Source organism: Anaerosporobacter sp. (assembly GCF_031551385.1).
Classification (GTDB): Bacteria; Bacillota; Clostridia; order Lachnospirales; family Lachnospiraceae; genus Anaerosporobacter.
This window is the reverse complement of the sequence record NZ_JAVBNS010000016.1, coordinates 57,672-113,955: the sequence shown is the minus strand read 5'-3', so window position 1 is coordinate 113,955 and position 56,284 is coordinate 57,672. Positions and strand designations below refer to the sequence as shown.

56 protein-coding genes, 2 tRNA genes and 2 riboswitches (1 of these 60 running past the window's edge) are annotated in these 56,284 nt (G+C 35.1%); of the genes, 6 read left to right on the top strand and 52 right to left on the bottom strand.

Annotated elements, in window-relative coordinates:
• Positions 1-251: 251 nt before the first annotated feature.
• The 28 genes from RMR19_RS02840 to RMR19_RS02705 all read right to left on the bottom strand — a co-directional run bounded on the left by RMR19_RS02840 (position 252) and on the right by RMR19_RS02705 (position 26,139).
• A tRNA-Ser gene (locus RMR19_RS02840) sits at positions 252-340 on the bottom strand.
• A gap of 75 nt (positions 341-415) precedes the next feature.
• Positions 416-501 (bottom strand) — tRNA-Ser (locus RMR19_RS02835).
• Positions 502-699: 198 nt separating this feature from the next.
• Entirely contained in the window at positions 700-1,437 is a 738-nt protein-coding gene (ispD, locus tag RMR19_RS02830; protein WP_310601978.1) for a 2-C-methyl-D-erythritol 4-phosphate cytidylyltransferase, read from the bottom strand.
• Positions 1,438-1,470: 33 nt separating this feature from the next.
• A complete protein-coding gene (gene tsaD, locus RMR19_RS02825; RefSeq protein WP_310601977.1) occupies positions 1,471-2,496 on the bottom strand; it encodes a tRNA (adenosine(37)-N6)-threonylcarbamoyltransferase complex transferase subunit TsaD in 1,026 nt (341 codons plus the stop codon).
• A gap of 134 nt (positions 2,497-2,630) precedes the next feature.
• A complete protein-coding gene (locus tag RMR19_RS02820; RefSeq protein WP_310601976.1) occupies positions 2,631-3,218 on the bottom strand; it encodes a DUF6715 family protein in 588 nt (195 codons plus the stop codon).
• 60 nt (positions 3,219-3,278) lie between these two features.
• Positions 3,279-4,190, bottom strand: coding sequence for a ribonuclease Z (locus RMR19_RS02815; protein WP_310601975.1), 912 nt, complete (start codon positions 4,188-4,190; stop codon positions 3,279-3,281).
• Positions 4,191-4,403: 213 nt separating this feature from the next.
• Positions 4,404-4,652 carry a hypothetical protein gene (locus RMR19_RS02810; RefSeq protein ID WP_310601974.1) on the bottom strand — a complete coding sequence of 83 codons (249 nt, stop codon included), beginning with the start codon at positions 4,650-4,652 and terminating at the stop codon, positions 4,404-4,406.
• Positions 4,653-4,729: 77 nt separating this feature from the next.
• Positions 4,730-5,167, bottom strand: a complete 438-nt coding sequence (rimI, locus tag RMR19_RS02805; protein WP_310601973.1) for a ribosomal protein S18-alanine N-acetyltransferase — start codon at positions 5,165-5,167, stop codon at positions 4,730-4,732.
• Positions 5,168-5,185: 18 nt separating this feature from the next.
• Entirely contained in the window at positions 5,186-5,902 is a 717-nt protein-coding gene (gene tsaB / locus RMR19_RS02800; RefSeq protein WP_310601981.1) for a tRNA (adenosine(37)-N6)-threonylcarbamoyltransferase complex dimerization subunit type 1 TsaB, read from the bottom strand.
• Positions 5,903-6,019: 117 nt separating this feature from the next.
• On the bottom strand, positions 6,020-6,454 hold the full coding sequence (gene tsaE, locus RMR19_RS02795; protein WP_310601972.1) for a tRNA (adenosine(37)-N6)-threonylcarbamoyltransferase complex ATPase subunit type 1 TsaE: 435 nt from the start codon (positions 6,452-6,454) through the stop codon (positions 6,020-6,022).
• 12 nt (positions 6,455-6,466) lie between these two features.
• Positions 6,467-6,979 (bottom strand): YcxB family protein, encoded by a 513-nt coding sequence (locus RMR19_RS02790; RefSeq protein ID WP_310601971.1) that lies wholly within the window; start codon positions 6,977-6,979, stop codon positions 6,467-6,469.
• Positions 6,980-7,104: 125 nt separating this feature from the next.
• The gene (locus tag RMR19_RS02785) at positions 7,105-7,728 is read right to left on the bottom strand and encodes an ECF transporter S component (protein ID WP_310601970.1); all 624 of its coding nucleotides are present in this window, start codon (positions 7,726-7,728) and stop codon (positions 7,105-7,107) included.
• A gap of 163 nt (positions 7,729-7,891) precedes the next feature.
• A riboswitch (FMN riboswitch) is annotated at positions 7,892-8,011 on the bottom strand.
• A 126-nt stretch (positions 8,012-8,137) separates the two neighbouring features.
• Positions 8,138-10,300 (bottom strand): Tex family protein, encoded by a 2,163-nt coding sequence (locus RMR19_RS02780; protein ID WP_310601969.1) that lies wholly within the window; start codon positions 10,298-10,300, stop codon positions 8,138-8,140.
• Between the two features lie 14 nt (positions 10,301-10,314).
• Entirely contained in the window at positions 10,315-10,704 is a 390-nt protein-coding gene (locus tag RMR19_RS02775) for a hypothetical protein (RefSeq protein WP_310601968.1), read from the bottom strand.
• Positions 10,705-10,893: 189 nt separating this feature from the next.
• Positions 10,894-12,105 (bottom strand): aspartate kinase, encoded by a 1,212-nt coding sequence (locus RMR19_RS02770; RefSeq protein ID WP_310601967.1) that lies wholly within the window; start codon positions 12,103-12,105, stop codon positions 10,894-10,896.
• A gap of 38 nt (positions 12,106-12,143) precedes the next feature.
• Complete coding sequence (locus RMR19_RS02765; RefSeq protein WP_310601966.1) at positions 12,144-13,355, bottom strand: cofactor-independent phosphoglycerate mutase; 1,212 nt, start codon at positions 13,353-13,355, stop codon at positions 12,144-12,146.
• A gap of 15 nt (positions 13,356-13,370) precedes the next feature.
• Entirely contained in the window at positions 13,371-14,585 is a 1,215-nt protein-coding gene (locus RMR19_RS02760; RefSeq protein ID WP_310601965.1) for a homoserine dehydrogenase, read from the bottom strand.
• 4 nt (positions 14,586-14,589) lie between these two features.
• Positions 14,590-15,042 carry an ACT domain-containing protein gene (locus RMR19_RS02755; RefSeq protein ID WP_310601964.1) on the bottom strand — a complete coding sequence of 151 codons (453 nt, stop codon included), beginning with the start codon at positions 15,040-15,042 and terminating at the stop codon, positions 14,590-14,592.
• A gap of 202 nt (positions 15,043-15,244) precedes the next feature.
• On the bottom strand, positions 15,245-15,712 hold the full coding sequence (locus RMR19_RS02750; RefSeq protein WP_310601963.1) for a chemotaxis protein CheW: 468 nt from the start codon (positions 15,710-15,712) through the stop codon (positions 15,245-15,247).
• A gap of 2 nt (positions 15,713-15,714) precedes the next feature.
• Positions 15,715-16,837, bottom strand: a protein-coding gene (prfB, locus tag RMR19_RS02745; protein ID WP_310601962.1) for a peptide chain release factor 2 whose coding sequence is annotated in 2 segments (ribosomal slippage) — positions 15,715-16,761 and positions 16,763-16,837 — 1,122 coding nt in all. Because the reading frame shifts where the segments join, the coding sequence is not laid out codon by codon here.
• A gap of 88 nt (positions 16,838-16,925) precedes the next feature.
• Complete coding sequence (secA, locus tag RMR19_RS02740; RefSeq protein WP_310601961.1) at positions 16,926-19,496, bottom strand: preprotein translocase subunit SecA; 2,571 nt, start codon at positions 19,494-19,496, stop codon at positions 16,926-16,928.
• 252 nt (positions 19,497-19,748) lie between these two features.
• Complete coding sequence (gene hpf / locus RMR19_RS02735; RefSeq protein WP_310601960.1) at positions 19,749-20,279, bottom strand: ribosome hibernation-promoting factor, HPF/YfiA family; 531 nt, start codon at positions 20,277-20,279, stop codon at positions 19,749-19,751.
• A 783-nt stretch (positions 20,280-21,062) separates the two neighbouring features.
• Complete coding sequence (locus tag RMR19_RS02730) at positions 21,063-22,517, bottom strand: C40 family peptidase (RefSeq protein WP_310601959.1); 1,455 nt, start codon at positions 22,515-22,517, stop codon at positions 21,063-21,065.
• A gap of 224 nt (positions 22,518-22,741) precedes the next feature.
• A complete protein-coding gene (gene trxB, locus RMR19_RS02725) occupies positions 22,742-23,668 on the bottom strand; it encodes a thioredoxin-disulfide reductase (RefSeq protein WP_310601980.1) in 927 nt (308 codons plus the stop codon).
• A 67-nt stretch (positions 23,669-23,735) separates the two neighbouring features.
• Positions 23,736-24,743 (bottom strand): CPBP family intramembrane glutamic endopeptidase, encoded by a 1,008-nt coding sequence (locus RMR19_RS02720; protein WP_310601958.1) that lies wholly within the window; start codon positions 24,741-24,743, stop codon positions 23,736-23,738.
• Positions 24,744-24,755: 12 nt separating this feature from the next.
• Positions 24,756-25,352: a class I SAM-dependent methyltransferase gene (locus tag RMR19_RS02715; protein WP_310601957.1), complete on the bottom strand. Its 597-nt coding sequence runs from the start codon at positions 25,350-25,352 to the stop codon at positions 24,756-24,758.
• 118 nt (positions 25,353-25,470) lie between these two features.
• Positions 25,471-25,704, bottom strand: coding sequence for a polya polymerase (locus RMR19_RS02710; protein ID WP_310601956.1), 234 nt, complete (start codon positions 25,702-25,704; stop codon positions 25,471-25,473).
• A gap of 57 nt (positions 25,705-25,761) precedes the next feature.
• A complete protein-coding gene (locus RMR19_RS02705) occupies positions 25,762-26,139 on the bottom strand; it encodes a RidA family protein (protein WP_310601955.1) in 378 nt (125 codons plus the stop codon).
• A gap of 239 nt (positions 26,140-26,378) precedes the next feature.
• Between RMR19_RS02705 and RMR19_RS02700 the strand changes: the two genes are divergently transcribed.
• Positions 26,379-27,086 carry an acyl-[acyl-carrier-protein] thioesterase gene (locus RMR19_RS02700; protein ID WP_310601954.1) on the top strand — a complete coding sequence of 236 codons (708 nt, stop codon included), beginning with the start codon at positions 26,379-26,381 and terminating at the stop codon, positions 27,084-27,086.
• A 23-nt stretch (positions 27,087-27,109) separates the two neighbouring features.
• On the top strand, positions 27,110-27,961 hold the full coding sequence (locus RMR19_RS02695; protein ID WP_310601953.1) for a CvfB family protein: 852 nt from the start codon (positions 27,110-27,112) through the stop codon (positions 27,959-27,961).
• Positions 27,962-28,020: 59 nt separating this feature from the next.
• Here the strand turns inward: RMR19_RS02695 and RMR19_RS02690 are convergent, their stop codons facing one another.
• The 11 genes from RMR19_RS02690 to RMR19_RS02640 all read right to left on the bottom strand — a co-directional run bounded on the left by RMR19_RS02690 (position 28,021) and on the right by RMR19_RS02640 (position 37,178).
• Complete coding sequence (locus tag RMR19_RS02690; protein WP_310601952.1) at positions 28,021-28,386, bottom strand: response regulator; 366 nt, start codon at positions 28,384-28,386, stop codon at positions 28,021-28,023.
• 39 nt (positions 28,387-28,425) lie between these two features.
• Positions 28,426-28,902, bottom strand: a complete 477-nt coding sequence (locus tag RMR19_RS02685) for a hypothetical protein (protein ID WP_310601951.1) — start codon at positions 28,900-28,902, stop codon at positions 28,426-28,428.
• 31 nt (positions 28,903-28,933) lie between these two features.
• The gene (locus RMR19_RS02680; RefSeq protein WP_310601950.1) at positions 28,934-29,341 is read right to left on the bottom strand and encodes a flagellar protein; all 408 of its coding nucleotides are present in this window, start codon (positions 29,339-29,341) and stop codon (positions 28,934-28,936) included.
• 10 nt (positions 29,342-29,351) lie between these two features.
• Positions 29,352-30,041 (bottom strand): ComF family protein, encoded by a 690-nt coding sequence (locus RMR19_RS02675; protein ID WP_310601949.1) that lies wholly within the window; start codon positions 30,039-30,041, stop codon positions 29,352-29,354.
• 139 nt (positions 30,042-30,180) lie between these two features.
• Entirely contained in the window at positions 30,181-32,400 is a 2,220-nt protein-coding gene (gene recD2 / locus RMR19_RS02670; RefSeq protein WP_310601948.1) for an SF1B family DNA helicase RecD2, read from the bottom strand.
• Between the two features lie 118 nt (positions 32,401-32,518).
• Positions 32,519-32,857: a rod-binding protein gene (locus tag RMR19_RS02665; RefSeq protein WP_310601947.1), complete on the bottom strand. Its 339-nt coding sequence runs from the start codon at positions 32,855-32,857 to the stop codon at positions 32,519-32,521.
• 36 nt (positions 32,858-32,893) lie between these two features.
• Positions 32,894-33,706, bottom strand: coding sequence for a flagellar hook-basal body protein (locus RMR19_RS02660; protein WP_310601946.1), 813 nt, complete (start codon positions 33,704-33,706; stop codon positions 32,894-32,896).
• A 51-nt stretch (positions 33,707-33,757) separates the two neighbouring features.
• A complete protein-coding gene (locus RMR19_RS02655) occupies positions 33,758-34,531 on the bottom strand; it encodes a flagellar hook-basal body protein (RefSeq protein WP_310601945.1) in 774 nt (257 codons plus the stop codon).
• A 159-nt stretch (positions 34,532-34,690) separates the two neighbouring features.
• Positions 34,691-35,680 (bottom strand): rod shape-determining protein, encoded by a 990-nt coding sequence (locus RMR19_RS02650; RefSeq protein ID WP_310601944.1) that lies wholly within the window; start codon positions 35,678-35,680, stop codon positions 34,691-34,693.
• A 431-nt stretch (positions 35,681-36,111) separates the two neighbouring features.
• Entirely contained in the window at positions 36,112-36,729 is a 618-nt protein-coding gene (locus RMR19_RS02645) for an ECF transporter S component (protein WP_310601943.1), read from the bottom strand.
• A 218-nt stretch (positions 36,730-36,947) separates the two neighbouring features.
• The gene (locus RMR19_RS02640) at positions 36,948-37,178 is read right to left on the bottom strand and encodes a hypothetical protein (RefSeq protein ID WP_310601942.1); all 231 of its coding nucleotides are present in this window, start codon (positions 37,176-37,178) and stop codon (positions 36,948-36,950) included.
• Positions 37,179-37,402: 224 nt separating this feature from the next.
• Between RMR19_RS02640 and RMR19_RS02635 the strand changes: the two genes are divergently transcribed.
• Positions 37,403-38,287 carry a DegV family protein gene (locus RMR19_RS02635; RefSeq protein ID WP_310601941.1) on the top strand — a complete coding sequence of 295 codons (885 nt, stop codon included), beginning with the start codon at positions 37,403-37,405 and terminating at the stop codon, positions 38,285-38,287.
• 131 nt (positions 38,288-38,418) lie between these two features.
• On the opposite strand, the gene tuf is transcribed toward RMR19_RS02635, so the two are convergent.
• From tuf to RMR19_RS02575, 12 genes are all read right to left on the bottom strand, one after another.
• On the bottom strand, positions 38,419-39,606 hold the full coding sequence (gene tuf / locus RMR19_RS02630) for an elongation factor Tu (protein WP_310601940.1): 1,188 nt from the start codon (positions 39,604-39,606) through the stop codon (positions 38,419-38,421).
• Between the two features lie 173 nt (positions 39,607-39,779).
• On the bottom strand, positions 39,780-41,897 hold the full coding sequence (fusA, locus tag RMR19_RS02625) for an elongation factor G (RefSeq protein WP_310601939.1): 2,118 nt from the start codon (positions 41,895-41,897) through the stop codon (positions 39,780-39,782).
• Positions 41,898-42,114: 217 nt separating this feature from the next.
• Complete coding sequence (gene rpsG, locus RMR19_RS02620; protein WP_310601938.1) at positions 42,115-42,585, bottom strand: 30S ribosomal protein S7; 471 nt, start codon at positions 42,583-42,585, stop codon at positions 42,115-42,117.
• 227 nt (positions 42,586-42,812) lie between these two features.
• Positions 42,813-43,232 (bottom strand): 30S ribosomal protein S12, encoded by a 420-nt coding sequence (gene rpsL, locus RMR19_RS02615; protein ID WP_310601937.1) that lies wholly within the window; start codon positions 43,230-43,232, stop codon positions 42,813-42,815.
• Positions 43,233-43,419: 187 nt separating this feature from the next.
• Positions 43,420-44,481, bottom strand: coding sequence for a sporulation integral membrane protein YtvI (gene ytvI, locus RMR19_RS02610; protein WP_310601936.1), 1,062 nt, complete (start codon positions 44,479-44,481; stop codon positions 43,420-43,422).
• A 107-nt stretch (positions 44,482-44,588) separates the two neighbouring features.
• Entirely contained in the window at positions 44,589-45,338 is a 750-nt protein-coding gene (locus RMR19_RS02605) for an RluA family pseudouridine synthase (RefSeq protein ID WP_310601935.1), read from the bottom strand.
• Positions 45,339-45,451: 113 nt separating this feature from the next.
• Positions 45,452-46,141, bottom strand: a complete 690-nt coding sequence (locus tag RMR19_RS02600) for a response regulator transcription factor (RefSeq protein ID WP_310601934.1) — start codon at positions 46,139-46,141, stop codon at positions 45,452-45,454.
• Positions 46,138-47,832, bottom strand: coding sequence for a sensor histidine kinase (locus RMR19_RS02595; RefSeq protein WP_310601933.1), 1,695 nt, complete (start codon positions 47,830-47,832; stop codon positions 46,138-46,140). The genes RMR19_RS02600 and RMR19_RS02595 overlap by 4 nt, the downstream gene beginning before the upstream one ends.
• A gap of 217 nt (positions 47,833-48,049) precedes the next feature.
• Entirely contained in the window at positions 48,050-49,237 is a 1,188-nt protein-coding gene (gene metK / locus RMR19_RS02590) for a methionine adenosyltransferase (protein ID WP_310601932.1), read from the bottom strand.
• A gap of 181 nt (positions 49,238-49,418) precedes the next feature.
• A riboswitch (SAM riboswitch) is annotated at positions 49,419-49,517 on the bottom strand.
• Positions 49,518-49,628: 111 nt separating this feature from the next.
• Positions 49,629-50,858 carry a DUF4097 family beta strand repeat-containing protein gene (locus tag RMR19_RS02585; protein WP_310601931.1) on the bottom strand — a complete coding sequence of 410 codons (1,230 nt, stop codon included), beginning with the start codon at positions 50,856-50,858 and terminating at the stop codon, positions 49,629-49,631.
• A gap of 13 nt (positions 50,859-50,871) precedes the next feature.
• Positions 50,872-51,177 (bottom strand): PadR family transcriptional regulator, encoded by a 306-nt coding sequence (locus RMR19_RS02580; protein WP_310601930.1) that lies wholly within the window; start codon positions 51,175-51,177, stop codon positions 50,872-50,874.
• A 289-nt stretch (positions 51,178-51,466) separates the two neighbouring features.
• The gene (locus RMR19_RS02575) at positions 51,467-53,470 is read right to left on the bottom strand and encodes a KUP/HAK/KT family potassium transporter (RefSeq protein WP_310601929.1); all 2,004 of its coding nucleotides are present in this window, start codon (positions 53,468-53,470) and stop codon (positions 51,467-51,469) included.
• 176 nt (positions 53,471-53,646) lie between these two features.
• Between RMR19_RS02575 and RMR19_RS02570 the strand changes: the two genes are divergently transcribed.
• From RMR19_RS02570 to RMR19_RS02560, 3 genes are all read left to right on the top strand, one after another.
• Positions 53,647-53,922: a Pr6Pr family membrane protein gene (locus RMR19_RS02570; RefSeq protein WP_310601928.1), complete on the top strand. Its 276-nt coding sequence runs from the start codon at positions 53,647-53,649 to the stop codon at positions 53,920-53,922.
• 70 nt (positions 53,923-53,992) lie between these two features.
• Complete coding sequence (locus tag RMR19_RS02565) at positions 53,993-54,778, top strand: HAD family hydrolase (RefSeq protein ID WP_310601927.1); 786 nt, start codon at positions 53,993-53,995, stop codon at positions 54,776-54,778.
• Between the two features lie 346 nt (positions 54,779-55,124).
• Positions 55,125-55,976 carry a GNAT family N-acetyltransferase gene (locus RMR19_RS02560; protein WP_310601926.1) on the top strand — a complete coding sequence of 284 codons (852 nt, stop codon included), beginning with the start codon at positions 55,125-55,127 and terminating at the stop codon, positions 55,974-55,976.
• Here RMR19_RS02560 and glpK read toward each other — a convergent pair.
• On the bottom strand, positions 55,954-56,284 hold the end of the coding sequence (gene glpK / locus RMR19_RS02555; protein WP_310601925.1) for a glycerol kinase GlpK. The gene runs 1,154 nt beyond the window's last position; only the last 331 of its 1,485 coding nucleotides appear in the window; its start codon lies off the right edge, out of view — the gene reads right to left on this strand; it ends in the stop codon at positions 55,954-55,956. The two genes, RMR19_RS02560 and glpK, sit on opposite strands and share 23 nt — an antisense overlap.

Sequence of the window (56,284 nt, the reverse complement as noted above, 5' to 3'; positions counted from 1 at the left end):
ATCAACTAACCAAACTGGCTATTTGTTTCCGTTTTTTTAAGATGAACTTGTTCATCTTGTTACTGTGTACTAAAAGTACATATATTTTTTGAAAATCTTTTGCATCACTTTGTGATACGTTTAGAATTTTCAGGGTTGTTTCACTGTTTAGTTTTCAATGTTCTATTTAAATTCAGCTTGAATAGTTTATCACAAGCGCCTAAGCTTGTCAACCACTTTTTTAAATTTTCTTGAAACCCATTGAAGTTGTACGGAGAAGGTGGGATTTGAACCCACGCGCCGCTATTAACGACCTACTCCCTTTCCAGGGGAGCCCCTTCAACCTCTTGGGTACTTCTCCAAGTAAACCAAGCTGATTGATTACAATTACTAACACATCATGTTAGTATTGTTCGCAATCCATTATTCGTTGCGACGGAGAAGGTGGGATTCGAACCCACGGTCCCTTTCGGAATCACTGGTTTTCAAGACCAGCTCCTTAAACCACTCGGACACCTCTCCATGTGTTGCTTGAACAGTATACCATTTCTAAATTTCATTGTCAAGCCTTTTTTGCATTATCGCAAATTAAAAATCATCATTTTATACTAGATAAAACTCACAATCTGCATTAGCGACATTCAATAGTATATCATTATGAAAAAGCAAAGTCAATACTGATTTCGCAATTTTTTTTATTATTCAAACAATTGACTATCTTTATGCAATTACACATGATACCTTCATTAGCATTTCCGCTATTGCTATATCTTCCGGGGTTGTTACTTTAATATTCTTATAGTCTCCCTCTACAATTTTAATACTATGATGACTCCCATGTTCAACAATCATCGCATCATCTGTTATTTCAAGATCAGTATGCTTCATTGTCTCTTGATATGATTGTTTCAACAAGTTAAACTCAAATGCTTGTGGGGTCTGTATTATATATGTCTGGCTTCTTTTCGGGGTATTCTTTATGATCCCGGTTTCATCTGCTATCTTTATTGTATCTTTACTAGGAACAGCTACTACTACTGCATTATAAGTCACTACTTCTTGCATTGTGTCTTCTATTATCTTGCTTGTAATAAGCGGTCTCGCCGAATCGTGTATTAATACATATTGATGTTCTCCATCATAGACACCCTTACTTCTTCGTTCCTCAGCAACCAATAATGCATTATATACAGAAAGATATCTCTCTTTTCCTCCAATAGCAATTGCCTTGACCTTATCAAAACCATAATACTCTACGATATGTTCCCTACAATAATCTGCTTCTTGATCCCCTACAACTAATACAATTTCATCAATATCGCTTTCTTGAAATACTTTTAGTGAGTAATACAGCATGGGCTTATCGTATATCGTCATATATTGCTTTGCTACATCAGACCGCATCCTACTTCCTTGACCTGCTGCCAATACAATCGCTATATAATTATCTTTCTTCAATCCAATGCACATCCTTCCCACAAATTCTATTTTCTATTGTCTTTGTCCAATCTTCAAATTGGGAACTGCATTCAAATCAAGACCATGTCTTGTTCCATTTTTATATTCATAATACGCAGCCGAAGCAATCATCGCCGCATTATCTGTACAATAGATAGGTGATGGATAGAACAATGACAGACCATTCTTTTTACACGTCTCTTCCATTGCACTTCTAAGTCCCTTGTTTGATGCAACTCCACCTGCTAGTGCAATTTTAGTCATTCCATATTCTTTCGCTGCTTCCATCGTCTTAGATACAAGAGCATCTACTACTGCATCTTGGAATGATGCTGCAATATCTGCACGATTCACTTCAATCCCTTTCATCTCGCACTGATTAAGATGATTCAAAACTGCAGATTTTACTCCACTAAAACTGAAATCCAAAGGTGCTCCTTCAACATGTGCACGTGGAAATGTAATAGCCTTAGCATTACCTTCTTTAGAAAGTGCATCAATCTTTGGTCCTCCCGGATATCCAAGACCAATTGCTCTTGCCACTTTATCAAATGCCTCACCTGCTGCATCATCTCTTGTTCTTCCTATAATCTCATACTTACCGTATTCTTTTACAATTACCAAATGCGTATGTCCACCAGAAACAATTAGGCATAAAAATGGTGGTTCTAATTCTTTGTTCTCTATATAATTCGCAGATACATGTCCCTCAATATGATGCGTTCCTACAAGTGGAATTCCCGTTGCATAACTAATTGCTTTCGCTTCTGCAACACCTACTAATAATGCCCCCACTAAACCTGGTCCATACGTTACACCAATTGCATCAATATCATCAAACGTAACACCTGCTTCCTCCATTGCCTCTTCGATTACTTGATTAATCTTGTCTATATGTTTTCTCGATGCAATTTCTGGCACTACTCCACCATATAATTTATGAAGGTCTATTTGAGATGAAATGACATTTGATAAAACTTCTCGTCCGTTTCTTACGACTGCTGCTGCCGTCTCATCACAAGACGATTCAATTCCTAAAATTAATATATCCTTTTCCATATGTTATCTCCTCAATGGTTTTCTCATTATACCGACAGATAGGGCACTCATGTAAAGTCTGCCCTCTACATTCATGCCCTATTATACTACTTTCTACTTTATTATCAATATCCTACTTTACAATTAACGTTCAATTACTTACTAGTATCTGTTGAAGAAGTTACCTCCCACCCTAGTATTCTCCACTTCCCTTGATCGTCTTTTCTTAATATATATTTTTCATAAGTTTTCACCACTTCGCTATCTTTTAATGTATAGGATGCAATTATGCTAGCGTATTCCTTACCATCTTTAGTCTCATACTCAACTGAACTGCTCTTTGCTACAGTACTAGTCACGATTGATCTCTTTGCCTTTTGAAAATCAAGAATTTCCGCTTTCAAATCCTTTAATTGATTCTCTATTGAATTCTGATCCAATAATTGCTGATCAAACAATACTCTTTCTTGAGCCATAAGCTTTTTAAGCGTATCATCATCTAATTTTTCTTTATAGTAACATGCAAGTATTTTATTAAACTGTATGATTACTTCACGAGGACTACTTGGATAATCCATCTCTATATCACTATCCAATATTTTTTGCACCTGTTCCGCTATCACTGCTTGTTCTCTCTTCTTATTGTTCTGATTTGAAAAAAACAAATACAATCCTACTAACACAATTGTTCCAATAATAATAATCAATACCTTATTGCGTTGTTCTTTTTTGCTTGTTGCCATACCGATTCCCCCTTACTTATATTTTAGTAGTCACTCTAAATAATTATCGTACCTACACATTTACTCTTCGTCAAATAATAATGTCTTTGACTTTCCGTCCCGCGCTGTTTTTGTATTACGGAATATTCCCCGCACATCTTCCAAAAATTCATCTGGTCGAATTAATGATGGACTATAATGCGTAAGCCACATTTCTTTTACTTGCGCTTGTTCTGCTAATGTAGCCGCCTCCTTAAAAGTCATATGCTTATGTGCAATTGCTTTTTCTTCCATACCTTTTTCGCCATACATACCTTCACAGATAAACAAATCTGAACTCTCTGCATTCTCTGCAATACTTGGAACTGGTCTCGTATCCGTACAATAGGTTAGCTTAATTCCTCGACGTGTTTCTCCTAGAACCATATCTGGTGTAAAGCATCTTCCATCTTCTTCAATTAGTTCCCCTTTTTGCAAGCGGCTCCAGTATTTTTGTGGTACATTATTCTCGCTCGCTTTTTCTGGTCTGAATTTACCTGCACGCAACACCTGAATACTATATCCGTAACAAGTAATATTGTGACTTACTCGAAATGCTTTTATTACATAATCGTTAACTTCAAATATCTCTTCTGCACCTGTAATTTCTTTATAGATAATTTCAAATGGTAATTCAGGTGCAATCACTCGAAGTGCACTAACAACTCTCTCAAGTCCCTTTGGCCCAATCATTATTACTGGCTCTGTACGATCCGAATTCCCCATAGACAATAGCAAACCTGGTAATCCACTAATATGATCTCCGTGATAGTGAGTAAAACAGATTACATCTATCGGATGAACACTCCAACCTTTTTCCCTTATCGCTATTTGCGTTCCTTCACCACAGTCTATTAATAAACTACTTCCATTTAATCTAGTCATTAACGCTGTTAACCATCTATTCGGTAGGGGCATCATGCCTCCTGTACCTAGCAAACATACATCTAACATCTATTATCCTCTCTTATATTAATTATCGGTTTTTCTCTCTGTATTATTAACATTTCGACTACATCTTAACACATTTTAGGAGATTCTTCAATGAACGAGACAATAAAAAATTGTATATAACGCATGTCCGCCTTAAAGTTGCAAACATTTGTCATATACAATTCCATTCCATCATGCAATATTCAATTATCACGATCTCTTGCCTACTCTTCCTTACATGACTTCTCTTTTTGAGGAGATCTCAACCGGAATTACAAAGTTAGAAACCATTTTGTTATAACATTTTTCGCATATATTAAATGTGTGGACCTGCAAATCTTTCTGAGAAAAATATCCCCATTCTTTCTCCGCATTAAAAACATCTTCCTTCAATATGCCATGTTCTACTTTTATTTTTTTCCCACATGCATTACAACATATTTCTTTGTTCTTTACGTCCTGCACATCTTTTAACAACTTCACTACTTATCCCTCCCGCCATTGCACGCCAACCAGATAACTATATTATACAAGAAAATATTCATATATTGTAGTGGTAATTACTTGTAACGCCACATAATCATTGCGTCTTCCAAGGGATTTTCGTAGAAGTTCTTTCTAGTTCCTACACTCTTAAAACCTAACTTTTCATATAGATGAATTGCTGCGCCATTGCTTTCTCTTACTTCTAACGTAAAATCCTGCGCACCTTTATCTTCTGCTCTCTTTATTAACTCATTTAACATATCTGTGGCTATATGCTCATTCCGGTAATCTGCTTTCACAGCTACATTTGTAATCTGTCCTTCATCTTGAATAACATATACTCCACTGTATGCTACTATTTCTTCTTGTTTACTTACAACAAGATACATACACATGTCTTGATTTAGCGAATCCAAAAAAGACGTTCTACTCCAAGGGTCAGAAAAGATATTCTTTTCCATCTCAACTACTTGTTCTAAATCTCGCTCTTCCATTCGTCTAATCGTAAACACTATTCTTGCTCCTTCATACTACGCTTCTTGTTTTGCTTTATTCTTTTCCGCAAGCTCTCTTTCCGCTTGTGATAATCTTAAATATTCTGGTTTATGCTCTCTTGCTGCAACCGTCTTACCTTCTTCGTAATATTTGCATGCAAGTGCTCCAATCGCTCCCGCTCTTTGTCTAGCCAAATGTATTGGTGCAAAGACATATGGTACTTTCGTATATTCTGCAATCTGCTCTTCATAAACAGGTACACCATCACCTAGGAAAATAACTTTCTTACCTTTTACATTGATTTCATCAAGAATATCTGCAAGTGCAACCGCACATTCTGGTTTAACAACTTCAAACTTGCCATCTACATATTCATAAAGCCCAGTATACACTTGATTTCTCTTTGCATCCATTAAAGGGCAAATCATATAATCAGTAGCTCCAATATTATAAGCCAACCCATCTACTGTTGGCACTTCAATAATCGGCTTATTCAGTGCTAATCCAAGTCCTTTTGCTGTAGACGAGCCAATTCTAAGCCCTGTAAATGATCCTGGTCCCATAGCAACTGCAATTGCATCAATATCTTTTAAATCCAGTTCTACCATCTTCACAACAGCATCTAACATTGGTAGTAATGTCTGTGAATGTGTTTTCTTAAAATTAACTGTATATTCTCCTATTAATTCATTTTCGGAAACAATCGCTACAGATGCAACTAATCCCGAACTATCTATTGCTAAGATTCTCATATTTAAACCCATGCATATCACAAGCCCGCTTGTGATACTGCCCATATACGTACAGTTGAAAGAATCCATGGGATGCACGGTCTCCTTTATGTGTATTTTCTTTCAACTTACTCCAATCTATACTAAGTTTGCTTCACCAACTGTTATTTTCCTGTAGTCAAATCCCTTTTCTAATTCTTTCTCTATCTTAATTACAGTATAGTTCTCTGGCAAAATCTCTTCTATAAGATTTGCCCACTCAATAAGGCATACCCCTTCACCATAGAAATAATCTTCATAGCCGATTTCGTCCATTTCTTCAACATCCGCAATTCGATATACATCAAAATGATAAAACGGCATTCTTCCCGATTGATACTCTTGTACAATTGTAAAAGTAGGACTGCAAATGGGCTCTTCTATTTGTAACCCATCTGCAAATCCTTGAGTAAAAACGGTCTTCCCAACTCCTAAATCTCCTAGAAGACAAAATATATCTTTTTTATTTGCTTTTTTTCCAAGATCATATCCCAATTGATATGTCTCTTTTTCATTAAAACTATCTATAACCATACTAACTCCAATCTATTTACTTCCTCTAAACTTACAGTATTTCGCATCAACATTACCCTTAATTAATTCCATGAGCGTTTCTTTCTGCTCTCCCATCTGGGATTTCGGAAGGATATATCCTGTTACTTTTGAGAAATAAATAATAATCAGACTTTTAGTTTCCACTACTTTAAAGGTATCAGCCCAAACTAATTCAGCTTGTTCCTCATTTTGTTTAACAACAATACCCGTCTCACTAAATTCATATTCCAGTGGAATTTTGAACATAGGGTTCAAACATACTTGTTGTTTTGCCTTTAATCGTAGTTGAATTGGATTTATTATAGTGAATAATGACGCTATTAATAATAACAATACGCTTTGATACGCATCTGAGTCTTTAAGTCCTATAAAGAAAAATACCAATGCCACTAGACTAATTCCTACACCGATTAATCCAGATATACTAGTATACGCATGTCTTAATAAAAATTCATACATATCTGATACTTTTAGTTCAATCTTTAAATTTACCTTTTTATCCATTTGCAAGTTGCCGCCTTTCGTAATCATAGACTTGTATTTCTATTTGTATTATAGCAGATACTAGCAAAAAGACAACGGTTAATCCACTAAATCCTGTTGCTGTTCATACAAATCGTTCACGATAACTAAATCCTGTTTCTAAGTGGTTTATGGATATAGTAACTTACGACTCCAAGAACAATCCCCTTTACAAAATTAAATGGTGTAATACCAAATAATACAACTGTTGCTAAGTCTTTAATTGCTGGTACCATCTTTGATGATACGGCAACTACTGTACCCATTCCGCCGAACATTGTTGCATAGAGCGGAATCATTATAAAGTAGTTTACCAATGCCCCTACCAATACCATTGATACTGTTGCTGCTCCAAACGAAACAAAAGCACGTTTTTTCCCTTTTAGTTTTCTAAATAACATACATGCTGGTATCACAAACGCTGAACCAATTACAAAGTTTGCAAATTCACCAACACATCCTGTTGTTGTTGCTGTAACTGCTTTAATTAAGTTCTTAATTAATTCAATGACAACACCTACTGCTGGCCCGTAGAATATACCTCCGACAACCGCTGGCACATCGCTAAACTCCAACTCAAGAAAACCTATAAACTTGAACGGCAAATGAATTAACATCAATACATATGCAAGCGCAGATAAAAATGCTATCATTACAAGATTTTTTGTTGAAAATAATTCTTTTGTTGCTGAAGACATTCCCGTCTTCAATTGATTTGTTCTTTCTGTCATAGTAACCTCTCCTTTTTTTGCTTTGGGGCACTTTTCTATGAATAAAAAAAGCCCCGAATGGTTCCATTCAGGGCATATACATCAGTAATTATTAATAATAACTTTATTATGTTAAAAATCTCTTTCAACATAACTCCATTGCTATCCTATTAATAATCTCTAATTTTCTCTTCTCTCATCCAGACTATACTGTCGGTTTTGGAATTGCACCAAATCAGCCACATTACGTAGCTCACGGACTTTAACCGCCGATCGGGAATTTCACCCTGCCCCGAAGAACTATTCTATTTTCGTTCTTTGTAACATTTTGTTACTTAAATCAACAATGGATTTTAGATTGCAATCAACATTATTAATCTACTAAGATTATATTATACATTTTCTTTTGTTTTGTCAATATCGCCTTGAGTTACATCTTCATAGTTAACTGAATTCGTTTCTTTGCCAAATCTACAGACATAACTTTAACATCAACGATATCTCCAACACTTACAACATCAAGTGGATGTTTTACAAACTTCTTATCTGTTAATTGTGAAATATGAACAAGTCCATCTTGATGAACTCCGATATCAACAAACGCACCAAAATCAATAACATTTCTTACTGTGCCTTTCAAAACCATATCTGGCATTAAATCTTCCATCGCTAATACATCAGTACGAAGAATTGGCTTTGGCATCTCTTCTCTAGGGTCTCTTGCCGGTTTCTCTAATTCCTTCACAATATCTTCTAATGTAATTGTTCCGATTCCTAATTCATCTGCAATTTTCGTTTTATCTACAATCTTACTACTAAGTCTTGATAATACTGGTTTTCCTGTCTCATCTTTTCTTGCAATATCTTCTAATGTATATCCAAGCATTTTTAATAATGATTTTGCTGCATCATATGTCTCCGGATGTACACTTGTCGCATCTAATGGATTATCTCCTTCTGCTATTCTCATAAATCCAGCACATTGCTCATATGCCTTTGGCCCAAGTTTTGCAACTTTTAGTAGTTGTTTACGATTTACAAACATTCCGTTTTCTTCTCGGTAAGCAACAATATTCTTTGCTATCACTTTTGTAATACCAGATATATATTCAAGCAAAGAGGCACTTGCTGTATTAAGGTCTACCCCTACTTTATTAACACTACCCTCTACAACACCTGATAACGCTTCGCCAAGCTTCTTCTGGTTCATATCATGTTGATATTGCCCTACACCGATTGCTTTTGGTTCAATCTTAACAAGTTCCGCAAGTGGATCTTGAAGTCTTCTTGCAATGGATGCTGCACTTCTTTGACCTACATCAAAGTTAGGAAACTCTTCTGTTGCTAATTTACTTGCAGAATAAACACTTGCTCCTGCTTCATTTACAATAATATATTGAACTGGACGGTTCATCTCTTTAATCATTTCTGATACAATCAATTCTGATTCTCTTGAGGCTGTTCCGTTACCAATTGAAATTAATGTAATATTATATTTCTCTATTAATGCTTTTACTACTTTCTTCGCCTCTTCCACTTTGTTTTGAGGCGCTGTTGGATATATAACTGTTGTATCTAATACTTTTCCTGTTTGGTCCACTACTGCTAACTTACAGCCTGTACGAAATGCCGGGTCCCAACCAAGTACATTTTGTCCCACAATTGGAGGTTGCATAAGAAGTTGCTCCAAGTTCTTTCCAAATACTCGAATTGCTCCATCTTCCGCTTTTTCTGTTAACTCATTACGAACTTCTCTTTCAATTGCAGGTGCAATTAAGCGATTATAACTATCTTCCACTACTTTTATTAGTATATTCGTTGTATAGGCATTATCTTTATTGATAACTTGCTTCTCAAGATATCTTAAAATCTTTTCTACTGGTGCATTTACTTTCACCGTTAATATCTTTTCTGCTTCTCCACGATTTAGTGCAAGTACTCGATGCCCAGCAATCTTTGCTATTGTTTCTTCAAAGTTATAATACATCTCATATACAGACTCAGTCTTTTCATCTTTGGCTACCGATGTAATCGTTCCTTCTTGCATTGTAGCTTTACGAATATAGATACGATAGTTTGCTTCGTCCGAAATGCTTTCTGCTATAATGTCCATCGCACCAGCAATTGCATCTTCTACCGTAAGTACCTCTTTCTCCTCAGACAAGAAAGCTACAGCCTCTTCTTCAACCGATTTAGTTAACATCTGCATCATAATTAGATTTGCAAGTGGTTCTAGCCCCTTTTCCTTTGCAATGGTTGCTCTTGTTCTTCTCTTTGGTCTGTAAGGGCGATACAAATCTTCTACGACCACCAAGGTAGCTGCACCTAGAATCTGCTTCTTTAATTCTTCTGTAAGTTTTCCTTGCTCTTCTATACTAGCAAGTACAGATGCCTTTTTATCTTCAAGATTACGTAGATATAACAAACGTTCGTGTAAATTACGCAATACTTCATCATTTAACGACCCTGTTACTTCCTTACGGTATCTCGCAATAAACGGAATGGTATTACCTTCATCAATCAACTTAACCGTAGCTTCTACCTGCTCCAGTTTGATTCCCAATTCATCTTTTAACTGTTTCAATATATCCATGTATACAAACTCCTTTACGACTTTCTTATAAATTCTTCTTTACATATCGGGCAAGTAATACAAATCTTCCCTTTTCCTTTTGGAACACGTACAGTCTTTCCGCACTTTGGACATTTATATAATCGATGTGCCTTATCTTTGCTACGTTCTGCTTTCTTCTTGAATGTATTACGAATTGGATTCCAAAAGTTCAAAAACTTCTGGTTCTCCTCATATCTTTTTCTTATATTTCTTGAAAATATTCTAAGATAGCAAAGTATCATTGGAATTATTGCCAATGTTGAAAACACATGCACTTTTGGAAAAATTCCCACTATTGTTAGTATAACCGAAATTACAAGAAGTGCAATAGATAATTGATCCACTCCATACCTACCATTCATAACTTTTCTTAACCAATTCATACCAATCTCCTCACTTTCTAGTGCTTTTAATTTGAAGTTACTAGAAATAATAATGCTAAATTAGCAAAAATACAATTAAATAACTATTAAAAAAATATGTAAATAGTCTTTCTCGTGAATCAAAAACCTGCCACAAGATGTATATTTCTACTACATCTTTGGCAGGTTGTTTTATCTATTATCTAGTTATTATAATCCTAATGTGAATGCTTCATGAACTGCATTTGCTGCAACTTCTACTGATTTATCATCAATTAATACTGTTACACGGATTTCTGATGTTGCAATCATCTTAATGTTTACTTGTACTCCGTATAATGCTTCAAACATCTTCGCTGCTACACCTGGGTTTGACATCATACCAGCACCAACGATTGATACTTTTGCTACGTTTCTTTCAACGTCTAATGATTGACATTTTAAGCTTCCTTCGCTATGTCTCTTGATAATTTCAACTGCTTCATCTACAGAATCTTCTGTTACTGTGAAACTGATATCCTTTGTTCCTTCACGTCCGATTGATTGAAGAATAATATCTACATTGATATTGTGATTTGCTAAATGATTGAATAATTTGAATGCTACACCTGGTGTATCTTGTAATCCTACTACCGAAATACGTGCTACATTTCTATCTGTTGCTACTCCACTTACTAACATTTTTTCCATTTTAACTTCCTCCTTAACAACCGTTCCTTCTGATGTATTTAAACTTGAACGCACTATTAGTGGCACTCCATATTTCTTAGCCATTTCTACTGATCTGTTATGTAGAACTCCAGCTCCTAATGTTGCTAGGTCCAACATCTCATCATAAGTGATTTCATCAAGTTTCTTTGCAGTTTTTACAATTCTTGGATCTGCTGTATATACACCATCTACATCTGTGTAGATTTCACATGCATCTGCATGTAATGCTGCTGCAAGAGCAACTGCAGTTGTATCAGAACCGCCTCTTCCAAGTGTAGTGTAATCATCATATTGATTTACACCTTGGAAACCTGTAATAACAACGATTTTATTTTCTTCAAGCTCATGCTTAATTCTTTCTGTATCCATACGTTTTAATCTTGAATTACCGTATACAGAAGTTGTGTGCATCGCTACTTGGAATGCATTCAATGAAACGGCTGGAACTCCTAATGAATTCATAGCCATAGCCATAAGTGCTACAGAAGTTTGCTCACCAGTTGTTAGCAACATATCCAACTCTCTTTTAGATGCCTTTGGATTAATATCTTTAGCCATATCTAAAAGTACATCTGTCTGTTTACCCATTGCAGATAATACAACAACTACTTGATTGCCTTTTTGATACTCATCAACACATCTTCTTGCAACATTAAAGATTCTCTCTTTGTCCGCTACAGATGTTCCGCCAAATTTTTTTACTATTAGCATAACTGCCTCCTATTATTATAAACATATATTTAGAATGATTATTCCTGCTCACCTGTCAGTAATTTATTAATCATCTTATATCCTTCTTCTACATAGTTTCCACTATCTTTTGCTTCTCTTTCGTTATAATGCCATGTAGCTGCCTTATCAGCAGTACTGTCATACAAAATGTATGGAACAGGGTCACTTGTATGTGTTCTACAACGAATTGGTGTAGGATGATCTGGCATAATAAGCATTCTGTACGGCTCATTTGTCGCATCCATTTCATCTTTGATAATTTTAATTACTCTTTGATCTAAAGCTTCAATTGCTGTGATTTTGTTCGTAGTACTTCCTTGGTGTCCCATTTCATCTGGAGCTTCTACATGAACGTATACGAAATCACAACCGTCTTCCATCAATACTTTTACTGCTGCATGAGCTTTGCCTTCGTAGTTCGTATGCAATGTACCATCTGCACCTTCTACTTCAACATTCACCATACTTGCTCCAACAGCGATTCCTTTTAATAAATCTACTGCAGAAATCATAGCTCCCTTTTTACCTGTCTTTTCTTCAAAGGAATCAAGTGCTGGTCTAGTTCCTGCACCCCAGAACCAAATTGAATTTGCTTTATTCAAGCCTTTTTTAGCTCTTTCAACATTTAATGGATGGTTATTTAAGATGTCATAACTTTTCTTCATCATTTCTTTTAGTTTTTCATCTTTTGGTAAATACTCACCAATTACTCTAGTAAGAATATCGTGAGGTGGTGTTAAATCTACAACCTCTCCTTTATCCCATATTGTTAGATGTCTATAACTTGTTCCTACATAGTATTTGTAGATATCTGTTTCTAATTCCGCACGAACAGCTTCTAGTAGAACTGTTGCGTCTTCTGTAGATATCTCACTTGAACTATGATCAATAATTGTCTTTTCTTCATAAGGAAGGTCGTCTTCTGAAACAGTTACAATATTGCAACGTAATGCAATATCTGTTGTGTTCATATCCACACCAATGCTTAATGCTTCTAGTGGCGAACGTCCTGTATAATATTTCTTAGGATAGTATCCAAGCACAGCAAGGTTCGCTGTATCACTTCCTGGATTCATACCTTCTGGTATTGTTTTTGCTAAACCAATTTCTGATTTTACTGCTAATTCATCCATCATTGGTGTTTTTGCATATTCAAGTGGCGTTTTCATTCCCAACTCTTCAATTGGTTCGTCAGCCATTCCATCTCCTAGCACTACGATATACTTCATGTTCTTCTTCCTTTCTTAGAAATCAACACGAATTCTGTTAATCATATTCGTCAACTCTGTTTGTTTCTCAGCAAATTCACCTTCAGTAATCTTGTTTGTGATAAATGCATATTCACCAGCTACCACTTCTTCTACATCTGTAACTTCTCCGAAAAGTGCATTTACTTTCGCGATATTGCTATTCTTATCTCCAGATAGACGAACAAAGAATTTACGTTCTGCTTGTTTAATATCTGATAATTCTAATTTTTTGCTACTCCATATAGTCATTATATTCGTTCCAAAATGTTTTGCTGCATCTACGATATCTGCAACTACTGCACTTGCTGTAGGTAATTTACCAGCTCCACGACCATAGAACATGACATCACCAAGTACATTACCACTTACAAAGATTCCATTGAATACATCGTTTACACCTGATAATGGATGTTCTTCACTAACCATCATTGGCGCAACCATAGCAAACACCTCATCATTTACTTTCTTACTTGTTCCAAATAATTTAATACTTGCATTTAATGCTTTCGCATACTTCATATCTACATCAGTAATTTTAGTAATTCCTTCTGTATAAACATCTTCATAATCCACTTGCATACCAAACGCTAACGATGATAAAATCGCAATTTTTCTACATGCATCATATCCTTCTACGTCTGCTTCTGGATTACGTTCTGCATATCCTTTTTCTTGTGCATCCTTTAATACTTCATCAAATGCAAGACCTTCTTTACTCATCTTTGTTAAGATGTAGTTTGTTGTCCCGTTAAGGATTCCTGTAATTTCTTCGATTTCATCTGCTGTTAATGATTGATTTAATGGACGGATAATTGGGATTCCGCCACCAACACTTGCTTCAAATAAGAAGTTAATATTCTTGCTCTTTGCAAGTTCCAATAATTCAGCACCATGTTTTGCTACTAATTCTTTATTAGAAGTACATACGCTCTTACCTGCTTGTAATGCTTTCTTAACAAAAGTGTAAGCTGGTTCTACCCCACCCATTACTTCCGCTATAATTTGCACATCTGGATCATTTAAAATAACATCGTAATCATGAACGATTTTTTCTTGAATTGGGTCTTCTGGGAAATCTCTTAAGTCTAATACGTATTTAACGTTAATTTCACTTCCTGCTTTTTTATTAATGCTCTCTTGATTTGTATTCAATACCTCTATAACACCTGAACCTACTGTTCCATAACCTAACACACCTATATTTATCATATTGTCACTCCCTAGCTAATATTTTTAAATAATGAATTCCATCTAACTCTTCAACTGCATCAATCAATACAGATAAACTTACGCTTGATGGAAGAACTTCCACACTAATTGTAACCATCGCAATCCCATTAACCGGAATACTCTGGTGTATTGTCAATATATTTGCTCCATTCTCCGCAACAAGATTTAAAACTCGTGACAATAGCCCCGGTTCATCATCCATTTGTAGCATAAATGTAATTGTTTTACCTCTGGAATTATCATGAAACGGAAAGATATCGTCTTTATATTTATAAAACGAACTTCGACTTATTCCAACTGCATCGGTTGCCTCTTGGACAGTAATAGCCTTTTCTGAATCCAGTAAATGTTTTGCTTCAACCACTTTGAGAAGTACTTCAGGAACGGCTTTTTTCTTTACAATAAAGTATTTATCCTCTTTTAACTTATTATTCATAACTGCTCCTACTCACCTACTTTAGTGTTTGCATAGGAAATACACTTGTTTTTCCTAGAAAGATATTAACACACTTCATTTCTGAATGCAACCTTTTTATAAATATTCTCCGAAATGCATAAAAAAAGATGAGTTTCTGATATATATTCTCGCAAGCGACCAAAATCTACATCAAAACCCCATCTTTATTTATTTTATTAGACTATTCTTGCACTTCTGCCATAATTTTTTCAACTGCACCTTTTTCTGCTTCACTTAATATTCCATCTAAGTTTAACAATACAACTAAACGTTTATTCACATCTGCTACATAATCAATATATGCAGTTTGCTCTGTACGAATAATCGTAGGTGTTTTGTGAATTGCCTCTTCTTTTATCTCAACAATTTCACTTACAGCGTCTACTTCATATGCCATCATGACATCGTTTGATTTTGTAACAATCAATTTTGTATTGTCATCTATAGCCTTTTTAGGAAGTCCAAATTTCCTTCTTAAACTATATACCGGAATAACATCTCCTCTAAGATTAATAATTCCTTCTATAAACGTTGGTGCATTTGGTATTGGCACAATGTTCATATGTTTTTCAATTGCTTTAACATAAAGAATGCCTATTCCAAACTCTTCATCTCCTAGTTTAAATATAACCTGCTTCGAGTTATCCATACTTACTCCTCCTTATTTTTTTCCATACTTATCCATTTCAAGTATGCATTAATAAAAGGATCAATATTTCCATCAAGTACGCTAATCGCGTTACCTATTTCTTCATTTGTTCTATGATCCTTTACCATCGTATACGGTTGCATTACATAGGAACGAATCTGACTTCCCCAGCCAATTTCTTTCTGTTCCCCACGAATACCAGATTCCTTTTCCATATTCTCTTGCTGTCTTAACAGATAGAGCTTCGCCTTTAACATCTGCATCGCTTTATCTTTGTTTTGAAATTGTGATCGTTCATTCTGACACTGTACTACAATACCAGATGGCATATGCGTAATACGAATCGCTGATGATGTTTTGTTTATATGTTGTCCACCAGCACCACTTGCACGATATGTATCAATTCTGATATCATCATCCTTGATCTCTATATCAATGTCTTCTTCTATGTCTGGCATTACATCACACGAAACAAACGATGTTTGGCGTTTTCCTGCCGCGTTAAATGGTGAAATACGTACTAAACGATGTACTCCTCTTTCTGATTTAAGGTATCCGTATGCATTTTCGCCATTTACCTGCAATGTAACTGATTTCACTCCAGCTTCTTCACCATCTAAATAGTCAAGTACTTCTGTGGTAAAGCCTTTCTTATCTGCCCATCGTTGATACATTCTAAACAACATATTAGCCCAATCGCAACTTTCTGTTCCACCCGCACCTGCATGCAAAGTAATAATTGCGTTATCTTTATCATACTCCTCTGACAACAATGTTGCAACACGTAAGTTTTCGAACTCCTGAACAAATTCCTTCATTGCTTCCTCTACTTCTGTAACCAATTCAGGGTCACTCTCTTCATACCCCATTATAATAAGAGTTTCTACGTCTTCATACGCTTGCATCAATGCATCATATGTCTCAATTGTCGATTTCAGCTCTTTTATCTCCTTCATATAATCCTGAGATGCTTTTGCATCTTCCCAGAAGGAGGACTTCTCCATAATCTCTTCTATCTCTTGGACTCTTAGCTTCTTATTTGCTAAGTCAAAGTGAATCCCCCACTTCTTTTAGTGGTTTTTCATATGTTCCTAATGTATATTTGTATTGATCTAATTCAACCACTATTTCACCTCTTTCTATTCTTTATTATCTAAAAAAGGGAGACGTTTTACATTCTCCGTCCCCTTTTTCTTTATAGTGTTAAAATATTTTAGAAATTCTTATCACAACATTGTTTGTATTTCTTTCCACTTCCGCATGGACATGGATCATTTGGTTGAACTTTCTTACCAGTACGTTTTACTGGTCCTTTTACAGAATCATCTTTGTTTGTTCCTGTAACTTTAGCTACTTCTTCTCTTTCTACATTTTGCTCAATTCTTACATGCATCAATGCACGAACTGTATCTTCAGAAATCGCTTCAATCATTTCATCAAACATTTCAAATCCCATGAATTTAAATTCTACAAGTGGATCTCTTTGACCGTATGCCTGTAAACCAATTCCTTGACGTAATTGATCCATATCATCGATATGATCCATCCATTTTCTATCAATAACCTTTAATAAGATAACACGCTCAACTTCTCTAAGCTGTTCCATTTCAGGGAATTCTGCTTCTTTTGTTTCATATAACTTAACAGCTTTTTCTTTCAGTTCTTGAATCAATGTATCTTTCTTCATTGTTTCTAAGTCTTCTTTTGATAGTTCAACTCTTTCAATTGGAATTACTGGCAATAATAGTTCGTTTAATTCTTCTAAATCCCAATCTTCTGGTAACTGGTCGTCACTGATTGAACGATTAACAAACTTCTCTACATTATCTGTAACCATCTTGTAGATAGCATCTCGCATACTTTCACCATCAAGAACTTTTCTACGTTCTTCGTAGATAATTTCTCTTTGATCATTATTAACTTGATCGTATTCAAGAAGATTCTTTCTAATTCCAAAGTTATTGTTTTCAATCTTTGTTTGTGCTTTTTCAATCGCATTTGATAACATCTTATGTTCAATCTGTTCTCCATCTGGGAAACCTAGAGAATTAAACATCGCCATTAACTTCTCTGAACCGAACAAACGCATAAGATCATCTTCAAGTGAGATAAAAAATCTTGATTCACCTGGATCACCTTGACGTCCTGCACGTCCTCTTAACTGGTTATCAATACGTCTTGATTCATGTCTTTCTGTACCGATAATTTTAAGACCACCTACAGCGGTTACACCTTCACCAAGCTTAATATCTGTACCACGACCTGCCATGTTTGTTGCAATCGTAACAACACCTGGTTGTCCAGCATCTGCAACGATTTCTGCTTCTAGTTCATGGAATTTTGCGTTCAATACTTTATGTGGAATACCCTTCTTTTTAAGAAGTTCACTAATCTCTTCTGATGATTCAATTGTAATTGTACCAACAAGCACGGGTTGTCCCTTTTGATGACTTTCGATAATCTCCTCGATTACTGCATGTAATTTTTCTTTCTTTGTTTTATATACAGCATCTTGTCTATCTATTCTGGCAACTGGAAGGTTCGTAGGCACTACAATAACGTCCATTCCATAGATATCTCTAAATTCTCTTTCCTCTGTTAAGGCTGTACCTGTCATACCTGATTTCTTCTCATATTTGTTAAAGAAGTTCTGGAATGTAATTGTTGCAAGTGTTTTACTTTCTCTCTTAACCTTAACTTTTTCTTTTGCTTCAATTGCTTGATGCAAACCGTCAGAGTAACGGCGTCCTGGCATAATACGGCCAGTGAACTCATCAACGATTAATACTTCGTCATCTTTAACAACATAATCTTTATCTCTAAACATTAAATTATGAGCACGTAACGCAAGAATGATATTATGTTGAATCTCAAGATTTTCTGGATCTGCAAGGTTTTCAATACTAAAGAATCTTTCTACTTTATGAACACCTTCTTCTGTTAAGTTTACATTCTTATCTTTTTCATTAACAACGAAGTCGCCTTCTTCTTCGATTTCTTCTTTCATGATGGCAGCCATCTTTGTTAATTCAGCACTTTCTTTTCCGCGCTCTAATTGTCTTGCTAATAAATCACATGCTTCATATAGTTTTGTAGATTTGCCACTTTGCCCTGATATGATTAATGGTGTTCTAGCTTCATCGATTAACACAGAGTCAACTTCATCGATAATTGCATAGTGTAATCCACGCATAACTAGCTGTTCTTTGTAGATTACCATGTTATCTCTCAAATAGTCAAATCCAAGTTCATTGTTTGTTGCATATGTGATATCACATGCATACGCCTCACGTCTCTCGTCATTTGTCATATTATTAAGAACTACACCAACTGACAAACCTAAGAATTGATGAATCTTACCCATCTCTTCTGCATCACGGTGTGCTAGGTAATCATTTACCGTTACAATATGAACCCCTTCACCTTTTAAGGCATTCAAATAAGCAGGTAATGTAGACACTAACGTCTTACCTTCACCTGTTTTCATTTCTGTAATTCTTCCTTGATGTAGAATTACTCCACCCATTAACTGAACAGGATAGTGTCTTAATCCTAAAACTCTTTTTGAAGCTTCACGCACTGTTGCGTATGCCTCAACTAATATATCATCAAGTGTCTCGCCTTTTTCTAATCGAGCTTTGAATTCTTTCGTTCTATTCTTTAATTGCTCATCTGAAAGTTTTTCAAGTTCAGGCTCTAACGCTTCAATTTTATCAACAATTGGATATACCCTTTTCAATTCACGATCACTATGTGTCCCAAACATTTTATTTATTAATCCCATTATTTTTCACTCCTATAATATTGGTGATATTCAAACTAATCTCTATTGTAACATTAGTCTTTGGACTATTCAACTAATTTTTTAATTGCTCCCCATTCTTTTACAGTATATATACGTATATTCTATCCCTTTTTTCCTGAAATAATAAATCAAAACCTCCTTATTTTTAAAGTCTTTGCTCCGCTTATTGCAAAGCTAAAAGAGAAGGCACTAGCAAGCGCCTTCTCCATTATCTTTATAAAAATATTATAATTAGCATTCAGGTTCAATCAAACCAAATGTATTACCTTTTCTTTTGTAAACAACATTAACTTCGTCTGTTTCAGCATTTCTGAATACGAAGAAATTATGTCCTAACAATTCCATCTGAATACAAGCTTCTTCAGCATCCATTGGTTTCACTGCAAATCTCTTTGTACGAATGATGTTAATCTCTTCATCATCATAATCTTCTTCATCATCAACAAATGCTTGATTGAAGTTAATTGCTGATTGTTTTTTCTCGATTAATTTATTCTTATATTTTCTCAATTGACGTTCAATGATTTCTTCAACTAAGTCAATTGATACATACATATCTGTACTAACTTGCTCTGCTCGAACTATATTTCCTTTCATTGGAATTGTTACTTCTATTTTTTGTCTTTCTTTCTCAACGCTTAAAGTTACATGAATTTCTGTTTCAGGAGTGAAATACCTTTCTAGTTTACCGATTTTTTCGTAAACTGCTGTTTTTAGTCCCTCTGTCACATCAATGTTTTTCCCGCTTATAATATAACGCATAATGTCCAACTCCTTTTACCTTCATTTAGAAAATGACATCTGCTGTCGTGCTTATGCCTTTCCCCTTATCTATATTAATTAGCTTTCGCTTATTAATACCAAACTTATTTTAAAAGTGTTTTCATAATTGTATAACTTGTCTTATCTAAGACTTAATATGTATTACTTATGTATGTATTATACCACAACTACAGAATATTTCAAGCGAATTCCTGGCATTTTTACATATATCTTTCAATAATGTTCAAAGTTATCTGATTTAACAAGTTAATAGTCTATAATTAAGTTAATATTCTTTGATTTGTAGACACTTTCTTCTTATTATTTGACAATAACAATGTCAAGAAGAATAATGAAAAAATTTTGTCGAATGCACTTTTTATCAAAAAAAACAAAACAAACATTCTATATTGACAGAGTTATCCCTACACAATTTTTACGTCATACACTGTGGATAATGTGGATAACTTCGTGTATAACTCAAAACCCTCATAAAATATGCCTTATTCAATGTGGATAACTTTTGAACTTAATCCACATCGAATAAATTTTCTTTTACATTTTCCACCAAGATTTCATTTTTAGTTGTGCACTTTGCTAGTATTCATAATTTATGTATTATTTTGTAGACCTAATATATTTTTTATTTCGGTTAATTGTCACATATTTTATGATATTTATTAGACAACTCAGAATGCAGGCATGTACGCAAACAAAAACAAAAAAATGGACACACATAGTATTCTATGCGCATCCATTGATTTTTATTATATAATTTTCTAATTATCTTACAATTCTTCTTGCAGTATAAGGTGTTCTGTAGTTTACAGATGAAATCTTAATACCTGATCTTGGATTACTAGCATGTACTACTTTTCCACCACCGATATAGATAGCAACATGATTAACATGTCCTGAACTACCTGCATAGAATACTAAGTCTCCTGGTTGTAAAGAACCCATATCTACTTTTGTACCTACTGTAGCTTGTGATGATGATGTTCTTGGTAAGCTATAACCAAAGCTCTTATAAACTGACATTACGAAACCTGAACAGTCTGCTCCATTTGTTAAGCTTGTACCACCATATACATATCTATTACCAACAAATTTTTGTGCATATGCTGCAATATTACTACCTGTTGCTGAGCCCTTAGGTGCTTCTGCATTAGAAGAGCTATTTGATGAATTCGAATTACTTGAGTTATTTGAACTTGAATTATTCGAATTTGATTTACTTGAATTATTTGATGAAGAGTTTGAGTTATTTGATGACTTAGAATTATTCGATGAAGAATTCTGTTGTTGCTGTCTCTTTTGCTCTTCTTGTTCTTTCTTTAACTTAGCTTCTTGCTCTAATTCTGCTTGACGAGCTTCTTCTTCTTGTTTCTTTTTCGCTTCTTCTTCTTCAACGGAGATTGCAGTTTCAAATTCTACAGTAATGTTTACAAATTCTTTTGAAACATAACCTACTACACCGTTATCTTCATCTTCATCAGAACCACCATCAATAGAAACTTTAACCCATTCGTCATATTCTTTAAGCACTACATAAGACTCATCAATTGGAATCATTGTTAATACTCTTGAGTCTGTACTTTTCTTTTCTCTAACTTTTAATGTTGTTGTATTAACTGTTGCAATTTTAGTTCCGTACTTTTCTACTAATTCTTCTGCATCAAAACCAATTGCTAAATACTCTGCATTAATATAACCTTTTACGTTACCAGATTTAATTTTAACCCATTCACCTTTTGTTTCAAGGATTGTTGCTGCACAACCTTTATATAATTTACCCAAAATTTCAGAATCTGTATTTGCTTCTTTTCTTACATTAACATATGTAGGTGCAATCGAGATACCAACATTCGCATATTCAGAGACTGGTTCTTCCTTCTCTTCTTCTTTTGCATCTTCCTTTGTTTCCTCTTTTGTATCTTCTTTTGCAGCATCATCACTTTTTGCTTCATCTGTTGAATCAGCCTTTGTATCTTCACTTACTATATTATTATCAGTTGTAACTTCTTCTCCAAGTACTTTACCTGAAAGAATATTAACAACATCACTATCCCTTACTACATTATAAGCACTAGTATTATCACCAAGTGACAATTCAATACCTGCTACACCAGTTTCGCTTGTAAACGATATTGCCTTTGAATCCAAGATAGAACTAGTACACAACACAAATGTCGCTGCTAGACAAATTGATGTACGTCTCCATACAGCCTTCTTCATTCGAAATACCTCCATAATATTAAATATCTATTGTAATTGTTACGAATTTGTTAATTAATCACTTGCTAATTATAACAAAATAGTTCGTTTTTGTCAATACTGTGTCATTCCATTATTATGCCTAATTAACAAATCCTTTACACAATTACAAATCATAATTTATCAACTTGCTCAATTTTTCTCTATTCGACAAGCTTCGAGGTGGTTTTTTTTACATTTCCTTGCTATTCTAATTCGTTCAAGTATCGTTCTACAGCTGTAATCGCATTTGCACCATCTGCTGCTGCCGTGATAATTTGCTTCAATGACTTCGTTCTTATATCGCCTGCTGCATATATTCCAGGGATATTTGTTTCGCAATTTTCATTCGCAATGATATATCCTGCTTCGTCCATTGCAACCACTTCTTTATACACATCACTGTTCGGTATATTCCCCACAGCAATAAATACACCGTCTGTCTCGACTCTTCTCTGTTCCTTTGTTTCCGTATTTGTAACTTGAATTGCTTCTACAAAATCATTTCCTTCAATCTTGTCTACAACACTATCCCAAATTATCTCTACATTCTCCATTGATATAAGTCGGTTACACAGACTCTTTGCTGCACGAAACTCATGTCTTCTATGAACCACATATACTTTTTTACAAAGACGAGCCAAAAAGATAGCATCTTCTACCGCCACATCTCCACCACCAACTACAACTGTCGTTTTGTTTCTAAAGAATGCTCCATCACAAGTTGCACAATACGAAACACCCATTCCTGAGAATTGTAACTCGCCATCAACACCCAGCTTACGATATGCTGCTCCTGTTGCTATAATAACTGCTTTTGCTTCAAACACTTCATTATTATCTAATGTAATTTTTTTTACTCCATCAACAACTTCGAACGTCATAACGTCACCTGTTATAAATTGCGCACCAAGTCCATCGCAATGCGATCTGAACTTCTCAGCCAACTCAAATCCACTAATACCTGGTAACCCTGGATAATTATCAACTTCGTATGTGTTAATAATTTGTCCCCCACTAATAGCATTCTTTTCGATAATAAGCGTATTAAACTCCGCTCTTTGTGCATAAATTCCTGCTGCCAACCCTGCTGGCCCTGAACCAATAATTATAACATCATATATCATAGTAATACCATGCCTTTCTATATTTTAGGTCAACGACGCTCTTATTAGCATCGTTGACCTATTAACAAAAAACTTATAATCCATTCTGAGCTACATATATTTCAGTCAATACCATCAGTCCTAAACAGAGGATAATACCCACCATTAAGGAAACTGTAAATATACCTCCATGCTCTTCTTCTGTAACTTCCAATCCAAGTGTCTCGTTCGAATCCTTCATACGCTCTCTTGCTTTTTTAGAAAAGATTGATTTCACATACTCCCATCTATTCGCATTCTGAGCAATTGTTTTGTACACTATATAAGCTAATACGGAAGCTATAATTGCTGATACCACATAGTATCCCATATTAGATAAAATCGTCTCTTTCGTAACTACCGTATCTGCAACACTTTCATACCCTTCCACCTTACTTCCTACCTTTTCAATCGCATCTAGCAGTTTAGGTAATAGATATGTCATAATTACAGAGTTTGCATTAATAATAAAATGCACAATCATTGTAGATACAATAGAATCCGTTGCTTCTATTAACATCGCAAACACAATTCCCATTGCAAATGCATACGAGAACTGATTAAAATTCTGATGCATTAACCCAAACAAAAATGCACTCAAGAAGATTCCTATTCTCACATTTGATTTTCGATACTCATTATAAAGTACCCCTCTAAATATAGTCTCTTCAAACACACATGGTAAAAGCGCAATTACAAACACACTAAGGAACAACATATTATTATCTACAATATCCGAAATTGCTGCTTGAATCATATTTTGTGAAAACAATAATGAAATCGCATTTATCAAGTTCATTAATGGCATTATCAAAAATGAAAAAATTATACATAACACTACATTGGATGAACTAATCTTCTTTAAGCGAATTGCGTCTTTCAGATTCATTCGCGATGCCACTATGTATAACACGGATGGCAATACTAGTATCGCCTGATTCACAAGCATCAACAAAAATGAATTATCCACAATCGTGCGTAACCCTTCTACAACATACGAAGCTAATATGCTAGCTAATACCGTACATAGAAAAACAAGCCCAACTTGCCTTTTTTTATTCATAAACCTTTGCTCCTACAGTTTTCTAATATATATATTAAGCCATTTGTTATCCAAAAATTCTTCTCTTTCATCTTTCGTTATAAATGTCTTAATAATCTCTATATTCTGATTTTCTCTACACTTATCTATTATACTGCTCAAAGTATCTTCCGTATATGCATAATAATCAATTTCACTATTAAAACCAAGAAAATCTCCATAACGGAAGGACATATACATTACCCCATTTGGTTTCAGGCAATCAATTACTTTCTGCAATATTGTCGATAATTGTTCTGGTTTTTCATGTACTAATGATGCACATGCCCATACTCCATCAAAAACTTCATCAAAATCTAGTTGTTCATATGTTAAATTCAAAACCCCTTGACCAATATGAATTTGCGCCAATTCACACATTTTCTCTGCACCATCTAAAGAAGTAACATCAAAACCTTCTTCAATAAAAAATAAGCTATCTCTCCCCGATCCACAACCAAGATCCAAAACAGCGCCTCCAATTGGTAATAATTCTATAAATTGGTTTAATTGCTCTTTCATAGTCGCATTCACTGTTTCCTCATAATATTTTGCAGCGAACCGATTATAATAGTCTATCGAGTCCAACACAACTCCTCCTTTCAGTTATCTGTATTATAACAAATCTATTTTTAGTTTGCACTATGATAATTCATTACAAAGGGGGTCTTTCTTACGAAAGCCCCCATATTTTACTTCTTCTATTATGTTATTGATTATTTACATATTCCTTAATGCGCTCAATATCTTCTGCCTCATATGCAATAATATCTAATTGATCAATTACCCCATCCGAAAAAACGCGTGCTAAAGACACGTACTGAGATAATTTAGATTTCAAATTAAGGCGATCTCCTTCTTCTGAAACTAATTCTACTTTTCCTTTACAGGAATCAATCATCTTAAAAAACTCTTCGGGATCTGATATATTCGTAATCTTCAAATTAAGTCTCCCCCTTCCACAATCTATAAACAACTAGTTCACATAACGTAATTTTTATTATTTGATAGCAATTGCTTCAATTTCGATAAGTACATCTTTTGGTAGTCTAGCGACTTCAACACATGAACGAGCTGGACAGTTTTCAGTAAAGTATCTAGCATATACTTCATTAATCTTAACAAAGTCATTCATATCTTTAATAAATACTGTAGTTTTAATTACCTTGTCCATAGTCGATCCTGACTCTTCAATAAGAATCTTTAAGTTTTTAAGAGCTTGCTCTGCTTGCTCCTCAACTGGTCCTGTAACTAAAGTTCCATCAACAGGATTGATCGGAATCATTCCAGATGTATAAATCATTCCATTAACTTCAACCGCTTGTGAGTAAGGTCCTATTGCCTGTGGCGCTTTATCTGTACTAATAATTGTTTTCATTTTGAATCCTCCTAAATTAATATCCTTATTTCTATGTTCCTATTATATACCATTATTCATAATTTTACAGTAGTAAATTAAAATTGTTTCATTCCTTCTATCAAAAACATTAAAAGAATGGTATAATATAGCTTATGAAAATTGTTACTGTTCAAGCAAAACCTTCGCAGTAACCGAAAATTAGCAAGGCTCTTTTTGTTAATCTTAATTCCTTGCAAAGCAGAAAGGCATGATTAATAATGTATAGTTTTACAAGCAGAATCCGCTATAGCGAAGTAGACATAAACAAAAAATTGGATTTAGCCGCAATTATAAATTACTTTCAAGATTGCACTACTTTCCATTCCGAAGACCTTCAAATTGGCATTGAGCATATGAGCGAGATGAACTTTTCTTGGATGTTAAGTTCTTGGCAGATTATTATAAACCGAAGTCCTGTTTATGGCGAAACTATAACTACCACTACATGGCCTTATGGTTTTGATAGTATGTTCGGTTATCGTAATTTCACTATAACAGATACCTCTAATGCTGTTTGTGCTTATGCAAATTCCATCTGGATTCTGGTAGATTTGAATACTGGACATCCTATTAAGCTTACTAATTCTATTACATCTGCATATCCACTAGAAGATGGTCTTGATATGGAGTATGCCCCTAGAAAAATCAAGCTTCCTAAAGAATCTCAAGAAGAGCAACCGATCCAAGTTGTTCGTTCCTTCCTTGATACTAACAATCATGTGAATAATGGACAATATATCAAGATAGCTGAAGAGTTTCTCCCTAAAGATTTTATTATTCATGAAATGCGCGCTGATTACCGCACATCTGCTCTTTTAGGAGACACCATCATTCCTAAGTGTTCTATTACAGACAAGGAATGCATTGTTACTCTCTGTCAACCCGACGGAAAACCTTATGCGATAATACAATTTATCGCACAATAATTTATTTAAGAAAGGATTACTATATGCATTTAGGAGAAATACAAACATTAAGAATAAACCGTTTCGTTGAATTCGGTGCCTATTTAGTAGATGTAGATAACTCTGCTAACGTTTCAAGCATGAAGAACAACGAAGTTTTACTTCCCAAAAAACAGCTTCCTGAGCAAGCAAAAGAAAACGATACTGTAGAAGTTTTCTTATACAAAGACTCTGAAGATCGTATGATTGCAACAACAACGATTCCGCCTCTTACAATCGGGAAGTTAGCACTTCTTACAGTAAAAGAAGTTGCTTCCATAGGCGCATTCCTTGATTGGGGTCTTACAAAAGATCTTTTGCTCCCGTTCAAAGAGCAAACTTCAGAGCTTCACGTTGGTGATAACATTCTTGTTTCCCTCTATATAGACAAAAGCAGCCGTTTATGTGCTACAATGAAAGTTTATGAACTTCTAGAAACAGATTCTCCATACGAGAAGAACGACAAAGTGGAAGGCATCGTCTATGAACTTAGCCGTGATTTTGGTACTTTCGTTGCAGTTGATAATAAATACTCCGCACTTATACCTAAGAATGAATTATTCACAGACTTCAAACCAGGCGACAAAATTTCTGCTCGCGTTACTAGTGTTCGAGAAGATGGAAAACTTAATCTTAGCACAAGAGAACAAACTCATATTCAACTTGACGCAGATGCCTCTATTGTTTTTGAAGCGCTTAATGCTAACAATGGTTTCTTACCTTTTAATGACAAATCTGATCCCGAAGCAATTAAAGCTACTTTTAATTTAAGCAAAAATGCTTTCAAAAGAGCAATTGGAAGACTCTTCAAGAACAAACAAATCACAATTGAAGATGATGGAATTCATCTAGTATAAAACACAAAAGACAATTTATTATCAGATTATTCCCGATAATAAATTGTCTTTTTATTGGCTTAGTTTTTCATTAACAATTCCATTGAAGCTAACAATACATCTGGTTCAATTGGTTTTGGAATTAAGAATTTTAATCCCAATCCTTTAACCTCTTTTATTGTCTCTGCATCACATATAGAACTCAACATAAGTATTCTTGGCTTTGGCTCTTCCTTTAATAAGATAGATGCAGTCTCAATTCCGTCTATACCAGGCATAACTATGTCTAGAATTATAAGATCCGGTTTCATCTCCGCAACCATCTGAATGCCATCTTCTCCATTCATCGCATGACCAATCACCTCATAATCATGCGCCTCTGTTAACTCTATTATCTGATTTGTTATAAATGGTGAATCATCTATTACCAAAACTCTTGTACTCATGGTAGTTACCTCCTTTTAAGTTACACTCTTTGCTAGTTTTTAACCTTCGTCAATTGTATAAGCAACTTTTAAAATCATTTCCCCATAATTACTTTTAAAAAAGGCACTTGTCGTAGTTTTATAATCCTCGACTACATCGCCAATCGCTACTATCCCCTCTGTAATTTCTGGAATTGAAAATCGAACTGACTGTCCTATAAAATTATTAATTCCAGAAACTGCTCGTCCACCAACGATATTAATATACTCTGTTATATACAATATCGTATCACTACGTGAACTAACTTTTCCATTGCTCATGCCGCTAACAATCTGCTTTACTAATCCTTCCGACATATAGCAATACAACACCAAGCCATATGGTGCATTCGGCTTTGTCTCAACCTTTCCCAAGATATAAGTTCCATCTAGTTCAAATGGTAACACCTCTTCAAGTTCAATATTTGACATAGAAACTGTCAACTCTTTATATTTGCTAATAAACAACTCACCAACGTCCAATGTCATCTGACCCATTAAAGCCTTCCCTCCTTGCCTATACCACTTTTTAGTTGTCTAGGAAACGCATCTTTGCTCTATCACGAGGATCTTTCTTCACTTGTGGTTCACTAACTTTCTCTTGATATAAGTTTCCTAAGTTATTTGCCATTTTATCCTTACATTTCTTACAAAAACGACCAGTTTTAATAATTTCTCCGCATGACTCGCAAGCAAGCCCTATTGGTGAATCATCAGAGAACGCTAATCTTTCTTCTCTAATCCATTTACGAATCTGTGATGCCGTTACATCATTTTCTTCTGCAACTTCATTCACTCCTGCTCCTGGATGATCATAAATATATGCTTTTACTTGAACAAATTTATCATCTAATCTCTTCAAGCAGGCTTGGCACAAAGGCATTCCCCCAATATAGTTAAACAGTTTTCCACAATCCTTGCAGTTTCTTACATCCATGTTATCCCTCCTAAAAACCTCTTCCTATACTCAAACTTAAGAAATATATCTCTTTCACTCCGACTTGCAATAGTACTTCTGCGCATGCATCTATTGTACTACCTGTCGTATATATATCGTCAATTAACATGATTTTATTAAATATTATTTCACTATAACTTGAATTTAGGGCAAATGCACCATGCAAGTTATTTGCTCTTTCTCGATTATCTAATCTCTTTTGTGCTTTTGTTTTATGAGAACGTATTAAATAATTCTCAACAACCGGAATCCCTACACTCTTGCTTATTCCTTGTGCCAGCAGATATGCTTGATTAAATCCTCTCTCTTTTAACTTGGATTTATGCAAAGGCACTGGAACTAATATATCTGGTGCAGTCTTTATTATTTCTTCTCTATAATAATTCAATAGTTCTTGAACATAATACTTGCTATATTCTCGTCTGTTATGAAATTTGAAGTTCGCAATTGATTTTTTGACCTTTTCATCATAGACCCACAATGCCATCCCTCTATTAAAATGAAAAGTCTGTCTCGTACAATCAAAGCAATATTCTTGTTCTTCCTGTTCTAATGGTTTACCACACTTCAAACACTTAGGATTTTTTATTACATGAAATGTATTGGCACATCCCATACAAACCATCTGTTGTCTTGGTGTTACAATATTCCCGCACACAGGACAACGACTCGGATACAAGTAATCTAGTATACGAATAATCTATTTCCCCCTCAAATTTTACTTAAGAATGTATCTATATTATACAACATAAAGTATGATAATGCACCATAAAAATGTTTTTTTACAAATAACTTCAGTTGTTTTTTATATCGAATTTCTAATTCATAACCTCTTTTAATCTTATATCCAAACTTGTATATCGTTCCTGCTCGCTTACATTATCAATCATAGATTGCACAACCGCGCTACTTCCTACTAATGTCACACAACTTTTTGCTCTTGTAACCGCTGTATACAGTAGATTTCGATGTAATAGCATCTTAGGTCCTGATAGTACAGGAATAATAACTGCTGGATATTCACTTCCTTGCGATTTATGAATTGTAATTGCATAAGCAAGCTCCAGTTCATCAACTTGTTGAAACGAATATTCTACATATCGAATCTCATCAAATACAACCGTTATAATTTCTGAGAACAGATTTATCTCCTTAATTATTCCTGTGTCTCCATTAAACACTCCAGTTCCTTTTTCAAAGCTTAAACCGAATTGGCTCTTGCATTCCCATTCGATTTGATAGTTATTCTTAATCTGCATTACCTTGTCTCCCTCTCGGAAGATACGCCCCGACACTTCTTTCTCACGCTTACCTGTCTCTGCTGGATTAAGATACATCTGTAATACTTGATTAAGTCGCTCCACTCCTAGTTCCCCTTTTCTCATTGGAGTTAATACCTGAATATCATATGGTTTTGCATTGACATACTTCGGCATCTTATATTTAATTAGTGTAAGCATTACTTGTATAATTACAGTAACATCATCCCTCTTTAACATAAAGAAATCTTTACTCTTATTATCAAGTGTAATTGGTTCTCCATTATTAATCTTATGAGCATTGACAATAATATCGCTCTCTGTTGCCTGTCTAAAAATCTTATTTAATTTAACAACATGAAATGTATTTGCGTTAATAATATCTTTCAATACATTTCCAGGGCCTACAGAAGGGAGCTGATTTACATCACCTACTAAAATCACTCTCGTTCCTACTGTAATCGCTCGCAACAATGCATTCATCAAACTGATATCTACCATAGACATCTCATCTATAATTATTGCATCTGCCTCTAATGGATTCTCTTCATTTCTCTCAAAATTCAATTTTGTGTTCGAATCATCTGGTGCTCCTGACAGTTCTAATAATCGATGAATTGTCTGCGCTTCATATCCCGTTGTTTCGCTCATTCTCTTTGCTGCACGCCCAGTCGGAGCTGCCAAAAGGAAATCAAGACCCTCTGCTTCAAAGAATCTAATAATCGTATTAATCGTAGTTGTCTTACCTGTACCCGGTCCACCTGTTATTACTAATACGCCGTTACGTACTGCCTCTACTACAGCATCTCTTTGCATCTCGTCTAATTCGATTTTCTCTGCCTTTTCAATTTTTTTTACTCTGCCTATCATCTCATTCACAGCCACATCGTAAGATTCATTCAAATCATGAAGCATACGTGCTACATTTAATTCTGTATAATAAAAATATGTGCTATAAACGACTTTTCTATCATCAATCTCTTTAATCATTACCTTTTTATCAATTACCATATCCATAATATGGTCTTCAATTCTATCTGGTTCTATTATTAACATCTGAGCCGTTTTAGCAATCAACGAATCCATTGGCAAATATACATTTCCCGATTGTGACGCTTGCAATAACACATACAACACACCTGCTTTTATACGGAATTCTGCATCCCCACCAATTCCTACCTTTGCAGCAATTTCATCTGCAATTCGGAAACCCACTCCATTAATATCATCTGCTAATTTGTATGGGTTTTCTTTTATCACTTCATACATGCGACTTCCATACTGCTTATATATCTTAACTGCCAAATTATTCGTTATTCCATACTTTTGCAAGAACAACATTGCATCACGTAATTCTTTCTTATCTTCAAATTGCGTACCTATTTCTTGCGCTTTGGCTATACTTATTCCTTTTACCTCTGCTAATCGCTCTGGTTCTTGTTCTATTATTCGAAATGTCTCTTCTTTAAACTTACGTACAATTCTAGCCGCCAATGCAACACCAATTCCTTTAATCGCTCCTGATCCAAGGTAACGTTCTATTGACATCATATCTTCCGGCTCTTTTATTTCATAGTTTTGTACTTGAAATTGATCTCCATATATTTGATGCGAGATATAATTACCATGTAATTCTACATATTCTCCTTCATTAATAAACGGAAAACTCCCTACACATGTTATATCGTCATCCTCTCCAGTTAAGCCGAGCACAGTATAACCATTCTCTTGATTGCGATATACTATTTTCTCAACATAACCCCGAATTGTCTCAGCCAATTGTTACTCCTCCTGCATGAAATTCTTTTTACTTTATAGGACTGACTTATCATAATACGATAACCAAAAAATGCTATTACGCTACAGGAATCTGTAAGCATAACAGCACTCTTTTCATCTATTGACGTTTCATTGATTCATATAACATCTGAGCAATTCCTAATCCACCTGTCTCACTCATGTTTTTTGCATACTCTTGATATAATGAATCCCCAAAGTATTGTACATATTCATTTTCGTCATCTTCACTTTTAGGAACTAAGCTTGTCTTCATTGATTTGAATACTTGCTCTACAAGATATTGCTCAAAGTCTTTACAAACTTCCATAAGCTCATCATCTGTTGCTGTAGAAACGCTTGTATTATTTAATTTGCTTTTTAATTGCGTAGCTTGCGTATTTTGTTTATTAAGTTCTGATACCGTGCTACTATATGCTGCTAAGGAATCGATTGCCATCGTAATTCTCCTTTCTATGTTTGGAGATTGCTATAACTATCTAAGGTTATTTGCTTGTTGTAACATCTCATCCGATGCTGTAATAATCTTAGAGTTCATCTCATATGCTCTTTGTGCTACAATCAGATTTACCATTTCATCTGCTGTTTGTACATTAGAACCTTCTAAATATCCTTGTTTCATAGATACGTTAGAACCTTTTACTGTATTCACTCCCCAAACTGCTTCACCAGAAGCGTCTGTTTCTTTCAAAATACTATCTGATGTTTTAAGTAATCCTGCTGGATTGCTAAATTGTGCAACACCAATCGTAATGCCAATTGATTGTGCATTTCCCGAATCATCTGGGTAGCAAAGAGTTCCATTTGCATCAATTGTTATTTTAGAAGTATCATACTTTGAATCAAGTACAATTGCATTACCTGTCGTATCAAGTACTGGATTACCATTTGAAGTAGCAAGAACCATACCTTCCGTTCCAACTGCTAAATTAAATGATCCACTTCTTGTATACCCAACTGAACCATCTGCCATCTGAACCATAAAGAATCCTGATCCTTGAAGAGCAAAGTCATATGTATTACCTGTCTCTAACATTGATCCTTGTGTATAGTGTGTTGTAATCGCTGAATTACGCACACCTAAACCTACTTGTGCAGATGTTGGTTTTGGATCACCATTGTTATCTGTTGTTTTTTCTTGAATTGTTTGGTATAACAATGTTTTAAATTCTGCTGACTCTTTTTTATAACCAACCGTATTAACATTTGCTAAGTTATTCGCAATTGTATCAACATTCGTCTGTTGTGAAATCATACCAGACGCTGCTGTCCATAAAGAACGCATCATAATCGAGCACCTCTTTCTTCATCATTAATAATTTATCGTTTCCCTAACCTATTATACTTTACCAATTTGATTAACTGCTTGATCAAGTAATTGATCTTGTGTCTTAATTACTTTCTGACCAGCTTCATATGCTCTTGTAATATTAATCAAACTAACCATCTCTGAAATAACATTTACATTAGACTGCTCTGTATAGCCTTGTCTTACTACACCAGCACTATCTTTTTGTTCTGCGCCATCAACAGGTTTATAATAATTATCTCCAGCTTTTTTAAGATAAGAATAATCTTCAAAATCTGTTATTGTTAATTTCCCAACATATTCTTGATCTGCATAAACTGTACCATCAAGCTCAATCGTTACAGACTGTGCATCTGTAGGTATCTGAATGTCTCCGCCATCACCTTGAAGATGATTTCCGTATGCATCAACCAAGTATCCATCTTGTGTCATCTTGAACGATCCATCTCTTGTATATTGAATCGTCTCATTTCCGTTTCGATCTGCTACTGCTACAGTAAAAAATCCATTGCCTTCAATCGCTAAATCATATGTATTCCCTGTTTCACGGAATGAACCTTGCGTATAGTCTGTATAATACTCTCCAAGCTTTACTCCTAAACTCATTGTTCCAATAGGTCTATTGGTATAAGCTTCCGATGCATCATTAATTTTTATTGTCAACGCTTCTTCAAATGCTTGACTTGTTACGCTTTCTTTCTTATAACCAATTGTAGCGGAATTCGCTAAATTATTACTTATTGTATCCAATCGTTTCTGCTCATTAATCATTCCTGTATAAGCAGTATATAGTGCTCTAACCAAACCCTTATACCTCCTATTGTAAATCTATAATCCACACACTAATCCCTAACACATATTTCGTCATAATTTCAGGATTACTTTATAGTACATATTATCTATTTTTGAGATACCAATAAGATCCACATTCTTATCTCGAAGAAAGAATGTGAATCTTATTATCTAGTCTCTTTTACCGCTTAAGAATTCAACGAATTTTCCTGTTCCGATTGCAACAGCTGTCATTGGCTCTTCTGCTGTCATTGTATTAATTCCTGTCTTTTCTTCAATAAGTTGCTCTAAACCGTATAATAGACAACCCCCGCCAGTTAGTACAATACCACGATCTGCAATATCGGCTGCTAATTCTGGTGGCGTTTTTTCTAATACACTGTGTACTGCTTCAACGATTTGTGAAGTAGTTTCTTTTAAAGCTTCTTCCGTTTCATCAGATGTAACAGTAATTGTCTTTGGAAGGCCTGTTACTAGGTTACGTCCACGAACATCTAATGTAGCTACTTCTGGTCTTCTGTATGCAGAACCAATTTTAATCTTAATATCCTCTGCTGTTCTTTCACCAATTAATAGATTATGTTTTTTACGCATATAACGCACGATTGCTTCATCAAAGTCATCACCTGCAATCTTAATTGATGTACTAACTACAGTACCTCCTAATGAGATAACTGCAATATCAGTAGTACCACCACCGATATCAACAATCATGTTACCACATGGTCTTGCAATATCGATACCAGCACCAATTGCTGCAGCAATCGGTTCTTCTATAATAGCAACATCTCTAGCACCTGCTTGGTATGTTGCATCTTCTACTGCTTTCTTCTCAACTTCCGTTACTTGGCTAGGTACACAAACGCTAATTCTAGGTTTTCTAAAACGTTGCTTTCCAACTGCCTTTTGAATGAAATACTTTAACATCTTTTCTGTTACTGTATAATCAGAAATAACACCTTGTCTTAAAGGTCTAACCGCTACAATATTACCTGGTGTTCTACCAAGCATTAATCTCGCTTCCTCACCAATTGCTTTAATTTTATTCGTATCTCTATCGAATGCTACAACTGAAGGCTCTTTTAAAACTACGCCTTTCCCTTTGATGTAGACCAACACGCTTGCTGTTCCTAAATCAATACCAATATCAGTACCCAACATACAAAATCTCCTTTCAAATCCAATCCTATCTATTAATTTATTTTTTACAATCATTGTCTGATTTTTTCCATTATTCAACTAGCCAAATATACTCAGTATCATTATATACGCATTAGGTAATTAAATCAAAGGAAATTTTCATTTTCTACAAATTTCTCTTACTATTCAGCCATATGGATATGTAATGACATATTCCGTAGAAAGCTTGCTTGCGAAGGAATATGTTGTTGCATATCCATACGGCGCTTAGCCGCAGCGAGATGAAGCTCAGTAAACTGAGCTGGCATGGCATCTAATCTGAACTGTAATATTTTCTCACACTCATAAAATTTCATAGGTGTTTAAGAAAAAAACACTGTATACTTATTATAACCAGTACACAATGTTTTATAATCTTCGAGCATAGAAAATCCACCAATCAGACCGTTCTATTATCTTGCTATATTTGATTTTGCCTGCTTTTCTCTACCTATTCGTACATATAAATCTGATTTGATTAATGCTGGTCTTAATGCAGCATATAATAATGAAGCAATTACTACTGAGGTAAGTGCATTTACTACTGTTGCAAGTGCTGTGATCTTCGCTAATGTCTTAGCTAAATCTGCTTCCATTCCAAGCAGATACTTCTTATAGAAGTATCCTACAACAGGATCTGCTACTATATTAAATACCATACCTGAAACTGCTGAAATCACTGTCCATCTCATCACATAAGATTTGTTATGCTCTTGGCTTAACTTCGCAATCTTATGGGCAACTAATCCTACAATAAGTCCAATACATAATTTTAGTAAAAATGTTTTTGGTGCGTATGTAACATAATCCGATGTTAAATCTGCAATTGTCATTCCTACTGCTCCTGCAAGGCCTCCCCACACTCCGCCAAGCAAAAGTGCTCCTAACACACAAAATGTGTTTCCAAAATGTATTGCTGTTTTTTCCATGCCAATAGGAATATCAAAACGCAAAAATTGAAATCCTATATAACATAATGCTGCCATTAACGCAGCTTGTGCTAGTTTTAATGTTGTTTGTTTTCCATTCATATTATCACCACTTTCTTTTATTCTTTAGTAGTATACGCATTTACTGGCATAATGTAAAATGCCAAATGCAAACTGTTTAATAGTGCCAGTTTAATATAGTAAATTTCTTTATTAACTCACGCGCTAAGCGCAATCGTATATAGATTTGTATTCTCTTTTTAACGAGTGCGCATTCAACGCAGAGCCTTTTAATTTACAATATGAAATTTTCTTGTAAATCAAAAAAACGAATCATTATGCAAACGATCCACTACTTCTGTAATTCTTTCTTTCGCTTCATATCCTGTTGTAGAGTTCTTGATATAGTTAACGAGTTCTTCTTTCTTACTATCAGCAAGTGCCGAAAAATTAGTCATAGCTCTCATATCAAGAGCTAGTGACATTCCTAATCCAACTGGAAGTTCACCATTATCCGTAAATGACATTGCTACACCTCCTAAATCACTCATTAATTTGTTCCTACAACATTATTTTCTGTAATAAAAGATAAATTATGAATGTACTTTTTTCCACTGTATTTATTTGTCAATCTACGCTTTATTTACATATTAGAATACTAATTACTTTTTAGCTAACATATGCTATAATACCTATATTCACTTTGTCACAATATCGGCTAAATCGTTTATTTTCGACATATGTAACTTTATGTTTTAGTTTTACGGAGGATTTTATGAAACCATATAGAATATTTAGCGATAGTTCTTGCGATTTAACAGAAGAATTACTAGCTCAATACAACATAACAACAGTGCCCTTTTATGTATCATTTGATAAAGAGGTCTACCAAAAAGAAATTATTGATATTTCCATTCCTGATTTTTATCAACGTTTAACTACCGAAAGCGTGTACCCTAAAACTTCGCTTCCTTCTATTGATGATTATTGCCGCAAATTTGAAGAAGCCATAGTTGCTGGATATGACGTTCTCTGTTTGAATATCTCGCTTAAATTTAGCGGCTCACACCAGTCGGCTATGACTGCTAAATCTATTTTAGAAGAAAAATATCCTGAAAGCCAAATCGAAGTTGTAGACTCCTTGATTTGCACTGGCGGACAGGGTCTTTTATTACTTGAAGCTGCCAAAATGCATAACATCGGATATTCTCTTACGGATAATGTTTCTAAACTTCTTGAATTGCGAGAAACAGGGAGACTAATGTTCACTCTTGGTACCCTTGAGTACCTTCAAAAGGGTGGCAGAATAGGTAAGGTTTCTGCTCTTGCAGGAAGTTTACTTAACTTAAAACCGCTTATTGTAATGGAAGACGGTGAACTTGCCCCTTATGGTAAAGTACGTGGTTTTAAGAAGGCCATTGATAAGGTTTACGATATGCTTATTAATCATTTCAAAAACAATAACCTTAATTACTCAGACTATGAATTCTGTGTTATTACGGGTACTAATTTTGATGAGGCATCTATCTTCCTTGAAAAGCTACCTAGTGTTATTAACCAACCTGTCGATCTACCTATTCTTACACTAGGTACAACAATTGGTACATACACTGGCCCAGATATTGTTGGAGTTTGTTTTGTACGCAAATATAACGCTTAACTATTCAAAGCCCCTACATCCAAAAGATTGAACTTGGATATGGGGGCTTTTTTCTCTTCTTTCAATCAACAAAAAACCGCAACCCCCTACGAATAAGGGATTGCGGTAAATTTATGATATTAAATCATTAATTATTCAATTACAGTAGCAACTTTACCAGAACCTACAGTACGTCCACCTTCACGGATAGCGAAAGATAAACCTTGCTCCATAGCGATTGGGTGAATTAATTCAACTGTGATTTCGATATTGTCACCAGGCATACACATTTCAACACCAGCTGGTAAATCAATAACACCAGTTACGTCAGTTGTTCTGAAGTAGAATTGTGGTCTGTAGTTGTTAAAGAAAGGTTTATGACGTCCACCTTCATCTTTAGTTAATACGTAAACTTGAGCAGTGAATTTTTTGTGGCATTTGATTGTACCTGGTTTAACAAGTACTTGTCCTCTTTCGATGTCTGTTCTTTGAACACCACGAAGAAGTGCACCAATGTTATCACCTGCTTGAGCTTCATCAAGAAGTTTACGGAACATTTCGATACCAGTACAAACTACTTTACGAGATTCTTCTTTGATACCAATGATTTCAACTTCTTCATTTACATGAAGTACACCACGTTCAACACGGCCTGTAGCAACAGTACCACGTCCAGTGATTGAGAATACATCTTCGATTGGCATTAAGAATGCTTGATCAGTAGCACGTTTAGGATCTGGAATATGAGCATCTACAGCGTCCATTAATTCCATGATTTTATCTCCCCATTCGCTAGATGGATCTTCAAGAGCTTTTAAAGCTGATCCTTTTACTACTGGGCAATCAGTGAAATCATATTCTTCAAGGTTTTCAGTGATTTCCATTTCTACTAATTCAAGTAATTCTTCATCATCAACCATATCACATTTGTTCATGAATACAACGATGTATGGAACACCTACTTGACGAGATAATAAGATATGCTCTTTAGTTTGAGCCATAACACCGTCAGTAGCAGCAACTACAAGGATAGCACCATCCATTTGAGCTGCACCAGTGATCATGTTCTTAACGTAATCGGCATGTCCTGGACAGTCAACGTGAGCGTAATGTCTCTTATCTGTTTCATACTCAACGTGAGAAGTAGAGATTGTGATACCTCTTTCTCTTTCCTCTGGAGCTTTATCGATATTTTCAAAATCTACAGCAGCATTACCAGCAACTCTTACAGAAAGAGTTTTAGTGATAGCAGCTGTTAAAGTAGTTTTACCATGGTCAACGTGACCGATAGTACCAATATTACAATGTGGTTTCGTTCTTTCAAACTTAGCTTTAGCCATTTTTAAGTGTCCTCCTTTAAATACGCGCCCTTTGGGCTACAATACTGAATTCTTTATAGTGAGTCAGAGTACCCGACTCTTGTTATAATCTTCTTACGAATGTATAACCATTGAAGATTATTGCCTCGTATCACTAATTATATTTCATATTAGTAATATTTTCAAGAAGAATATTATTTACTTCTAGAAGCAATAACTTTTTCTTGAACTGATTTTGGAACTTGTTCATATTTTTCAAAGAACATAGAGTAATTTCCACGTCCTTGAGTCTTAGAACGAAGGTCCGTTGCGTAACCAAACATTTCAGAAAGTGGAACATAACCTTTAACTAATTTACCTCCACCGATGTCATCCATACCTTCGATACGTCCACGACGTGAATTGATATCACCAATTACATCGCCCATGTATTCTTCTGGCATAGTAACTTCAACTTTCATGATTGGCTCAAGTAATACTGCTCCACCTTTGTTCATAGCATCTTTGAATGCCATAGAACCAGCGATATGGAATGCCATTTCACTTGAATCGACTTCATGGTAAGAACCATCATATACTGTTGCAGAAACACCAAGTACAGGGAATCCAGCGATGATACCAGCTTTTGTAGCTTCTTCAATACCATTACCAACTGCTGGGATATATTCTTTAGGAATAGCACCACCAACAACTGTTGATTGGAATTTGAATGTTTCTTCACCGTTAGGATCCATTGGCTCAAACTTAACTTTACAGTGTCCGTATTGTCCACGACCACCAGATTGTTTTGCATATTTACTATCAATTTCAACTGCATTAGTGAATGTTTCTTTGTAAGCAACTTGAGGAGCACCTACATCAGCTTCTACTTTGAATTCACGAAGAAGTCTATCTACGATGATTTCAAGATGAAGTTCACCCATACCAGCGATAATTGTTTGACCAGTTTCTTGGTCAGTGTGAGCACGGAATGTTGGATCTTCTTCAGCAAGTTTTGCTAAAGCTTCACCCATCTTACCTTGACCAGCTTTTGTCTTAGGCTCAATTGCTAATTCGATAACTGGTTCTGGGAATTCCATAGACTCAAGAATAACTGGATGTTGTTCATCACAGATTGTATCACCAGTAGTTGAGAATTTGAAACCAACTCCTGCTGCGATATCTCCTGAATAAACTTTATCAAGTTCTTCTCTCTTGTTAGCATGCATTTGTAGAATACGACCAACACGTTCTTTTTTGTTCTTAGTTGCATTCAATACATATGAACCTGAATTGATTGAACCAGAGTAAACTCTAAAGAATGCTAATTTACCTACGAATGGATCGGCCATGATTTTGAATACTAATGCTGAGAATGGTTCTTCATCAGAAGAATGTCTTTCTACTTCATTACCATCTTCATCAAAACCTTTGATTGATTCGATATCAGTTGGAGCTGGCATATATTCAAGAACTGCATCAAGTAGTCTTTGAATACCTCTGTTTTTGTAAGCAGAACCACAGCATACAGGGATTGCTTTACATTCACAAGTACCTTTTCTAAGAGCTGCTTTTAGTTGTTCAACTGTTGGCTCTTCACCTTCAAGGTAAGCCATCATTAAATCATCATCTAATTCGCAGATTTTTTCAACTAATTCACTTCTATATAGTTCAGCATCATCTTTCATGTCTTCAGGGATTTCAACAACATCGATGTCTTCACCCTTATCATCATTATAGATATAAGCTTGCATTTCAAATAAGTCAATAAGACCTTTGAAATCATCTTCTTTACCGATAGGTAATTGAAGAATAATTGTATTTTTACCAAGTCTGTTTTTGATTTGGTCTACTGCGCCATAGAAGTTCGCACCTAAGATATCCATCTTATTGATGAATGCCATTCTAGGTACATTGTATGTGTCAGCTTGACGCCATACGTTTTCTGATTGTGGCTCTACACCACCTTTAGCACAGAATACACCAACTGCACCATCAAGTACACGTAATGAACGTTCTACTTCTACAGTAAAGTCAACGTGTCCAGGAGTATCAATAATATTGATACGATGCTCTAAAGCACCTGGCTTAACAGCTGTTTGTTCATGCATTGTCCAGTGACAAGTAGTTGCCGCTGAAGTAATTGTGATACCTCTTTCTTGTTCCTGCTCCATCCAGTCCATTGTAGCAGTACCTTCATGAGTATCACCGATTTTATAGTTTACACCAGTATAGTATAGGATACGCTCTGTTAATGTAGTTTTACCTGCATCAATATGAGCCATAATACCAATATTTCTGGTTCTATCTAACGGATATTCTCTTCCAGCCAAGGGATTTTCCTCCTTAAAATAATGAGTGTCTTGTCTTACATTTTAACTAAAAAATGCAAGATAGCAAAGAAGATACGGATATCTGCTTCGCCCAGTCAACTGTAACCTGTTCGTTCTTATATTTAACCCCTTATACAACCGAAGTTGCATAAGAGGTATTTTGCATGTTTGTGGCAATCTTAGTTGATATAAACCCATTGCAATTAAGCAATGAATCTTACCATCTGTAGTGAGCAAACGCTTTGTTTGCTTCTGCCATTTTGTGCATGTCTTCTTTTTTCTTAACAGATGCTCCAGTATTGTTAGCTGCATCAAGAATTTCATTTGCTAATCTTTCTTCCATTGTTTTTTCTCCTCTTTTACGAGAATACAATGTAATCCAGCGAAGAGCTAATGCTTGTCTTCTATCTGCTCTAACTTCGATTGGTACTTGGTATGTTGCTCCACCGATACGTCTAGCTTTAACTTCAAGCACTGGCATAATGTTGTTCATAGCTTCTTCGAATACTTCAACAGCTTCTTTACCAGTTTTTTCTGCTACTTTATTAAAGGCTCCGTATACGATCTTTTGTGCAACACCTCTCTTACCGTCTAACATAATGTTATTGATAAGCTTTGTTACAACCTTGTTATTGTATAATGGATCTGCTAATACATCTCTTTTTTGAATATGTCCTTTACGTGGCACGGTGCTTCCCTCCTTAATACGTGTTTATCAGTTTCCCGATAATACACTTGTTAATTCATCGGTACTCACATATTGTGTCAACTACAAAATAATCCCTGTAATTGTTTTCTGTGTTCGTAACCAGTTTAATATATCGTCACCTGCAACCTACAGGAATAAACTCATTAATCCGGCACTTCTTAAATCAGAAAATTGCTATAATGTGGTTACTTATGATTCTTTGCTTCCTATTTAGCGTCTTTTGGTCTCTTTGCTCCATATTTAGAACGAGCTTGACGTCTCTTAGCTACACCTGCAGTATCAAGTGTACCTCTAACGATATGGTATCTAGTACCTGGTAAATCTTTTACTCTACCACCTCTGATAAGAACAACACTATGTTCTTGTAAGTTATGGCCTTCACCTGGGATATAACTAGTTACTTCGATTCCGTTAGACAAACGAACTCTGGCAATCTTTCTAAGCGCTGAGTTAGGCTTTTTAGGAGTTGCTGTTCTAACTGCTGTACAAACACCTCTTTTTTGTGGTGATGATGAGTTAGTAGATTTCTTTCTAAGTGAGTTGAAACCTTTTTGAAGTGCTGGAGAAGTTGATTTCTTCTCGATTGTTTGTCTTCCTTTTCTTACCAATTGATTAAAAGTTGGCATTATTTCACCTCCTGCGGTAATGATGTTTTTTTCTGTGGTTGCTGTTTTTATCAGCTTTAACTGTGTAAATGTGCCATTACTAGCAAAATACACACTAACTGAGTATAATTCAAAGTTTTCTACTTGTCAAGAGGGTCTCAAATAAAATTTATAGTATTTTGTATCTTTTATTTCTTTTTTCTTCATATCAACTATAAGCTTTTACTACCGCCGATATAATTACTAACCCCAGAGGGCCCAGCAAAAACCCCAAGATACCAAATACCTCGAATCCAATTACCATCGCCATCAACATATATACTGGTTTAATTCCAATTCTATCTCCTAATAATTTAGGTTCTAAAAACTGTCTTGTCAATTCACAGATTAGATAAATTGTAATAACTACAGCCGCATATACGACATTTCCTGATAACAATTCCACTACCGCCCATGGTATCAATATAAGCCCACAACCTAACGCTGGAAATGCATCTAAAAAGGATATCAAAATTCCTATTAATAATGCATATTTATTATGAATCAAAAACAATCCACACGTCATGATTGCTGCGGTTATCATCATAATAATCGCCTGTGTCTTCAGATATGCAATTCCCGTCTCCGATAATTTCCCTGTTACCTTATGAATATCCTCATAGAAACGCGAATTTTCATAAAAACTCTTATACTCATCATAGTCTTTCATCATCATTAGTACTCCGATAAATACGATAACCATTTTCCCTACAATGCTTATTAATAGAGCTGCAATACTTAAGGAACGTTGCGTAATCGCAGGAACTATTTTTTCTTGTATTCCTACCCAAAACTTTGATCCATTGCTATAGACATAGTAATACACTTGCCCTTTCTCAAGTTCAAACAATTTATCACAGCAGCCACATATCTTCTTTAGCACGCCAAGAATTACTTCTTGATAGACTGGAATGTTAGTTACAAGACTACTAATTTGCTCAATCAGTTTTTTCCCTAGGAAAAACAGCATTGTACCAATTAAAGTAACTAACATAATTAATAGTATTGTCGTACTAATCATTTTTAACATCTTAATCTTGTCATATAGCCAGTTAACAATCGGACGCAATAACTTCGTAAAAAAATACGCCACAATAAAAGGAACAAACATAAGCAATGCGTAACGAAAAAAAAGATACACCGCTATCGTTGTCCCTATTACTAATAATACTGTTTTTATTTTTATGCGACTTATCTCTCTTTCCACGATAACACCTCTGCCACTTATCATTATACTTCTAACATTTACTTATATAGTGTCTGCAATTTAATATAAATTATTCAGCACACACTACATTTGTATCACTGTTATTTTAAGTAGCCTCTTCATTATCCTTGCTATAAGTCAAATTGTTTAAAAATCCCGTCCTTAGGTTTTCGTTCAAATTCCAGTCTCTTCTTTGAGGTCGGATGTGTAAATGCTAACATATGCGAATACAGACCAACATTCGCCCATCTCATACCTGAATTTTGTTTTTGTCGCTCTACAAACGCTTCATTATATTTTGTGTCTCCCCATAAAGGCATCTGATTTCCCGCCATCTGTACACGTATCTGATGATGTCTTCCTGTTTTCAGTGTTACCTCTACTAATGATATGGGGTATCCACTCTCATCTTTCGCTACCGCCAATACCTGATACATTAAAATTGCTTTCTTACCATTCTTATCAGTAGCATTCGTAATCTTTGATGTATTCGTTCTTGCATCCTTCACAAGATAATTCACAATCTCTTCTGGTACAGCCCCTATCTTGTCTGATAAATCACCTTCGATGACTGCATAATATTTCTTCTCCATTTTTGGAGTCGGATTTTTCCCACTCTGCTCTCCACCTTGCACTTGTATACTCAAGGATTTCGCCGCTACCGGTGTTTTTGCAAAAACCAGAACACCTCCGACTGGTCTATCCAAACGATGCACTAAGCCAAGATACGGTTCTCTCTTCTCTGTCTGCTTCTCATATAGATAATTCTTAAGTTCATTCACCATATCCACGTCCATTGAACGATCACTCTGCACCAACATCCCTACTGGTTTTTCACAAACTAAGACATGTATATCTTCATATATTATAGATGACTTCATTTTTTCTCCTTAATCGGTACTTATTATATCGTCAATTGAAAAAACCTTCATAATGTTCAAATACATACTAAGGAGCTTTGAACATGGAGAAGGTTTTTTTTAATTGACATTCATTATACTTTAAAACGATATCCAACGCCCCAAATTGTTTCAATATATTGAGGTTTCGATGTATTTATCTCTATCTTTTCACGTATCTTTTTGATATGAACCGTTACGGTTGCGATATCTCCGATAGATTCCATATCCCAAATCTCTTGAAATAGTTCTTCCTTTGTGTATACATGATTCGGATTTTGTGCAAGAAATGTTAATAAATCAAATTCTTTCGTTGTAAAGATTTTTTCTTCTCCATTAACATAGACACGCCTAGCAGTTTTATCAATCTTAATACCACGAATCTGAACTAATTCATTTTCCTTCGTATTCGTACCAATCAATCTTTCATATCTTGCTAAATGCGCTTTTACTCTTGCCACCAATTCACTTGGGCTAAATGGCTTTGTCATATAGTCATCCGCTCCAAGTCCAAGTCCACGAATCTTGTCAATATCATCTTTCTTTGCAGAAACCATAATTACAGGGATGTTCTTTTCTTCCCTTACTTTCTTGCATATCTCGAACCCATCCATATTGGGAAGCATAAGGTCTAATATAATCAAATCATAATTCTCTGCAAGAGCACGTTTCGCTCCTACATCTCCAGATGATTCAATATCTACTGAAAATCCACTCAACTCAAGATAGTCCTTCTCTAATTCTGCAATTGCAAGTTCATCTTCAACTATTAATATTTTACTCATTCCTTAACCCCTCCAATTTCATTCTTATTGTCCGATTTCTTTGTTTTCTCTTTCTGCTTAACGCTATTCTCTTGTGCTAATTTATCCTCTTCAGATTTATTCGATTTGTCTTTTGCAGGAAGGAAGAAAAATCTATACTTCCCATCTCCATCTCTTCGACTCTTTGTGTTCGAATTATCACCTACTTCAGGTAAATCATTAAGCTCTTCTTTATCCTCTTCTACCTTTTTCAAAGTAAAATAAATGGTTGTTCCAACAAGTTCCTTGCTACTAACCCATATGCTTCCGCCATGATCTTCAATAACTTTCTTAGCAATCGCAAGTCCAAGTCCTGTTCCACCTTTCGAGGAATTCCTTGATTGATCCGTGCGATAGAATCGGTCAAAAATATTTGATAAATCTTCTTCTGCAATACCCTGCCCATTGTCCTCTAACTCAATACGAACAAATTCGCCTATATCATTAATACGAACATTGATAATGCCCTTCTTCTTATCAATATATTTTACAGAGTTTCCAATAATATTATTTACCACTCTCTTCAACTGCTCTGGGTCTGCTATTACTCTTACATTATCATCTGTGTAGTTAAAATATGCTACATCAATATTCTTAACCTCAAGGTCTAAGCCTAACTCTTCAATACAATCTGTAAAATACTGATCCACATAAATCTTAGCAAAGTTATAAGGAATTGTATTACAGTCTATCTTTGAGTAAAATGATAGTTCATCTACTAATGATGTCATATCTACTGCCTTTGTATAGATTGTCTTTAAGTATTTTTCCTGCTTCTCTGGTGTATCTGCTACTCCATCCATAATTCCCTCTGCATATCCTTTGATTGCAGTTAATGGCGTCTTCAAATCATGCGAGATATTACTTATCAATTCCTTCGTATCTCTTTCATATTGCATACGAACTTCAATTAACTCTTTTATCCTACATCTCATCTCTTCAAAATCTTCGCATAACACTCCCACTTCATCATCTTTCTCCGCCTGTACCGTGAAATCCAAATCGCCAGATTTAATCCTATTCGTAGCCACCTGCAGTGTCCTCAAAGGATGCAATACACTACGATAAATCCAGAACGTTAGCACTACTGCTGTTAGGAAAATTATTAATACGAATGCAATCATACATTGAATAATAGAAGATTCTAATTGTGGTATTAACTTATTAACATCCGTTACTACAAATATAGAACCTTCTGTTCCATCTTGGTAATAAAAATCTTGTTGCTTTATTAAACATGGATATTCTCCACCCAAATAAATTCCACCGTCCGCACTAATTGTATAGTCCGCAAACTTGGGTAAGTCAACACTAATACGTTCAAATTTCACTTGATCGCCAGCGTATGCAATCTCATTTCCTTTTCGCAATACAATAAATGAGTATTTACCTACTAATTCTGAATTCAATCTTTTTATATAATCCATATCTTCTAACTTCTCAGGTTCTTTTAGTGCACATAGTTTAATATCATTATACACACCTCTTGTCACCCGATTTAATAACTGCATCGGATTGGTTATAACCTGAATTGTATTCGAATCCACATTATATGTTCGCTGAATCGATATAATTTGATTTTTAATAATCATACTACCAACTGTTGCAATCATTATAATGGGAATTGTTATAATTGTAATGAATGCAATTGCTATTCTTCCTCGCAATTTCATCTTGTCACCTTCTTTATCATACTAAGTCGCTCAATCTATAGAAGTAGCCTCTCTGCTTCTCATATGTTACATTATAACATACGTACTCTGTATTTACACATAAACTCTTCGATTTGTTTCTTAACTTTTTCTAAAAAAAAGCACGGATTAACTATTTTTACGCGTAGAAAAAGGTATGCCACCTTTCGATAGCATACCTTCCTTATGTTCTTAACTCTTATAAATATTTCTTTAATACATCTACTTTGTCGATTCTTTCCCATGGTAAGTTTAAATCGTTACGTCCAAAGTGTCCGTATGCTGCTGTTTGTTTGTAGATTGGTCTTCTTAAATTAAGCATTTTAATAATTCCTGCTGGACGTAAGTCAAAGTTTTCACGGATTACATTTACTAATTCGTCATCTTTGATTTTTCCAGTTCCAAATGTATCAACCATTACTGATGTTGGTTGTGCTACACCGATTGCATACGATAATTGGATTTCACATTTATCTGCAAGTCCTGCTGCTACGATGTTCTTCGCTACATAACGTGCTGCATAAGCTGCTGAACGGTCTACTTTTGTACAATCCTTACCAGAGAAAGCACCACCACCGTGACGAGCGTATCCACCATAAGTATCTACGATAATTTTACGTCCTGTTAAACCACTGTCTCCATTTGGTCCACCAATTACGAAACGGCCCGTTGGGTTAATAAAGAAGTTTGTATTCTCATCTACTAATTCTTTTGGAAGAATTGGATCAAATACATATTTTTTAATGTCTGCATGAATTTGTTCTTGTGTAACGTCTGCTGCATGTTGTGTTGAACAAACTACTGCATTAAGATGAATTGGTTTTCCTGCTTCATCATATTCTACAGTTACTTGTGTTTTACCATCTGCACGAAGGTAAGCAAGTGTTCCGTCTTTTCTAACCTTTGTTAATTGACGTGCTAATTTTTGTGCAAGGTAAATAGGGTAAGGCATATATTCTTCTGTTTCATTTGTAGCATATCCAAACATCATACCTTGGTCACCAGCACCAATTGCTTCGATTTCTGCATCTGACATTTTGTTTTCTTTTGCTTCTAATGCACGATTTACGCCCATTGCAATATCAGATGACTGCTCATCTAATGCTACAATAACACCACATGTGTTTGCATCGAAACCTTTTTCTGATGCATCATATCCGATTTCTCTGATTGTATCACGTACGATTTTTTGAATATCTACATATCCTTGTGTAGTAACCTCTCCCATTACTAATACAAGCCCTGTCGTAATTGCTGTTTCGCAAGCAACACGACTCATTGGGTCTTGTGCTAATAAAGCATCAAGAACCGCATCTGAAATTTGATCACAGATTTTGTCTGGATGTCCTTCTGTTACTGATTCTGAAGTAAATAATAATTTTTCCATTTGTTTTCCCTTTCTTTCATCATAATATTTTGATTAGTATTTTTTGACGGAACTTTTTTTATTTTGTAGACACTTTTCACATCAAATCAATTGTTATCCCATCAATCCTTCATGAAATAAGGCCATTTTTGTAAATAAAAAAAGTCCACATAAGTGGACTTGATTCTATAATCATCAAATCCTCTTATTGCTCGATTTTACTCGCTCAGGTTGGCACCTTCCACTTAGGGGGTTGCCGTGACTTCATAGAGCCTTTACTCTCCGTCACTCTGAATAAGAGAAATATAATATTAAATACTATTTTGTTGTTAACATATTAAGCATACTCTAATTTTGCATATTCGTCAACTAGTTGTTGTCGTTTTTATACATTATTGCTGTTTTTTATCATTTAACCCTTTAAATCAATATCTCCTGATACTGTATTGGCATGTATGTTAGTACCTTGGTTTCCATATGTGTAGCAACCACTCTTACAGTCCCTTTGGCTCATTCCTTCATAACGAATGTTTACATCTCCAGAAACTGTAGCTGCATTCAATACATATCCATTGCTATCATTCTCTAAACGAATGTCTACATCTCCACTAATGGTTTCATATCTTGCCTCTGCATCCGTCTTCATTCTTACACTTATGTCACCACTAACACTGTTCAAAGCGTAGTTTTGAGACAATGAGGAACACTCAATATCTCCACTCGTAGAACCTGCCTCTACTTTATCAATAGTTCCACCTTCAATTTCTACGTCACCACTGCTTGAACCACTCTCTACAAACTTTGCGTCTGTCTGTGTGATTTCAATATCTCCACTACTCGTACTTACACCTAAGCACTCTATTTTAGAATGAGCAATTGCGATATCTCCACTACTTGTATGAAAGGATGCCTCTGCACATGTCACCTGATTTATCTTAACATCTCCGCTTGCACTGCATGTAGACAAATTCTTTAGTTCTACATCTGCAATTTTGCAATCGCCACTTGCTACTTTCACTTCAACCTCTTTCACATGAGCAGGGATTTGAATTGTTAGCAGAATATCTACACTGTGAAATATACGAAATAGCATCTTTTGGAAGTTCTCTTTTACACCTACATACATAGTATCGCCCTCTTGGTGATAATAGAAACGATATGCCAGCTTATCTTTTGCTGATCCATTGTTTACATAGTTTGCTTTGAATTCATCTCCTCCAGTAATTATAACATCTGCACAATTTCCCTCTATTTCAACTCTAGTAAATGGTACATCAGAATAATTTGTTTCTTGTTCTTCCACTATACTCTCCACTTCATAAGTTTCTACTGAATTCACCATCTCTACGATCTCTTCTTGGGATTCTACAAGATCTTTTGGTTCTATGGCTTCTTTTGGTTCTACAACTTCCTTTATGGCTTTCGATTCTGTTTGACTTGAAACTTCCATACCAGCAATTTCTGCAATAATTTCTTCCACAGAGCCCAATTCTCTACAGATTTCCTCTTCTGTCTTGTTATTCTTTATTCCCATTCTAAAATGCTCTTCATAGTCACTTATAATCTCACTTATAATTTCTGAATCCACATTTGCTTCCTGTAATGCTTTTTCTATCTGTAATAAATATTCTTCTCTATTCATAGTAATCATCCTCCTAATTAATAAAATAATCTACCGCTACTATAAATTCCTTCCATTCCTGTTTTAATTTTTCTTGATAGGCAATGCCACTTTCTGTTAGATGATAATATTTTCTCGCTGGCCCTTCTCCCGACTCTACAAGATATGTCTCAACATACTTCTCATCTTTTAATCTCTTCAATATCAAATATAATGTTCCTGTCGCAATTACCATCTTCTCTGAAATTGCTTCTGTCAATTCATATCCATAACAATCATCACTTAGAAGTTTCGACAATACACATAACTCTAATGCAGCTTTTTTAAACTGTGGATTCATGTCTCTTCTCCTCCTTTCTTGGGTTAAATATTAAGTTGTTGGTTCGTAATCTTTTAGATTTTTCTTTTTGTTAAATACATCATATCACATACTATTCTATAATGCAATATAGTATTTTAAATTTAGTACTCTTTTATAATCAATTAGTAGGATTTATTATACTAAAAAGACACGTTACTATTTTTCTAAAAGCAATAACGTGTCTTTACCATGTATGAAATAATAGTAGCCTCTATCCCTGAATCCAACGATACAATGATTTTTCTTCATCACTCGATACAAACAAATACTATTCTTTCCTAACCAAATGCTCCATCACCTTCATCTTCACAAACAACGGAACATATTCAATAATAATCGAGGAACTTTCCAAACCATACCACTGCATTTGCGTTCCTGCCACATGTCGAATTGCGTATTTTATAGATATTGCCATTCTTCCATAAGAAGCAATATCACTCTCTGGTGACAACATTTGTCTCAACATACAGAATCTAAAGTTTCCAACTTTTCCACCTGTTCCATAGATAGAATATTTTGATTTCTGCGATGGCAATTCCTTTGACTTAATTAAATCTGTAACGATTTGTCTTAGATACACATTAATCCTTTGATGAATCTTAAATCCAAGATACAATCTTACTCGGAATATATAGTCTGTTCCAAAATTATCTACTGTATATGTGTTAGTAAATGGTTCATCAGTAACAATAACACTTACAATCCAGTATGCTTTTGCTCTCTTTGGCTTTTTATTAAATATAGAATATAGTACGTCTCTATCAATAATATCACCGTGTGTATTATGCGTTATATATACTAGATTATCTGCTGTAAACGGTAGTGATTCATCTGCACGAAGTTCCCTAAACATTGATAGATATTTTTTAATATGAAAATAGTTTGCTTGTGAGCGTTCAATCGCCGTTCCGTAATACCAAACCAACATAATTCCAAACAGTATTATTGCAATTACCAGTGCAACATAACCACCTCGAAAGAACTTTGTAAGACTTGATACAAAGAAACAACCTTCTAGTCCACCAAACAATAGTAAGAATACAAATGAAAGCATTCCTTGCATCTTAGCCTTTCGTAAATAGGTAGATAGTAATATTGTAGTCATCAGCATTGTCATTGTTATCGCCAATCCATATGCTGCTTCCAATCGTGCACTAGAACGGAAATACAACACTACACCTACACAAGATAGCATCATTATTCCATTTACTAGAGGAATATATATCTGTCCTTTTGTCTCTGACGGATACCGAACCTTCATTCTTGGCATTAAATCTAAACGTGTTGCTTCCGATACCAAGGTAAATGAACCAGTTATCAACGCTTGGGAAGCAATAACTGCTGCCACTGCACTTAATATAACTGCCAGCATTCTAACTTGATTTGGAAGCATTTGAAAGAACGGGTTTATATCTTCGATTTTAGCTAATGCAGTGTCATTTTTGTTCTGCATCAGCCATGCGCCTTGCCCCAAATAATTAAGAATCAAGCATATCTTCACAAAAGGCCAACTAGCATAGATATTCTTCTTCCCCACATGCCCCATATCTGAATATAGTGCCTCTGCTCCAGTTGTCGCCAGAAACACACTTCCCAAAATCATAATTCCTTGTTTATTCAAACTGGAGTTAAATAGTATCTTAATTCCGCGCAAAGGATTTAGTGCTCTAAGTACATTAAAGTTGTCTCCTATATTAGATATTCCTGCTATTGCAAGAAATAGAAACCATACAAACATAATTGGTCCAAATGTTTTTCCTATTAAACTCGTTCCCATTCTTTGTATCATAAATAATGCACTAATGATAAGAATCGTAATGACTACAATTCTTGTTTGATTATCACCAAGAACTTCATATATTGTTGGTATGCTTCTAAGACCTTCAATCGCCGTAGTAACTGTAACTGCCGGGGTCAGCACGCCATCTGCCAGCAATGCTGCTCCACCAATCATCGCAGGTAAAATCAGCCACTTTGCATATTTCTTTACTAAACTGAATAGTGCAAAAATGCCACCTTCACCATGATTATCTGCTTTCATTGCAATTAAAACGTATTTGATTGTAGTCAGTAACGTTAATGTCCAGATAATCAAAGACAGAGAACCCAGAATAAGCTCATCATTAATCTGATTTATTCCACCATTCCCTGCTATTATTGATTTCAGAACATACATAGGTGATGTTCCAATGTCACCATATACAACTCCCATTGTTACCAGTACAGCACCTTTACTAAATGGAATCGACACTGACCGTTTCGGCTCTACCATAATAATCTCCTCTTTACTTTTTCATTTTGTTATCTTAATATCAGCATGAGTATAGCAAAAGCTATACCTAGAAACAAGTTAATATTACGCCAAAAATTGTTACCATTAATCTTATTCTACTGCTCCCCCCCAGCTTGATTTTTCACATTTATTCCAGTACAATATAAGAAAACTGATTGAAAAGGCAGCTAAACAGACTTGATCCCTTCAAATGGCTTATTATCCCCCTGTGTTATTATGTATTTACTGTTGTTGCAGCGAGGCTGGGTATGACATTCTATGATGGAAACCATTATCCTTACTTTTTTATAGATTCGGATGTCCTTGGGTGGGGAACGGTAATGCTGAGCGTTTTGGGTCTTGTAGCCGCTTTTCTTGCAATAGGATATATTGTTTTCGTAGTAGATAAATTATTATGTAGGTGGGGAAAAAAGATCAAACGTATCAAATAAGCAAACTACTGTAATATAGGCTATTTCATCACCAGTCGAGCAATACTCAACATAAAAGGAGATTCAAACTATGAATATAAAACTTATCGCCAGTGACCTAGATGGAACATTATTACATAACGGCGCACAAGAAGTCAGTTCTGAAATTATTACTTATATTAAAGAATTAACCAAGCATGGAATTCTATTTGTCGCAACAAGTGGTAGACAATATGCAAACCTACGCAGATTATTTGCTCCTGTACAAAATGATATTGCATATATATGTGAAAATGGTGCACTTGTTATGTATCAAGACCAAATTATCTCAAAATCCTGTATCGACCGTGAAACTGGTTTACAACTCATGGAGGATATACTTGCGACAGGCTCTTGCGAACTTCTATTATCTGGTCAATCAACTGCATATGTGCAACCAAAGAATCCTTATTTCGCTTACTTCTTAGAACATGTTGTTCACAATAGTGTTACTATCGTTGAAGATTTCCATTCAGTTGATGAACCTTTTTATAAAATTTCAATCTGTGACGAAACAGGTGTTGCAGAAAACTCTGCACCTTTCTTTATTGATAAATGGAGCACTACTCTTAAAACAACCATCTCTGGTTTTGAATGGTTAGACTTCAATCATCCTGATACAAATAAAGGTAATTCTTTGTGCGCTCTATGCAATCACCTTCAGATTACAACAGACCACGTTATGGCTTTTGGTGATAATTATAATGATATCGAGATGCTTACCACTGCCAAATATGGTTATGCCATGGAGAATGCACACGACGATATCAAAAAGCTTACCCCTTACCACACATCTTCTGTTGAACAAACGATTTATGATTTTTTAAAGACATTATAAAATATGATACAAATCATATTCCAAAAATGCTTGTACTAAGTTGTGTACTCCACTTAGTGAGTTGAAAGGTCATGCATTTTATCCTTATATGAAAAGCATAAGAAATTATCAAAATCAAATCTCAATATATCTAATAAGAAGCAAACATCTCTTCATCTTGTTTGCTTTTTTATTATTTTCATTGACTTTTTCAACAAACAGTATTACATTAAGTTTATAAATATACAAACAATATTTTGTTTTGTTTGAAAAATATTTTATTATAACTACTTTCACTATCAATTAATACTTAAATTGCATAACGCACTTCCCTATGAACCATTTCAAACACGAAAGGAATAACACCATGAACTTACAATACGAAATTAAGAACTTTTTAGATGCAGATGGCCATCTAACGATGTTCCCTGCAAAGAAAAAAAATCAAATAATAACACTATTTTATCTCGCTTCTAAGATTCCTGCTGTACAAACATATACAGAAAAAGAAATCAATACCCTACTTGAAAAATGGCATACATATAATGATTCTTGCACGCTTCGCCGTGAGCTATACAACTATCATTTTATCGGACGCACATCTGATGGAACTGCTTATTATAAGGAGAGTTCACAACCACTTCCAAGCGATTTTGGTATTGACACTTCCTTCGAACCTATTGATATTTTCAATGGTCTTAAATATCACCTTCCTGATTACCAACTTATTCGATTGACAAAGAAGCATAAAGAGGAAATTTTTGATTTATACTCTTCGAATCCTTACTATTTTAGCCTTACACAGGAGCATCCTATCACTTCTGAAGAAAGCATTGCCGACCTTGAAGCAATACCAGAGAACTTCCCAATGAAGCAAAAGTTCTACTTTGGTATCTATCAAAATCGGCAAATGATAGCTGTTATGGAATATCTTGTTGGTTATGATTATGAACATACAAATGATATCAAAACGATTTGGATTGGCCTTTTTATGATTCATGGAAACTATAAAAGACAAGGTCTTGGTACGGAACTTATGCATACATTTCTACAGGTTGTCAAAGAAAATGAAATTCACAAAATCCAACTTGCCTGTATCGAAAGCAACATAGAAGGCTATGCATTTTGGTCGCAATTAGGTTTTAAGAAAATCACTCAAACCAATACGGTTTTATCAAACAAAGAAACATGTCCTGTTATTTTGTTCGAATACGATTAACCGCTTCGTGCCAGCCCTGTACAAGATTGTATCGTTCCTCTTCTGTCATATTCACAGAAAAGCTTCTTGATAATGACCAGTTTTCCTTAATTTCCTCTTTGCTTTCATAATAACCAACGGCTAATCCAGCCAAATATGCTGCACCTAAGGCTGTTGTTTCAATACAGCTAGGTCGTAGCACTGTCGTATTCAATATATCTGCTTGAAACTGCATGATGAAGTTGTTTGCACTCGCTCCACCATCAACTTTGAGATTTTTTAAAGGAATACCCGAATCATTTTCCATCGCTCGCACGATATCATGCACT

What these genes read in the sequence shown, in the direction of transcription:
- tsaD (WP_310601977.1), bottom strand. Translation starts at nt 2,496, where the DNA reads ATGGAAAAGGATATATTAATTTTAGGAATTGAATCGTCTTGTGATGAG.
- RMR19_RS02820 (WP_310601976.1), bottom strand. Translation starts at nt 3,218, where the DNA reads ATGGCAACAAGCAAAAAAGAACAACGCAATAAGGTATTGATTATTATT.
- RMR19_RS02815 (WP_310601975.1), bottom strand. Translation starts at nt 4,190, where the DNA reads ATGTTAGATGTATGTTTGCTAGGTACAGGAGGCATGATGCCCCTACCG.
- tsaB (WP_310601981.1), bottom strand. Translation starts at nt 5,902, where the DNA reads ATGAGAATCTTAGCAATAGATAGTTCGGGATTAGTTGCATCTGTAGCG.
- tsaE (WP_310601972.1), bottom strand. Translation starts at nt 6,454, where the DNA reads ATGGTTATAGATAGTTTTAATGAAAAAGAGACATATCAATTGGGATAT.
- RMR19_RS02790 (WP_310601971.1), bottom strand. Translation starts at nt 6,979, where the DNA reads ATGGATAAAAAGGTAAATTTAAAGATTGAACTAAAAGTATCAGATATG.
- RMR19_RS02785 (WP_310601970.1), bottom strand. Translation starts at nt 7,728, where the DNA reads ATGACAGAAAGAACAAATCAATTGAAGACGGGAATGTCTTCAGCAACA.
- RMR19_RS02780 (WP_310601969.1), bottom strand. Translation starts at nt 10,300, where the DNA reads ATGGATATATTGAAACAGTTAAAAGATGAATTGGGAATCAAACTGGAG.
- RMR19_RS02775 (WP_310601968.1), bottom strand. Translation starts at nt 10,704, where the DNA reads ATGAATTGGTTAAGAAAAGTTATGAATGGTAGGTATGGAGTGGATCAA.
- RMR19_RS02770 (WP_310601967.1), bottom strand. Translation starts at nt 12,105, where the DNA reads ATGCTAATAGTAAAAAAATTTGGCGGAACATCTGTAGCGGACAAAGAG.
- RMR19_RS02765 (WP_310601966.1), bottom strand. Translation starts at nt 13,355, where the DNA reads ATGAAGTATATCGTAGTGCTAGGAGATGGAATGGCTGACGAACCAATT.
- RMR19_RS02760 (WP_310601965.1), bottom strand. Translation starts at nt 14,585, where the DNA reads ATGATAAATATAGGTGTGTTAGGTTATGGAACAGTAGGTTCAGGTGTT.
- RMR19_RS02755 (WP_310601964.1), bottom strand. Translation starts at nt 15,042, where the DNA reads ATGAATAATAAGTTAAAAGAGGATAAATACTTTATTGTAAAGAAAAAA.
- RMR19_RS02750 (WP_310601963.1), bottom strand. Translation starts at nt 15,712, where the DNA reads ATGGATAACTCGAAGCAGGTTATATTTAAACTAGGAGATGAAGAGTTT.
- secA (WP_310601961.1), bottom strand. Translation starts at nt 19,496, where the DNA reads ATGGGATTAATAAATAAAATGTTTGGGACACATAGTGATCGTGAATTG.
- hpf (WP_310601960.1), bottom strand. Translation starts at nt 20,279, where the DNA reads ATGCGTTATATTATAAGCGGGAAAAACATTGATGTGACAGAGGGACTA.
- RMR19_RS02730 (WP_310601959.1), bottom strand. Translation starts at nt 22,517, where the DNA reads ATGAAGAAGGCTGTATGGAGACGTACATCAATTTGTCTAGCAGCGACA.
- RMR19_RS02720 (WP_310601958.1), bottom strand. Translation starts at nt 24,743, where the DNA reads ATGAATAAAAAAAGGCAAGTTGGGCTTGTTTTTCTATGTACGGTATTA.
- RMR19_RS02705 (WP_310601955.1), bottom strand. Translation starts at nt 26,139, where the DNA reads ATGAAAACAATTATTAGTACAGATAAAGCGCCACAGGCAATAGGACCT.
- RMR19_RS02700 (WP_310601954.1), top strand. Translation starts at nt 26,379, where the DNA reads ATGTATAGTTTTACAAGCAGAATCCGCTATAGCGAAGTAGACATAAAC.
- RMR19_RS02695 (WP_310601953.1), top strand. Translation starts at nt 27,110, where the DNA reads ATGCATTTAGGAGAAATACAAACATTAAGAATAAACCGTTTCGTTGAA.
- RMR19_RS02690 (WP_310601952.1), bottom strand. Translation starts at nt 28,386, where the DNA reads ATGAGTACAAGAGTTTTGGTAATAGATGATTCACCATTTATAACAAAT.
- RMR19_RS02685 (WP_310601951.1), bottom strand. Translation starts at nt 28,902, where the DNA reads ATGGGTCAGATGACATTGGACGTTGGTGAGTTGTTTATTAGCAAATAT.
- RMR19_RS02680 (WP_310601950.1), bottom strand. Translation starts at nt 29,341, where the DNA reads ATGGATGTAAGAAACTGCAAGGATTGTGGAAAACTGTTTAACTATATT.
- RMR19_RS02665 (WP_310601947.1), bottom strand. Translation starts at nt 32,857, where the DNA reads ATGGCAATCGATTCCTTAGCAGCATATAGTAGCACGGTATCAGAACTT.
- RMR19_RS02660 (WP_310601946.1), bottom strand. Translation starts at nt 33,706, where the DNA reads ATGATGCGTTCTTTATGGACAGCAGCGTCTGGTATGATTTCACAACAG.
- RMR19_RS02650 (WP_310601944.1), bottom strand. Translation starts at nt 35,680, where the DNA reads ATGTTGGGTACTGATATTGGTATTGATTTAGGAACAGCAAGCGTGTTG.
- RMR19_RS02645 (WP_310601943.1), bottom strand. Translation starts at nt 36,729, where the DNA reads ATGAATGGAAAACAAACAACATTAAAACTAGCACAAGCTGCGTTAATG.
- RMR19_RS02640 (WP_310601942.1), bottom strand. Translation starts at nt 37,178, where the DNA reads ATGAGTGATTTAGGAGGTGTAGCAATGTCATTTACGGATAATGGTGAA.
- RMR19_RS02635 (WP_310601941.1), top strand. Translation starts at nt 37,403, where the DNA reads ATGAAACCATATAGAATATTTAGCGATAGTTCTTGCGATTTAACAGAA.
- tuf (WP_310601940.1), bottom strand. Translation starts at nt 39,606, where the DNA reads ATGGCTAAAGCTAAGTTTGAAAGAACGAAACCACATTGTAATATTGGT.
- rpsL (WP_310601937.1), bottom strand. Translation starts at nt 43,232, where the DNA reads ATGCCAACTTTTAATCAATTGGTAAGAAAAGGAAGACAAACAATCGAG.
- ytvI (WP_310601936.1), bottom strand. Translation starts at nt 44,481, where the DNA reads ATGATAAGTGGCAGAGGTGTTATCGTGGAAAGAGAGATAAGTCGCATA.
- RMR19_RS02605 (WP_310601935.1), bottom strand. Translation starts at nt 45,338, where the DNA reads ATGAAGTCATCTATAATATATGAAGATATACATGTCTTAGTTTGTGAA.
- RMR19_RS02600 (WP_310601934.1), bottom strand. Translation starts at nt 46,141, where the DNA reads ATGAGTAAAATATTAATAGTTGAAGATGAACTTGCAATTGCAGAATTA.
- RMR19_RS02595 (WP_310601933.1), bottom strand. Translation starts at nt 47,832, where the DNA reads ATGAAATTGCGAGGAAGAATAGCAATTGCATTCATTACAATTATAACA.
- metK (WP_310601932.1), bottom strand. Translation starts at nt 49,237, where the DNA reads ATGGAAAAATTATTATTTACTTCAGAATCAGTAACAGAAGGACATCCA.
- RMR19_RS02585 (WP_310601931.1), bottom strand. Translation starts at nt 50,858, where the DNA reads ATGAATAGAGAAGAATATTTATTACAGATAGAAAAAGCATTACAGGAA.
- RMR19_RS02580 (WP_310601930.1), bottom strand. Translation starts at nt 51,177, where the DNA reads ATGAATCCACAGTTTAAAAAAGCTGCATTAGAGTTATGTGTATTGTCG.
- RMR19_RS02575 (WP_310601929.1), bottom strand. Translation starts at nt 53,470, where the DNA reads ATGGTAGAGCCGAAACGGTCAGTGTCGATTCCATTTAGTAAAGGTGCT.
- RMR19_RS02565 (WP_310601927.1), top strand. Translation starts at nt 53,993, where the DNA reads ATGAATATAAAACTTATCGCCAGTGACCTAGATGGAACATTATTACAT.
- RMR19_RS02560 (WP_310601926.1), top strand. Translation starts at nt 55,125, where the DNA reads ATGAACTTACAATACGAAATTAAGAACTTTTTAGATGCAGATGGCCAT.